Origin of the sequence: Nonomuraea spiralis (assembly GCF_014648435.1) — a bacterium.
GTDB classification, from domain to species: Bacteria; Actinomycetota; Actinomycetes; order Streptosporangiales; family Streptosporangiaceae; genus Nonomuraea; species Nonomuraea spiralis.
In genome coordinates this window covers 1-52214 of sequence record NZ_BMRC01000048.1, presented here as the reverse complement: position 1 = coordinate 52214, position 52214 = coordinate 1, and the positions used below count along the sequence as shown (strand labels likewise).

The following is a 52214-nucleotide window of genomic DNA, read 5'->3' as shown; positions in this document are numbered from 1 at the left end:
ACCCCCGGACACCCCCGCAGCGCCGGAAGCCGCCTCCCCGCTCTCTGGCACCCGCGCAAGGCCAGGAACCGCCTTCCCCCTCCCAGGCACCCGCATAGGGCCGGAAGCCGCCTCCCCACCCCCGGACGCCTCCGCAGGTCCGGAAGCTGCATCCCCGCTTTCAAGCACCCGCACAGGGCCGGGAAGCGCCTCCCCACCCGCGGCCCCTCGCCCCGGGCCGGAGGCTGCCTCTCCCCTCCCGAACACCCGCACAGGGACAGGAACCGGCTGCGGCGGGGCGGCCGGTGTTCCGGGGGCGGGGGCAGGAGTGGGGGCCGGGGTCGGGGCCGCCTGGCCGGCCGGTGTCATGGCGGCCAGACCGGCGGCGTCGCCCGTTCTCGCTCTGGACAGGGCGTGCGCCAGCGCCGGCCACCGCGCGGGGGCCAGCCCCGCCCACACCGCGGCGGCGATCTCCCGCCCGCTCACCGCACGGCCGTCCACGCCCGCCCGCAGGGGCGCGCGCCTGAGCAGGCCGTCGAACACCCTGACCGCGTCCGCGTGACCGAGCGGACAGCCCGGACGGGTACGGCACCAGTCGCGGAAGTACCCGAGCTGCCGCTCCTGGGCACGGGCGTGGGCCAGCAACCGCCCTTCGAGCCCGGTCCCGGTGTGGTCGGGCAGCCCCTCCAGGTACATCCGCCCGGCCCGGCCGGGGAACAACTCCAGGTACGCCTGCCCGTACACGCTGCCGTAGCCGTTGCCGAGGTAGCGCAGCCGGGGCTCGCCGAGCGCGGCGCGTACGGCGTCGAGGTCGTGTGCGACCTGCCACGACGTCAGCCCCGCGTAGGCCGGGCCGAGCGCGGCGCGGCAGCCGCGGTCATAGGCGGCGTTGTCGCGGGCGAAGGCCCGCCAGGCCCGCCGCCCCGCCGCGAACAGCAGCCGCGCCGGATCGGGCCGCGACCCGGGACACGCCCCCGCGCTCCCCCGTTCGCCGGCCCCGCGTGCCTCGACCAGCACGACGTCGAACCATCTGGCCAGCTCGCCCACGGTGTCCGGCCGCTGCCTGACCTCGCGTACGACCGAGGCCGAACCGGTGTTGACCACCAGCGCGCCGAGCCGCCGCGCCGGGTCCTGGGCGGGCAGCATGGCCAGCTCGACGACCGTACGGGCCTCGCGCGGCCTGGCCCAGTCGGCGGGCACGGACAACGTGGCGCACCGCAACCCGTCCCCGCACTCCGCCCACGCCGGCCCACCCGCCACCGGCCCGCTCGCCACCGCCTCAGGCCCGGCGAGCCCGTCCACCTCCCGCTCCGGCCCGGCGAGCCCGGTGACCTCCCGTTCCGGCCATGAGGGCGGACCTGGGGGTACGAGCGCCGCCGCCTGGCCGACCCCACCGCCCGCCGCCGGAACCAGGACGGCGACCGCCGCCACCACCGGGATCACGCGCCGAACCATGCGCACCGCATCGCCCCCGAACGTTCGTGCCTCCAGCCGCCTGCCAGTTTCCCAGCGGCCGTCTTCGCAGGTGGAGGAGTCCCGAAAGCTCGCCAGGTAAAATCTGGCGCCCGCCCGGCGGGCCTGCGTGCGTTCGAGGCTCAGAACGGCTCGGGGTCAGAGCCGCTCGGGGCTCAGAGCCGCTCGGGGCTCAGAACGGCCGCGTGCGGCTCAGAGCATGCCGAAGAAGGTCCGGACGCCCGCGACGACCGTCTCCGGGGCGGCCAAACCCACCATGTGGCTGGGGCTGACGGCCTCCCCCCACCACCGGAGGTCGTTCTTACGCGCGGCGATGCGGCGCATGACCTCCGGCCCGCCGTGGGAGACGCCGGTCGGCACCTCGCGCTGGTCGATCGGCAGCCCGGCGGCCCCTTCGTAGTAGGGCCAGGACGAGGAGCCGCCGGTGCCGGTCAGCCAGTACAGGGTGGCGTTGGTCAGCACGAGGTCCCGATGGACCGGCTCCTCCAGCGGCGACCAGCCGTCGAACTCCTTGAACCGCTCCACCAGGTACGCCAGCTGCGCCACCGGCGAGTCGGCGAACCCGTGGGCCAGCGTCTGGGGCCGTTTGGCCAGGTAGGGGCCGTATCCGCTGCCGCCGGTGGTCCACGCGGTCAGCTCGGCGAGCTGGGCCAGTTCGTCCTCGTCCAGCCCGTCCAGCTCCCCGGGCGCGCCGGTGGGGATGCCGAGCCCGGCGGTGATGAGCGAGCCCACCACATGCTCGCTGTCGTACGCGGCGAGCTGGGGCGTCACCAGGGCCCCGGCGTCGTTGCCGTGGGCGCCGTACCGGTCGTAGCCCAGGCGGGACATCAGCTCGGCCCAGGTCCGCGCCACGCGCGCGATGCTCCACGGCCGCTCGTCCGGCGGGTCAGGGAACGGCGAGAAGGCGAACCCGGGCAGCGAGGGCGCCACGACGTGGAAGGCCGTGGCCGGGTCGAGCCCGTACGCCCGGGGGTCGGTGAGCGGCCCGACGACCTCGGCGTACTCCACGAACGAGCTCGGCCAGCTGTGCGTGAGGACGAGCGGCAGCGCGTGCGGCTCGGGCGAGCGGACGTGCACGAAGTGGATCGTCTGCCCGTCGATCACGGTGGTGTACTGGTCGAAGGCGTTGAGCCTGGCCTCCTGGGCCCGCCAGTCGAACGCGCCGGCCCAGTACGCGACCAGCTCGCGCAGGTAGTCGACCGGCACGCCCCGGTCCCATCCGCCGGGGAGCGGCCCGGCCCACCGGGTGCGGCGCAGCCGATCGTCGAGGTCGTCGAGGTCGGCCTGCGGGATGTCGATGCGAAACGGCGTCATGGAGGGAACCCTAGGAACCCTCGCGGCAAGGTTCCTTCCGCGATGGACAGGCCGTTCCTGGCGAATGACGTGAAAAAGCCCCGCACGGGAGACCCGTGCGGGGCTGATTCAAGGCTGAGCCTTAGCTCTGGCCGCCCGCGAGCTTCTCGCGGAGGGCAGCGAGCGCCTCGTCAGAGGCGAGCGCGCCGCTGGCCGGAGCCGACGACGAGCTGCCCGACGGAGGAGCGGTCTCGCCGCTGTAGGACGAGGGAGCGGCCTCGCCGGCCTCCGCCTCGGCCTTGCGGGCCTCCTCGATCTGCTTGCGGTGAGCCTCGAAGCGCGTCTGGGCCTCGGCGTACTGCCGCTCCCACTCCTCACGCTGCTTGTCGAAGCCCTCGAGCCACTCACCGGTCTCCGAGTCGAAGCCCTCGGGGTAGATGTAGTTGCCCTGGTCGTCGTACGTGGCCGCCATGCCGTAGAGGGTCGGGTCGAACTCGACCTCGGTCCCCACGCCCTCGTTGGCCTGCTTCAGCGAGAGGCTGATGCGACGACGGTCGAGGTCGATGTCGATGATCTTCACGAAGATCTCGTCGCCGACCTGGACGACCTGCTCCGGGATCTCCACGTGGCGCTCGGCCAGCTCGGAGATGTGGACCAGGCCCTCGATGCCCTCCTCGACCCGGACGAACGCACCGAACGGCACCAGCTTGGTGACGCGACCCGGCACGACCTGACCGATCTGGTGGGTACGGGCGAACTGCTGCCACGGGTCTTCCTGCGTGGCCTTGAGCGACAGGGAGACGCGCTCGCGCTCCATGTCGACGTCGAGGACCTCGACCGTGACCTCCTGGCCCACCTCGACGACCTCGGACGGGTGGTCGATGTGCTTCCAGGACAGCTCGGACACGTGGACCAGACCGTCGACCCCGCCGAGATCGACGAAGGCGCCGAAGTTGACGATCGAGGACACGACGCCCTTGCGGACCTGGCCCTTCTGCAGGGTGTTGAGGAACGTCTGGCGCACCTCGGACTGCGTCTGCTCCAGCCAGGCGCGGCGGGAGAGAACCACGTTGTTGCGGTTCTTGTCGAGTTCGATGATCTTCGCCTCGAGCTCGCGGCCGACGTACGGCTGCAGATCGCGGACGCGTCGCATCTCGACCAGGGAGGCGGGGAGGAAGCCGCGCAGGCCGATGTCGAGGATGAGACCACCCTTGACGACCTCGATGACGGTACCGGTGACGATGCCGTCCTCGTCCTTGATCTTCTCGATCGTGCCCCAGGCGCGCTCGTACTGCGCACGCTTCTTGGACAGGATCAAGCGGCCCTCTTTGTCCTCCTTCTGGAGAACCAGGGCCTCGACGTGCTCGCCGACTTCCACGACGTCAGCAGGGTCGACATCGTGCTTGATCGAAAGCTCGCGCGAGGGGATGACACCCTCGGTCTTGTAGCCGATATCGAGAAGGACCTCGTCTCGATCGACCTTGACGACGGTGCCCTCGACGATGTCGCCGTCGTTGAAGTATTTGATGGTCTCGTCGATCGCTGCGAGGAAGGCTTCCTCGGACCCGATGTCGTTGACCGCTACCTGCGGGGTGCTCGAGGTGGCCTCAGTGCTGGACGTCATGTGTGGAATTGCTCCGAACGCGGACAGGATGTCGATGTGGCGGATGCGCGGCAGGCCCTCTTCCGCATCAAGCCGAGGAATTACGACATCGACGTGACCGAGCGCGAGCCCGCTCCGTCTGAGGCGCGCGCGAGCCCACAGCGCAGCGATCAGCATATGAGACCTTGGCCACGGGGTCAATCCGGGGACACATCAGTATGCGATGATCTGGGACTCCCGCTTGGGGTTGATATTACCCCTTAGTTTCCCCGGGATGGAGATCCGCCCGGGATCCCCGTCGGAGACGTAGCGCTCACCAGGGTGCTTGCTCAGCCACTCCAGCCAGTACTGCGAGCACCACTTGCGGCATTCGCCCCGCTTGCCGTTGCTCTGGATCCGCTGGATCGCTCCAGGGTCGAACTTTTTCGCGTAGGGCGAAAGAGACGGCTCGGCTCCGGCGAGGAACACGCCCGCGAAATCATAACGGGTCCCGTCCCACGAGCCGGTACGGGCCAGCTTCTTGGGCCGCGGCAGCGACCCGTACGGCAGGGCCAGGGTCTTGTCGGGCGGCGCGCCCACCTTCTTGAGCAGGCGTTCCAGCCGGACGATCTGCTCGCGGACCTTCTTCTTGCCGAGCCTGCGCAGGTCGGGGTGCGACCAGGTGTGGTTGGCGACCTCGAAGCCGTGGTCGACCAGCCACCGCACGGCCGCCGTCTGCCGCTCCCGGTCGCGCAGCCCGAACGGCTCGCGCGTGACCCAGAACGTCGCGGTCGGCCGGAAGGAGGGGTATCGGGCGGCCACGTCGAGGAGCACGCCCACGGCGGTGTCGGGCTTGGGGTTGCCGGAGGCGTCGAGCGCGAAATGACTCGGATGCCCGTCGTCGAACGTCAGCACCACGGGGAAGCGCCCGGCCGGCACCTTGATGTCGCCGGTGACGAACTCCCTGGCCGTGATGGGCACGTAACCCTGCTTGGCCAGCTTCTCCAGCTCTTTCCTGAGCTGGGCGGGCGTACGGTCGATCGAGGCCACGCGCTTGCGCAGGATCCGGTGGTACATGATGACCGGCACGAGGCCCGCCTCGTTGGCGCGGACCTGGCGGGCGAACTCGGGGGTGGCGACCACGCCGGGAGGCTGGGAGGCGTCCGAGGGCCGCGTCTGCGGGGGCGTGACGGGGGCGCTCAGGCCGACCCTGGCCGACGCCTTGGGGGTAGCGGGGGTCTCACCGTCAGGTAAGAGGCTCAGCCCGGCGATGGCCACGGTCACGACCGCCACGTTCGCGATGGCGATGATCCGTGTGTAAGAGGCTGGTACCCGCACGAAACTCCCGGCTACTCGGCTAAAAGTGTCTTCAGCGTAGACGAGAAGCCCCGGAGACGGCGGGGCCTCGCCGTTCACGAAATGTCGGACTGCCCCGCCGTATCCGGATAAACATCATCAGTGGCCGGCGTCCTGCCACGTACGCCCGACGCCCACCGAGACCTCCAGCGGCACGCGCAGGCTGTAGGCGGCGTTCATCTGGTCGCTGACGAGCTGCCGCAGCGTCTCCAGCTCGCCCGGCGCGACCTCGAACACCAGCTCGTCGTGGACCTGGAGCAACATCCGGGAGGCGAGCCCCTCCTCGGCGATGGCCTGGTGGACGTGGAGCATGGCGACCTTGATGATGTCGGCCGCCGAGCCCTGGATGGGGGCGTTGAGCGCCATGCGCTCGGCCATCTCCCGGCGCTGGCGGTTGTCGCTGGTCAGGTCGGGCAGGTAGCGGCGGCGGCCCATGATGGTCTCGGTGTAGCCGTCGGTGCGCGCCTGGGCCACGATGGCCTGGAGGAAGTCGCGTACGCCGCCGAACTCGGTGAAGTACTCCTCCTTCAGCGCCCGCGCCTCGGCGACCGGGATGTTGAGCTGCCCGGACAGGCCGAAGTCGGACAGACCGTAGGCCAGGCCGTAGTTCATCGCCTTGATCCGGGCCCGCAGCTCGGAGTCGATCTGCTCCGGCGGCAGATCGAACGCCCGGGCCGCGGTGGCCTGGTGGAAGTCGTGGCCCGACTCGAAGGCGGCGATCAGCGACTCGTCGCCCGACAGGTGGGCCATGATGCGCAGCTCGATCTGGCTGTAGTCGGCCGTCAGCAGCCGCTCGTAGCCCTCGCCCACCACGAAGCCCTGCCGGATGCGGCGGCCCTCGGCGGTGCGAATCGGGATGTTCTGGAGGTTGGGCTTCTCCGAGGACAGGCGGCCGGTCGCGGCGATGATCTGGTTGAACGTGGTGTGGATGCGCCCGTCGTCGGCGACCTCCTTGATCAGGCCCTCGACCGTGGTGCGCAGCTTCTGCTGGTCACGGTGGCGCAGCATGATCGTCGGCAGCTCGTGCTCGGTCTGGGTGGCGAGCCAGGCGAGCTGGTCGGCGTCGGTGCTGTAGCCGGTCTTGATCTTCTTCGTCTTGGGCAGGTTGAGCCTGGTGAACAGGATCTCCTGGAGCTGCTTGGGCGAGCCCAGGTTGAACTGCTCGCCGACCGAGCGGTGGGCCTCCTCGACGGCGTGCTTGACCGCCGCGCCGAACTCGGCCTCCAGGCCCGCGAAGTATTCGCTGTCGACGGCGATGCCGGCCCGCTCCATCTCGGCCAGCACCGACAGCAGCGGCAGCTCGACGTCGGCCAGGAGCTGGGTGCCGCCGCGGCCGGCCAGGAAACCCTCCAGGGAGTCGGCCAGCTCGCGCACCGCGTGGGCGCGCAGCGCGAGGTCCTTGGCCGGGGCGTCCTCGTCGTCGCCGAACAGCGCGGCCTGGCCGCCGGACTCCTCCTCGGCCCGCAGGTCGCGGTTGAGGTAGCGCCTGGCCAGGTCTTCCAGCGCGAACGTGCGCTGGCCCGGCATGGCGAGGTAGGCGGCCAGCGCGGTGTCGCAGCTCAGCCCGCGCAGCTCCATGCCCTGGGCCCACAGGGCCAGGATCGGGCCTTTGGCGTCGTGGACGGCCTTGGGCCTGCTCGCGTCGCCCAGCCAGGCCCGCAGCGCCGCCTCGTCGCCCTCGGTGAGCTTGACGGGGTCGATGTGGGCGGCGGTGCCGTCGGGCGAGGCGACGGCGATGGCGTCGATGCGGCCCGTGCCGCTGCCGTAGGAGCCCTTGAAGGCCAGCCCGGCGCGGCCCTGCGGCAGCGCCGACAACCAGCCGGCCACGCGGTCGGGGCCGAGGATCACGGTCTCGACCTCGAAGCCCTGCTCGGGCTCGGCCTCGCCGGTGCCGAGCACCTTGAAGACACGCTCGCGCAGCTCGCCGCGGATCTGCAGGGTGTCGAACAGCTTGTTGATCTCCTCGCGCTCCCACCCGCCCTGCGTGAGGTCGCCGAGCTCGACGTCGAGCGGCACGTCGCGCAGCAGCTCGGTCAGGCGGCGGTTCATCAGCACCTGGGCGACGTGCTCGCGCAGCTTCTCGCCGACCTTGCCCTTGACCTCGTCGACGCGGTCGACCAGCGCGGTCAGCGAGCCGAACTCGCGCACCCACTTGGCCGCGGTCTTCTCGCCGACGCTGGGGATGGACAGCAGGTTGTCGCTGGGGTCGCCGCGCAGCGCGGCGAAGTCGGGGTATTGGGCGGGGGTCAGGCCGTACTTCTCCTCGACCGCCTCGGGCGTGAACCTGGTCATGTCGCTGATGCCCCGGCGCGTCATCAGGACGGTGACGTGCTCGTTGACGAGTTGCAGCGCGTCGCGGTCGCCGGTGACGATCAGGACGTCCATCCCCTGATCGGCCGCGCGGGTGGCGAGGGTGGCGATCAGGTCGTCGGCCTCGAAGCCCGCCTTGGACAGGTGAGGAATGCGCAGCGTGTCGAGAAGCTCGTAGATGAGCTGCATCTGACCGCGGAAGTCTTCCGGGGTCTCGCTCCTGTTGGCCTTGTAGTCGGAGTATTCCTCGTGGCGGAACGTCGGCTCCGACCTGTCGAAGGCCACCGCCACATGGGTCGGCTGCTCGTCGCGCAGGATGTTCGTCAGCATCGAGGTGAACCCGTAGACCGCCTCGGTGTGCTGACCGTCGGTGGTCATGAGGTTGGCGTCTTTGAGCGCGTAGAAAGCGCGGTAGGCCAGGGAATGCCCGTCAAGCAGCAACAGGCACGGGCGGCTGGGGGTCACTTCACTCTTCGGCACGTACGCAGCCTAGTCTGCGTCAACGACAGAAAACCCGAGCTCGGAAGAGTGGAGAGATCCCCTTGACGCAGACCGACCCCTTCGACTTCTCGGCGTACGGCGCGGTGCACAAGGGCACGCTGCCCGACCGTATGGGCATCGAGTTCGTCGAGGCCGGCGCCGAGCGCGTCGTCGGCAGGATGCCGGTCGAGGGCAACACCCAGCCCTACGGCCTGCTGCACGGCGGCGCGTCGGTGGTGCTGGCCGAGACGCTGGGCTCGGTGGCCGCGGCGATCCACGCCGGCCCCGACCGCATCGCCGTGGGCATCGAGATCAACGCCAGCCACCACCGTTCGGCGACCTCCGGGTACGTGACCGGCGTCGCGACGCGGTTGCACGGCGGGCGCACCCTGGCGACGTACGAGATCGAGGTCACCGACGAGGAGGGACGGCGGGTGTGCACCTCCAGGCTGACGTGCATGCTGCGTGACCGGCGCCCCTGAGGTCACTTTGATCGAACCTTTGCGCATCGGCCCCATCGATCGCTACGGTTGTCCGAACAGAGCCCGCGGGGAGGCCCGGTAGATAACGTGTACGGCCGGGGAAGCCCTACATGGCCCCAAAGGCCGCTCCGCGGGCTCGTCCACGTTTTCTTCTCTTCGTTACCGTTTCGTTCTCCGCCCGGCCAGGCGTCTTCCCTCATTTAGCCCCTGACCTGCCGCGTTGTTTCCTCACATGTGTGCCACACGCATGTCACTAATTGGTGACGAACCATACTGAAACGGGCGTCTGCGGAATAAGCTCCCGCCATTGCATCCCAGTTGTGCCTGCGATGCGCGCGTGTCGAGATGGAGGGGTACAACCCCGCCTTGACCTATTTGAGGGAGCACCATTGCGCAGAGCCGTGATCGCGTTCACGGCCTTCCTGGGTGGACTCATCTTCCTGCTCGCCGCCCCCGCCCAGGCGGGGCCGGCCGGATGCCAGGGTTTGAAGGGGACGCTCAAACTCCAAGGCCAGCCAGTGAACGGCGTAAAAATCGCCGTGACCACCGAGGGCGGACAACCCGTCAAGGAGGTCACAACAAACGCACAAGGCACGTGGGACGTCCCGACCGACAAGGGCAAGTTCAAGGTGACCCTGGATGTCGGCAGCCTTCCGAAGAACGCCGAGGTGCGCGGGGGCAACAACGTCCGCACGCCGACGGTCTTCGAGGGCAACTGCTCCACCGTCCTGTTCGCGTTGCAGGCCAAGGGTGTGGCCGGGCAGCCTGCGGGCGGCGAGGAGAGCGAGCAGAGCGGGTTCTGGGACCAGGCGGCGCAGCTCACGTTCGAGGGGTTCAACCTCGGCCTGATCATCGCCCTGGCCGCGCTCGGCCTGTCGCTCATCTACGGCACGACCGGCCTGACCAACTTCGCCCACGGTGAGCTGGTCACGATCGGCGCGATCTTCGCATACATGTTCAACGTGGGATTCGGGATCCATCTCATCCCGGCGGCGGTGCTCGCCGTACTGCTCGCGGGCCTGTTCGGCTACGGGCAGGACCGCCTGTTCTGGGGCCAGCTCCGCAGGCGCGGCACCGGCAACATCGCCATGATGATCATCTCCATCGGCTTCGCGCTCGTCCTCCGCTACGTCATGCTGATCTTCTTCGGCGGCCAGAACGAGGCCTACGCCCAGTACACCGCCCAGCCGGGCATGCAGATCGGGCCGATCTCCGCCGCTCCCAAGAACTTCGTGGCGATGGGCATCGAACTGGTGGTGCTGATCGTCGTCGGCATCGCGCTGCTGCGCACCCGTACCGGCAAGGCGGCCCGCGCCGTGGCCGACAACCCCGCGCTCGCGGCCTCCTCGGGCATCAACGTCGACCGGGTCATCCGGATCATCTGGACCCTGGGCGCCGCCATCGCCGGTCTGGCCGGCGTCATGCTCGGCCTCTCGCAGAACCTGAAGTTCACGATGGGCCAGGACATCCTGCTGCTCATCTTCGCCGGCGTCACGCTCGGCGGCCTCGGCACAGCGTTCGGCGCCCTGGTCGGGTCGCTCGTGGTCGGCCTGTTCATCCAGGTCTCGACGCTGTGGGTGCCGCCCGAGCTGAAGAGCGTCGGCGCGCTGGCCGTGCTCATCATCGTGCTCCTCGTCCGGCCCCAGGGCATCCTGGGCCGCCGCGAGCGAATCGGCTGATCGGGGGAGGATCAGAATGGACTGGATCACGATCATCAGCACGACGCTCAAGGCCGCCGTCGGCGTAGAGACCGTGCTGTACGCGCTCGCCGCCATCGGCATCAACATTCAATTCGGCTACACGGGCCTGCTCAACTTCGGTCAGGCGGCGTTCATGGGCGTGGCGGGCTACGGCCTGGCCGTCACGGTCGTCGTCATCGGCCTGCCCTTCTGGGTCGGCGTCGTCGTCGGCCTCGTCGCCGCCGCGATCCTGGCTCTGCTGCTCGGCATCCCCACGCTGCAACTGCGCGCCGACTACCTGGCCATCGTCACCATCGCGGCCGCCGAGATCGTCCGGCTCGTCTTCCGCTCGGTGGCCTTCAAGGACGTCTTCGGCGGCTCGGACGGCCACCGCGGCTTCTCCGACGGCTTCTACGCGCTCAACCCCTACTCCGCGGGCGAGTACGGCTTCAACCTCGGCCCCGTCCCGCTGTTCTTCAACCACCGCGTGTTGTGGGTGCTGACCGTCGGCTGGGTGCTCATCGCGCTGTGCTGCGTGCTGGTCTACCTGCTGATGAAGAGCCCCTGGGGCCGCGTGCTCAAGGCCATCCGCGAGGACGAGGACGCCGTGCGCAGCCTCGGCAAGAACGTCTTCTCCTACAAGATGCAGTCGCTGGTCCTGGGCGGCGTCGTCGGCAGCCTGGGCGGCTTCATCTACGGCCTGGCCTACGCCTCCATCCAGCCCGACGTGTTCGGCACGGAGACGACCTTCTACGCGTACACGATGGTCATCCTCGGCGGCGCGGCCCGCGTCCTCGGCCCGGTCCTCGGCGCGTCGATCTTCTGGGTGCTGCTCGTCCTCATCTACAACACCCTCACGGACGCCGTCGGCGCCGGGATCATCACGTTCATGGACACGAACCAGGTGGGCGCCGTCCGGTGGATCCTGGTCGGCCTCGGGCTCATCCTGTTGCTCATCTTCCGGCCGCAGGGCATCTTCGGTGACAAGAGGGAGATAGCAATCGATGCACGCTGAAACCACGGCCACCGACCGCAAGGCCGCGGCGCTGGCCGTCTTCAAGGACCTGGCCCGCGAGCCGGGTGTGCCCAAGCCGGACCCGATCCTCACCGTCGACAACGTCGTACGCCGCTTCGGCGGCCTGACCGCGGTCGAGGTCGGCCACGTCGAGATCCAGCGGGGTTCCATCACCGCGCTGATCGGCCCCAACGGCGCCGGCAAGACGACCTTCTTCAACCAGCTCACCGGCTTCGACACGGCCGACGCGGGTTCGTGGACGTTCAACGGGCGCAACATGAACGGGGTGCCGGCCCACAAGGTCGCCCGCGCGGGCATGGTGCGTACCTTCCAGCTCACCAAGGCGCTGTCCCGCCTGACCGTGATGGAGAACATGCGCCTCGGCGCCCAGCAGCAGAAGGGCGAGACCTTCTGGCGGGCGCTGTTCCCGAGCATGTGGCGCGGCCAGGAGGACGAGATCACCGCCCGCGCCGAGGAGCTGCTCGAACGCTTCAAGCTGGCCGCCAAGCGGGAGGACTTCGCCGGGTCGCTGTCCGGCGGCCAGCGCAAGCTGCTGGAGATGGCCCGCGCGCTCATGGTCCAGCCGGAGCTGGTCATGCTGGACGAGCCCATGGCGGGCGTGAACCCGGCCCTGACCCAGTCGCTGCTCGGCCACGTCAAGGACCTGCGCGAGCAGGGCATGACGGTGCTGTTCGTCGAGCACGACATGGACATGGTCCGCGACATCAGCGACTGGGTGATCGTCATGGCTCAGGGGGCCGTCATCGCCGAGGGCCCGCCCGAGACGATCATGTCGGACGAGCGGGTGATCGACGCCTACCTCGGCGCGCACCACGACGCCCCGCTGTCGGACACCGAGCTGGAGGCCCAGCTGCAGGAGGCGGAGGCGGCGCTGGAGGCCGAAATCGAAGAGGAGACGCAGAAGTGAGCGACGTCCCCGAGACCGCCCCCGAGACCGCCTCTGAGAGCGCTGAGGCGGCCGCTGAGGCCGCTGCGGAGGCTCCGGAGTCGAAGGCGGCGGTCACCGACCGCAGCGCGCACCTGGAGGGCGCAGCGGACGCCGTGCTGCGGTGCGACGAGCTGATCGCCGGCTACCTTCCGGGCGTCAACATCCTCAACGGCTCCGACCTCTACGTCAAAGAGGGCGAGCTGATCGGCATCATCGGCCCCAACGGCGCCGGCAAGTCGACGCTGCTGAAGGCCATGTTCGGGCTGGTCAACATCCGCAGCGGCACGGTGCTGCTCAAGGGTGAGAACATCACGAACATGAAGGCGCACGCGCTGGTCTCCCGCGGCGTCGGCTACGTGCCGCAGACCAACAACGTCTTCCCCAGCCTCACCATCGAGGAGAACCTGGAGATGGGCGCCTTCCAGGTGCCCGGCAAGTTCAAGGAGCGCTTCGAGTTCGTGGCCGAGCTGTTCCCGGCGCTCAAGGAGCGGCGCAAGCAGCGCGCGGGCTCCCTGTCCGGCGGTGAGCGGCAGATGGTGGCCATGGCCAGGGCGCTCATGACCGAGCCGTCGGTGCTGCTGCTCGACGAGCCGTCGGCCGGCCTGTCGCCCAAGCTCCAGGACCTGGTCTTCATCCAGGCCCAGCAGATCAACAAGGCGGGCGTGACGGTGATCATGGTGGAGCAGAACGCCCGCCGCTGCCTGCAGATCTGCCACCGCGGCTACGTGCTCGACCAGGGCCGCAACGCCTACACCGGCACCGGCAGGCAGCTCGCCAACGACCCGAAGGTCATCGAGCTGTACCTGGGCACGCTGGCCAAGGCGTAACCGGATCGAACGGAGAAGGGGCTCCCCCCGGGCCCCTTCTCCGTTTTTTAATGAGCGTTGTGAAGCGATTGGTGACAGTGGCGCTCATCCTGCCCGTCCTGCTCGTCGGCTGCCAGGAGGACGCCTCCTCGGCCCAGAAGTACAGCACCGGCGGCGACCCCACCGACAGCCCGTGCGCGCGCGTGGTCTCGGCCATCGGGTACGCCGGCCTGATGCTCAAGCCGAAGGGCCAGGAGGAGCAGCAGTACTTCGAGGACGCCGTCATCGGCCGGCTGGCCGAGCTGCGCGGCATCACACTCCAGTTCGGCGACCGGCTGCCGGCCTCGCTGCACCCGGCCGTACAGCGCGTCAAGGAGGCCACCGCGGGCCTGTCCAGGAACGACGTGCCGCACGAGCGCCAGGTCGCGCTGCTCAAGCAGTACCGGGCGGCCGCCGACCAGATCGTGGCCGGGTGCGCATGACGGAAGGGCCCGATCCTCGCGGACCGGGCCCTTCGCGGGGACGCTGATCAGCCGGAGATGTTACCGGTGCGGTACTCCAGCGCCTTGGTGGCGTACTTGTTGTCCTTGCCGTACTGGTAGATGCCGATGGTGGCGACGGCGGGGTCACCGGCGTCGTTGAACTCGACCGGGCCGCTCACGCCGTCGTAGTCGATGTCCTTGCCGGCCTTCAGCAGGTCGACGCAGGTCTTGAAGTTCTTGCACTTCTCCCCGCCCTTGCTGACCTCGGCCAGCTTGGCGGCGACGTCGACGCCCGCGTCGCTCTTGGCGGCCTCGGCGGCCAGCGCGAGCAGGTTCATCGCGTCGTAGGACTCGGGGGCGTAGCTGTAGTCCTCCAGCTTGGGGTTGACGGCGAGGAGCTGCTTCTGGAACTCCTCCGGGGCCGCCGCGCCCGGGATCGTGCCCTTCACGCCGTCGAGGGTGCCCTTGGGCATCTTGACGTAGTTCGTGTTGGAGGTGTTGCCGTCGACCATGTACCACTTGTGCTTGTCGGCCGGCAGACCCTGCTTGACCAGCTCCTGGATGACCTTGGCGGTCTCCTCGAAGCCGATCAGCACGATGCCCTTGGGGTTCTTGGCCTTGATCTTGGCCACGTCGGCGGAGAAGTCGGCCGCCTTGGGGTCGTAGTCGACCCGCTCGACGACCTCGCCGCCGCCGTCGGTGACCGTCTTCTGCACCTGGTCGGCCAGGCCGGTGCCGTAGGAGTCCTGCATCGCCAGGATGCCGACGGTGTCGTTGCCGTCGGACACCACCAGGTCGCCGAGCACGCGGCCCTGCAGCTTGTCCGGCGGCGAGGTACGGAAGTACAGGCCCTTGTCCTCGATGGTGGTGAACTTGTCGGAGGTGTTGGCCGGCGAGAAGTGGATGACGCCCGCGCCCGTGATCTTGTCGATCACCGACTCCGACACCGAGGAGGACGCGGCGCCGATGATGGCGTCGGCCTTCTGGGCCAGCAGCTTGTCCACCGACTGCGAGGCGATGTTCGTGGTGGTGTCGCCGGAGTCGGTGTCGTACTTGGTGACGGGCTTGCCCAGGACGCCGCCGGCCTCGTTGATCTCCTTGATGGCCAGGTCGACACCGGCGAACTCGGGCGGGCCGAGGAAGGCCAGCGAACCGGTCTGGGGCAGCAGCGTGCCGATCGTGAGAGTGCCGTCGCCCTTGGCCGCGGGGGCCGACGAGGACGGGGCGGCCGGTTGCGAACTCTGCGTGGCGGTGTTGCTGCCGCCACCGCCGCAGGCAGTCAGGGCCAGACTCGCGGCTGCCGCGACGGCCAGGAAGCGCCCTGCTGGAGCAATGCGGATCATGAAGTGTCTCCTTCATTTCCAGGCCGGGATCGTCAGCACCGCCGAGCGCTCCCGATCGAATGACGGAAACGTATAAAATGGTTGCGGACTCCAACCAGATGGCGTGATGAACTGTCGGCACTTGGATGCGGAGTCGTAATCAGTCCTCAACTTACGGACCTGCGCTAGCAGGCTTAATGTGCGTCGGGTGAAGCGAATTTCGCCTGTCCTGGTCACGGCGGTCCTTCTTGCCGGGTGCACCGCTTCCCCGCCGGCCCCGCCGCCTTCCTCGGATCCTCCCGCCGGCGTATCGGTCACGCTGGAGCAATGGCGTTCGGACGAGCCCGTGCACGCGCTGGAGGTGGCCGTCCGTAATACCGCCGGCATACCCGTGTATTTCGCCGACGTCCAGCTCGTGACGCCGTCGTTCAAAACGTTGCCGCCGCAAAAGACCGACGCGACGATCAAGCGGACCGAGCGCACCGATCTGCGCATCACCTACGGCCCGGCGAACTGCCTGCCCACGGGCCTGCCGCAACTCCAGCCGGCCACCGTCGTGGCCAACATCCGGGCCGGATCGGAGCAGCCGCGCCGGGTGGTGTTCAAGGTGCCGCACCCGAGCCCTCTGCTGACCCGGCTGCTGCGGGACGAATGCTCGGAGTTCCTCGTCAAGGAGGCCGCCGGCATCGAGTTCGGCCCCGACTGGAAGCAGGTGGGCAAGGCGATGCGGGGCAAGCTGGTGGTCACGCGGCGCGGCGCCGGCAAGGTGACGCTGACCGAGCTCGACGGCACCACGCACTACATCATCACGCCGGACGCCCCCAAGCGGCCCGTCGCCGAACTGGAGGCCGGGCAGCAGCGGCTGGAGGTGCCGGTCACGCTCACCCCCGGCCGCTGCGACCCGCACGCCTTCGCCGAGGCCAAGAAGGCGTTCCTGTTCCCGGTGCGGGCCACCGTGGACGGGGGGCCCGAGCGGGTGGTGATCGTGGTGCCGCCCAAGCCGCTGCAGGATCGGCTGATCCAGTACTCGTTGCGCGTGTGCGGCCTGGGCGGCGGGTGAGGGTCAGCCCTCGATGTTGCCGGTACGGTACTCCAGCGCCTTGGAGGCGTACTTGTTGTCCTCGCCGTACTGGTAGACGCCGATGGTGGCCACGGCGGGGTCACCGGCGTCGTTGAACTCGATCGGACCGCTGATGCCGTCGTAGTCGATGTCCTTGCCGGCCTTCAGCAGGTCGGCGCACTCCTTGAAGGTCTTGCACTTCTCGCCGCCCTTGCTGACCTCGGGCAGCTTGGCGGCGATGGACTTGCCGCTGTCGTCCTTGGCCGCCTCGGCCGCCAGGGCGATGAGGATCGTGGCGTCGTACGACTCCGCGGCGTAGGTGAAGTCCTCGAGCTTCGGGTCGATCTCCAGGAGCTTCTTCCTGAAGTCCTCCGGGGCCTCGGCGCCGGGGATGGTGCCCTTGACGCCCTTGAGCGTGCTCTTGGGCATCTTGAGGTAGTTGGTGTTCGACATGTTGCCGTCCACCATGTACCACTTGACCTTGTCGCTGGTCAGGCCCTGCTTGACGAGCTCCTGGATGACCTTGGCGCCCTCCTCGAAGCCGATCAGCACGACCGCCTTCGGGTTCTTGGCCTTGATCTTGGCGACGTCCGCGGAGAACTCGGCCGCCTTCGGGTCGTAGTCCACGCGCTCCACGACGCTGGCGCCGGCCGCCTCGGCGGTCTTGGTCACCTGGTCGGCCAGGCCGGAGCCGTAGGAGTCCTGCATGGCCAGGATGCCGATGGTGTCGTTGCCGTCGGCGGCGATCAGGTCGCCGAGCACGCGGCCCTGGAGCTTGTCCGGCGGCGCGGTACGGAAGTACAGGCCCTGGTCGCTGATGGTGGTGAACTTGTCGGAGGTGTTGGCGGGCGAGAACTGCACCACGCCGGCACCGGTGACCTTGTCGATGATCGACTCCGACACCGACGAGGAGGCGGCGCCGATGATGGCGTCGGTCTTCTGCGCGATCAGCTTGTCCACCGACTGCGAGGCCACGTTGGTGGTGGTGTCACCGGAGTCCGTGTGGATCTTGGTGACCGGCTTGCCGAGCACGCCGCCCGCGTCGTTGATCTCCTTGACGGCCTGGTCGACGCCGGCGAACTCGGGCGGGCCGAGGAAGGCCAGCGAACCGGTCTGCGGCAGCACGGTGCCGATCGTCAGCGTGCCGTCGCCCTTGGCCGCGTCCGTCTGGGTGGCCGGGGCCGATGAGGAAGGCGCCGCGGACGTGGTCTGCTGCGCGGCCGTGTCGCCACCGCCGCCACAGGCCGTCAGGGCCAGACTCGCGGCTGCCGCGACGGCCAGGAAGCGCCCTGCTGGAGCAATGCGGATCATAAAAGAGACTCCCCTTATTCCCAGCGGGGGAACGATCTCCCTCGCTGCGTTTTCCGAGCTCAGCATGCCTCTTTGGCGGGGAGATGTGGGGGATTCGGGTACTTTTATGCTAATTTGTAATGTCGCAATCACCCTCTGTAATTGCATGTTTCATCAGCGTTACGGTCATGACTCCATATGAACCACTCCAGCCCGAAATTTCCGGACTGGGGTGGTTCTATGGCGGGTTGGTCTAGCCGGCGATGTTGCCCTTGCGATATTCGATCGCCTTGGCCGCGTCGTACTTGTTGTCCTTGCCGTACTGGTAGACGCCGATCGTGGCCACCGTCGGGTCACCCGCGTCGTCGAAGTCCACCGGGCCGCTCACGCCGTCGTAGTCGATGTCCTTGCCCGCTTTGAGCAGGTCGGCGCACGACTTGAAGTCCTGGCACTTCTCGCCGCCCTTGCTGACCTCGATCAGCTTGGGGCCGAGCGCGGTGCCGGCGTCGTCCTTGCCCGCCTCGGCGGCCAGCGCGATCAGCGTCGCCGCGTCGTACGACTCGGCGGCGTAGGTGTAGTTCGTCAGCTTCGGATCGATCGCCAGCAACCGTTTCTGGAACGCCTCGGGCGCCGCCGCCCCCGGGATCGTGCCCTTGACGCCCGCCAGCGTGCCCTTGGGCATCTTGAGGTAGTTGGAGTTCGACATGTTGCCGTCCACCATGTACCACTTGTACTTGTCGGCCGTCAGGCCCTGCTTGACCAGCTCCTGCACGACCTTCGCCGTCTCCTCGAACCCGATCAGCACGATCGCCTTCGGGTTCTTGACCTTGATCTTGGCGACGTCGGCCGAGAAGTCGGCGGCCTTGGGGTCGTAGTCGACCCGCTCGGCCACCGTGGCCCCGGCCGCCTCGGCGGTCTTGGTCACCTGGTCGGCCAGGCCGGAGCCGTAGGAGTCCTGCATGGCCAGGATGCCGAGCGTGTCGTTGCCGTCGGCGACCACCAGGTCACCCAGGACCCGCCCCTGCAGCTTGTCCGGCGGCGCGGTACGGAAGTACAGGCCCTGGTCGTTGATCGTGGTGAACTTGTCGGAGGTGTTCGCCGGCGAGAACTGCACCACGCCCGCCCGGGTGATCTTGTCGATGATCGACTCCGACACCGACGAGGACGCCGCGCCGATGATCGCGTCGGCCTTCTGACTGAGCAGCTTGTCCACCGACTGCGAGGCGATGTTGGTCGTGGTGTCGCCCGAGTCGGTGTCGATCTTCGCCACCGGCTTGCCGAGCACGCCCCCGGCCTCGTTGATCTCCTTGAGCGCCAGATCGACCCCGGCGAACTCGGGTGGCCCCAGATAGGCCAGGTTGCCCGTCTGCGGCAGCACGGTGCCGATCGTGAGCGTGCCGTCCCCCTTGGCCGCGGCGGCCGAGGAGGGGTTCGCGGATGTGGAGCCTGTGGCGCCCGTTCCGGCGGTCGTGCCCCCGGTCGAACATGCCGCCAGTGCCAGGCTCGCCGCTGTGGCGACGGCCAGCGCGCGGGAAATGCGGATCATCGAAAGCGTCTCCGTTCGAGATGAGCGGACCTTCCGTCCGCCCATCAGCATGCGCCGGGACGCCTGCGCCGAAAGAAGCCGAAGCCGGTTGGATGCCCAGTCGTGACCGCGCCACAACCCGCGGGGCTAAATCACCTGATATACGCCCTATTCACGCCCGCTCGGCCGCGTCGTCTATAACGATCTGAGCAACCTCCCGCATGCTCAGCCGCCGGTCCATCGACGCCTTCTGGATCCACCGGAACGCCTGCGGCTCCGTCCAGCCGTGCTGCGCCATCAACTGGCCCTTGGCCCGCTCGACCAGCTTCCGGGTCTCCAGGCGCTCCGAGAGGCTGGAGACCTCCGCGCTCAGCGCCACCATCTCCTCGTGCCTGCTGACCGCCATCTCGATCGCCGGCACCAGATCGGCCTTGGTGAACGGCTTGACCAGGTAGGCCATCGCCCCCGCGTCGCGGGCCCGTTCCACCAGGTCACGCTGGGAGAAGGCGGTGAGGATGAGACACGGCGCGACCCGGTCGGCCACGATGCGCTCGGCCGCCGAGATGCCGTCGAGCACGGGCATCTTCACGTCGAGGATGACGAGGTCGGGCCGCAGCTCGGCGGCGAGCTGGATCGCCTGCTCCCCGTCACCGGCCTCGCCCACGACGACGTAACCGTCCTCCTGGAGCATCTCCTTGAGGTCCAGGCGGATCAGGGCCTCGTCTTCCGCGATCACTACTCGCCGCTGCGTACTCACGAGCAGAAGAGTACAGACGTCCGGTAGATTAGATCCACGCCGGTGCGGCCTCGGGCATCACGCCACGAGATCGCCGACCGGTGGAGCCGCCCCGGTAGACCAACGGCAGAGTCGATGGCCTCAAAATCCATACAGTGTGGGTTCGAATCCCACCCGGGGCACCGGCCTGACCGCCCGGCCCCTCCACAGGCCGGGCGGTTCGCTTTTCCCCGCCCATGACTGCCGGGTCGACACCCGGGCCCGAAATGTTGACCGGGGTCAGGGCGTCCACGAGGGGCTGCGGCCCAGCATGGCGACCACGCGGTCGAGGGCCGTGGCGTCCTCGCCCGGCTCGACCCCGGCCAGGAACGCCTTCCCGGCGCCGCGCGAGACCGGCGTGTCGGGCACCTGCGCGGCCAGCGGGAGCGCGGCCTCGGCGAGGTCGTCCTCGACGTTGGGCGGCACTCCCAGCGCCTTGGCGAGGTCCCAGTCGTGCACGACGCAGTCGATGAAGTGGAAGCCGATCGCCATCGCCGCCGGGAACGGGCCGCCGTCGCGGATCTCGGGCAGGAAGAACGACCGGTCGAGCACGCCGTCCGCGGCGAAGGCGGCGACGACGGCCTGCGCCGAGGCGGCGTACTCGGCCACCGGGTCCTCGCCCAGCGGGCTCGGCCGCCAGCTCGGCAACTCCGAACGCGCGCCCGAGGCAGCCAGGGCGAACCCGTGGTTCTGCACGATCTGGTGTTCCAGCAGGTCGCGGACGGCCCATCCCGTACAGGGGGTCGGCAGGTCGAGATCGGCGGGCTTGATCGTGGCGACCAGGTCGGCGGTGGCGCGTACCGACCGCCGGTTGAGCTCGATGATGTCTACCAAGGCACTGTCCCGTCATCGTCGAAGAACCCACCTGTGGGCCCGTACGACCCGGGGGTGGCCAACCTGACGATGATGGCGGCCCCTCCGGCGGGGTGCGAGTGTTTTTCGGCGGCGGGCCCTCAGACGCGCTCGGGTGGCGGGATTTCGCAGGCGGATCGCCGGGAATAGTCCTGTGTGACGAGTTATGACGGCCGAGACGGGGGTGGCGCGGGATGTCCTTGAGCGTGACCGAGCGGGAGGCGTTCCTGACCGAGCCGCACATCGCGAGCCTGGCCGTGGACTCGGGCGCGGGGCGCGCGCCGCTCGCCGTGCCCGTCTGGTACGACTACAGCCCCGGCGGCGAGATCAGGTTCCTGACCGACAGCGAGTCGCACAAGGCCAGGCTGGTGGCCAAGGCGGGCCGGTTCTCGATGCTGGTCCAGCGGGCCAGCCCCACCTACCGGTACGTGTCGGTCGAGGGCCCGGTGGTGCGCTCCGATCCCACGACGATCGAGGAGCTGACCCGGATCGCCTCCCGCTACCTGCCGCCCGAGGCGGTGTCGGGCTACGTGCAGGGCTCGGACCTGCACGTCCTGGTGACGTTCCGGATGCGGCCCGAGCGGTGGCTGTCGGCCGACCTGGGATCCCTGGGCTGATCGGACGACCGGTATTTTTGGCTGTGTGACTGCTTTCGATCCCACCTCGACCGGCGCGTTCGGCGTCGGCCTCGCGACCATCGCCGACGACGGCACCGTTCTCGACACCTGGTTCCCGGCGCCCGAGCTGGGCGAGCCGCCTGCCACGGGCACCGAGCGGCTCTCCGCCGAGGAGGCCGGCGAGCTGGCCGCGCTGACCGGCCGCGACGCGGCGCGGGGCGTGGAGGTGGTGGCGGTGCGTACGGGCGTCGCCAAGCTCTCGGAGCCGCCCGTGGACGCGCACGACGTCTACCTGCGGCTCCACCTGCTCTCCCACCGCCTGGTACGCCCCCACGGCGTCAACCTGGACGGCCAGTTCGGCCTGCTGGCCAACGTGGTGTGGACCAACTACGGACCGTGCCCGGTGCCGGGCTTCGAGCGGACGCGGCTGCGGCTGCGGGCCAAGGGCGTGGTGACGGTCTACGGGGTGGACAAGTTCCCGCGCATGGTCGACTACGTGCTGCCGGAGGGCGTACGCATCGCCGACGCCGACCGGGTGCGGCTGGGCGCCCACCTGGCGTCGGGCACGGTGGTCATGCACGAGGGCTTCGTGAACTTCAACGCGGGCACGGTGGGCACCTCGATGGTCGAGGGGCGCATCTCGGCGGGCGTGGTGGTCGGCGACGGGTCCGACGTGGGCGGCGGCGCCTCGATCATGGGGACGCTGTCGGGCGGCGGCAAGCAGGTCATCTCGATCGGCGAGCGCTGCCTGCTGGGCGCGAACGCGGGCATCGGCATCTCGCTGGGCGACGACTGCGTGGTGGAGGCGGGCCTCTACGTGACCGCGGGCACCCAGGTGACGCTGCCCGACGGGAAGGTCGTCAAGGCCGCGGAGCTGTCGGGCTCGAACGGCGTCCTGCTGCGCCGCAACTCCCGGACGGGCGCCGTGGAGGCCCTCCCCCGCACCGGCTCGGGCATCACCCTGAACGCCGCCCTGCACGCCCACTGAACCCGCGAGCCCCCTCCGCGGGAGCTCGCGTGGGCACGCGAGCTCGCCTCGGAGGGGGCGCGAGACTCAGTTGGCGTGGGAGACGGCCGAGCCGATGGTGTGGACGCGCAGGGCGTTGGTGCTGCCCGGCGTGCCGGGAGGCGAACCGGCCACGATGACCACCTTGTCGCCCTTCTCCAGCCGTCCGAGCGACAGCAGCGACGCCTCCACCTGCCGCACCATGTCGTCGGTGTGGTGCACGAACGGCACGTGGAACGTCTCCACGCCCCACGTCAGCGAGAGCTGCCCGCGCACGTGCGGGGCCGAGGTGAAGGCCAGCAGCGGGATCGGCGAGCGGTAGCGGGCCAGACGGCGGGCCGTCTCCCCCGACATGGTGAACGCGATCAGCGCCTTGGCGCCCACGATCGCCCCGACCTCGGCCGCCGCCCTGGCGATGGCGCCGCCGGTGGTCTCCGGCATGCGCTCCAGGGTGTGGGTGGCGTGCAGGGACGACTTCTCGGCGGCGCAGGCGATGCGGTCCATCGTCGAGACGGACTCGATCGGGTAGCTGCCGACCGACGTCTCGCCCGACAACATGACCGCGTCGGCGCCGTCCATGACGGCGTAGGCGACGTCGGAGGCCTCGGCGCGGGTGGGGCGCGGGGCGCTCATCATGGAGTCGAGCATCTGGGTGGCCACGATGACCGGGCGGGCCTTCTCGCGGCACAGCTCGATGATGCGCCGCTGCACGATCGGCACCTGCTCCAGCGGCAGCTCGACGCCGAGGTCGCCGCGGGCGACCATGATGCCGTCGAACGCCTCGACGATCTCGGGCAGGCGCTCGACGGCCTGCGGCTTCTCGATCTTGGCGAGCAGCGGCAGGCGTACGGCCTCCTGCTCCATGATGTTGCGCACCACGTCGGCGTCGGAGGGACGGCGGACGAAGGAGAGCGCGATCATGTCGAAGCCGGTGCGCAGCGCCCAGCGCAGGTCGGCCTCGTCCTTGTCGGTGAGGGCGGGGGCGCTGACGTTGATGCCCGGCAGGTTGAGACCCTTGTTGTTGGAGATCATGCCGCCGATGACGACGCGGGTGATGACACGGTCGCCGTCGACGCGGGTGGCCTCCAGGACGAGGCGGCCGTCGTCGACCAGGATCGTGTCACCGGGACGCACGTCGCCGGGCAGGCCCTTGTAGGTGGTCGAGACCTGCTCGCGGTCTCCGGGCACGTCTTCGGTGGTGATGGTGAAGACGTCGCCGAAGCCGAGGCGCACCGGCCCTTCCTCGAAGGTGCCGACGCGGATCTTGGGGCCCTGAAGGTCGGCGAGCACGCCTACGCCACGGCCGAGGTCGGCCGCCACCTCCCTGACCCGGTCGTAGACCTCTCTGTGCATGTCATGGTCGCCATGACTGAGGTTGAACCGTGCCACGTCCATGCCCGCGGAGATCAGCTCGTGGAGGCGTTCTTTGGACGAAGTGGCTGGGCCTAGGGTGCAGACGATTTTCGCGCGACGAGTCACGAGTCCTACCTTAATTGGTACAGACCACTTGGCAGTCACTGACGACGGAGAACGTACCCGACGTAGGAGAACAACACGAGAACGGCGAGTCCCAGCCGTACCAAGTTCGCGTACTGTTCAGGGTAGATCACGCCTTGGATGTAGTGGTCGACGAAGCCGCTCGGCGGCAGGCCCGGCTGCCCGGCCTTGCGCCGCGCCCAGTCCTCGACCACGGTCAGCGGGCATTCCACGCCGGTGACGAGCGAGAGCACGGCCCAGCCGACGACCGCGAGGTGGACGTAGATCGTACGCCGCCAGCGCCAGGCCAGGAACCCGCCCACGGCCAGATAGGCGAGGAAGGCGAAGTGCGCCACCATCGCCGCGTCGGCGAGCAGGCGGTACATCATGGCTCGATGGTGGCCGCCTTCCAGGCGTTCACGATGCCGTGCCCGAAGAAGCCGTTGTCGTCCTGGCCGCCCTCACACTGGTGGGTCTCGCTCTCGCCGTACATCTTGTAGACGTAGGCGCGGGGAGTCGGGCAGGGCGTCGGGGTGGCGGTCCTGTAGAGCAGGTCCTCGACGGTGGCGGGGTCCATCGCCAGGCCGCCGGGGCCGGGCTTGCCGAAGCGGCTGATCAGGATCGCCGCGACGCCGGTCGCGTGCGGGGCGGCCATGGAGGTGCCGTCGAGGTACTGGTAGTAGGAGCACGAGCCCTCGTGGCAGTCGCGTACGACGTCGGCGCCCTTGGGCTTGCCGGAGGCGTCGAGCCGGCCGCCCGCCTTGAGCACGTGCTCGGGGGCGGCGGCCAGGATCGACCGGACGGCCTCGGCGCCCTTGCCGTCCAGCACGTCGCCGCCGGGCGCGGCCAGGTCGGTCTGCTCGATCCCGTAGTCGCTGTAGACGGCCTTGCGGCCGGACGGCCCGACGGCCGAGACCGAGATCACGCCCTTGGACTCGGCGGGCACGTTGACGCACGAGTTGTCGATCTTGCGGGTCTTCTCGCTGCCGCGCGGGTAGCCGGGGCTCTGCTTGTCGACACTGGGACGTCCGAGGTCGGTCGAGCCGTTGCCGAGGGCGGAGATGAGCGTGACGCCCTTGCCGCGGGCGTAGTCGAGGGCACGCTGCATGCCGACGATGATCGCCTGCTGTTCGAGCTGCTGCTTCCTGGTGTCGGCCTTGTTGGCGGCGCAGTTGAACAGCCAGGGGTCGACGTAGTAGCTCATGTTGACGACGTCCACGCCGATGTCGCCGGCGTAGGTGAGGGCGTCCAGGCTGGGCTTGAGGAAGAAGAAGCCGGAGTCCTGGCCGGCCCTGATGTTCACGAGCTGCACGTCGGGGGCGACGCCGGCGATGCCGATGCCGTTGATCGGGGAGGCGATGGTGCTGGCGACGTGGGTGCCGTGGCCGTCGTCGTCCTCGTCCACCGGGTCCTTGCAGGAGGGGGTCTCGCAGGGGCCGTCGAGGGTCTCGCCGCGCTCGTCCTTGGGCTTGTCGATGACGAAGTTGCGGCTCAGCTCGCGGTTGAAGTTGGGGGCGATGTCGGGGTGCTTGCCGTCGATGCCGGTGTCGATGACGCCGACCAGCACCTTCTTGTTGCCGGGGGCCTTGGCGTGGGCCCGGTCGGCGCCGATCATCTTCATGTCCCACTGCAGGTGGGCCAGCGGCTCCTGGGCGGCGCCCCTGCCGCCGAGCGACCCGGCGTCGGGGAAGCGTCCGGTGGCGCGGCCCGTGGGGCGGGCGGTGTAGGAGGAGGTGGAGCCGATGCGGCGGTCGGGTGAGACGCCCACGATGGCGGGGTCGGCGCCGACGGTCTCGGCGAAGCCGTCGCCGCCGCCCTCGGTCAGTACGTAGCCGAGCTTGCCGTTCTCCTCGACGACCGTGCCGCCGGCGCGTTTGACCGCGTCCAGGGCCTGGGTCTGCTTGCCGTCGGCGTAGAAGACGAGGTTCTGGGCCTTGCCGGAGGGGGGTGCGGGCTGCGGGGAGCCGGTGGGGCCGTCCTGCGCGGGTGGCGGCCGCTCGGAGACGGCGCGGTCGTCGGCGACCGCCGAGCACGCGGTCAGGGCAGCCGCGACGGCCAGCACCATCAGGCCAGAGGCGACTCGCCGCATTGCTCCCCCATCCGCCGACTGTCGCAGAACCTGCATCTTCCCGACACTAAACGGCTGATGCAACTTACATACGAAATTTCGGCTGATGGGGGGCGAAAAGGGCCCCAGGCGGTTCGCCCAGGGCCCGGCTCCCTGCGCGGCTCCCTTGCCCGGCTCCCCTGCGCGGCTCCCCGCCAGGCTTCCCGGCCGGTCAGGTGTCGCGGTGCAGGCGCACGTTCCGCAGGCAGGTCAGCAGGACGCCGCCGGCCAGCAGGATCGGCGCGATCCACAGGAAGACCCCGCCGATCGCGTCGGCGAAGGCCAGCCGCGCGGACTCGGACATCGCCCCCACCGAGCCCGGGTCCACGGCCGCCTCCCCCGGCCCCAGCCTGCCGCTGAAGACGCCGCCGAGCACCGCCACGCCGACGGCGGCGCCCACGTTCCTGGCGAAGGAGACCACCGAGGTGGCCGCGCCCCGGTCGGCGGCGGGCGCGCTGACCTGGACGGCGAGCATGAGGTTCTGCAGCACCATGCCGAGCCCGGCCCCGAACAGCACCATGTACACCCCGGACGTCACCGCCCCGGTCCCCAGCCCCATCGTCGAGAGCAGGAACCCGGCCACCGCCGCCAGCCCCGCCCCCGACACCACGACCCACTTGTACGTCCCCAGCCTGGTCACCAGCCGCCCCGCCACCGCCGAGGCCACGATCATGCCCGCCATCAGGGGAAGCAGCAGCAGCCCCGAGTTCGACGCGCTGGCCCCGCCGGCCAGTTGCAGGAAGAGCGGCAGGAAGGTGGCCGCCCCCACCAACCCGGTCGCCATGAGCACGACGGCCGCCGTGGCGATCGTGAACGTACGGTCGCGGAACAGCCCGAGCGGCAACACCGGCTCCTCGGCCCGCCGTTCCACCAGCACGAACAGCACGGTCAGCAGGACCGCCCCCGCGCCCAGCCCGAGCACGACCGGCGAGGACCACGCGTACGTCGTCCCGCCCCACGAGGCGAACAGCGTCAGGCAGGTCAGCACCCCGGAGATCAGCGCGGCCCCCAGCCAGTCGATCCGGTGCGGCGAGGTACGGCGCGGCAGCCGGAGCACGGCGAACGCGACCGCCAGCGCGACCGCCCCGAGCGGCAGGTTGATGTAGAAGATCCAGCGCCAGGAGATGTGCTCGGTGAGGTAGCCGCCGATGACCGGGCCGACGACGGCGGCCACGCCGATGACCGCGCCGAACAGGCCCTGGAACTTGGCGCGTTCGCGGGGGGTGGCGATGTCGGCCGAGATCGCCAGGGTCAGCACCATGAGGCCGCCGGCGCCGATGCCCTGGAAGGCGCGGAAGGCGATGAGCTGGCCCATCGTCTGGGCGAGCCCGCACAGGGCCGAGCCGAGCAGGAACAGCACGATGGCCGACAGGTACAGGCGGCGGCGGCCGTACATGTCGCTGAGCTTGCCGTAGAGGGGCGAGACGATGCCGGAGGTCAGGGAGAATGCCGTGACCAGCCACGACACGCTCTCCAGGCCGTTGAGCTCGCCCACGATGGTGGGGGTGGCCGTGGCCACCACGGTCTGGTCCACGGCGGCCAGGAACAGGCACAGCAGCAGCGAGCCCATGCTGAGCCACGGGACGCGCCGCGTTCCGGCGTCCCGTTCGATTGTCGATACCATTCAGTTGTCTCCTTGCTTCTTTCGCGAGGGCAGGAGGAATCCGCGGCGGTCGGGGGTGCCACCCCGATCGCCGCTTTCTTCTTCAGATGGGTCAGAGTCCGCGTTCGAGCAGCGCGAACGCCTCGTCGAGCAGTGTCTCCACCGGCTCGCCCGTCGCCGCCGACTCCTGGACGGCGGAGATCATCGCGCCGAAGGTGGCGATGAGCAACATCCGGGCGTGGATGCCGGTGGTGACGCCGGGCCGCTCCCGTACGGCGCCGAGGACCTTCTCCATGAGCTCGGTCTGGTCGACGGCCCGCGCCCTGGCGGCCAGCTCGGGATAGCGGCTGTTCAGCTCCATGAACGGCTGCATGGTGTCCCAGATCGGCCGGATCCGCACGGCCAGCTCCCGGGCCACCGCCTTGAGCGCCAGGAAGGCGGGCTCGTCGGCCGGTCGGCCGCCGAGCAGGTCGACGATGTCGTCCGGCCGCCAGACCGGCTCCATGACGAGCGCGTCCTCCTTCGAGGCGAAGTAGTTGAAGAACGTGCGCGGCGAGATGTCGGCCGCGGCGCTGACAGCCTCGACCGTCACGGCGTCGAGGCCGTGGTCGAGCGCCAGCCGCACCGCGGCCATCCGGATGGCCTGCCGTTTCTCGGCCCTCCGGCGCTCACGGCGCTGCTCCGGACTCTCCATGCCTTGCACTCTACGCAAGAGTTGCACACCCTGCAAGCCTTGCAGAGTGTGCAGAAAGCGAAGGGCCCCGGAACCGCGTGGTTCCGGGGCCCTTCCTGAGGCGTACGTCAGACCAGCGGACGCGCCGTCGGCAGGATCGGGTACGGCAGCGCCGTCTCCCCGCTCAGGTACCGGTCGACGCCCGAGGCCGCCGAACGGCCCTCGGCGATGGCCCAGACGATGAGCGACTGCCCGCGGCCCATGTCACCGGCCACGAACACGCCCTCCACCTTCGACATGTACGTCTTGTCCCGCGCGACGTTGCCGCGGGCGTCGTAGAAGCCCTCTCCGGCGACCTCGGCGAGGTCCTGGAGCAGGGCGCCCTTCTCCGGCCCGACGAAGCCCATGGACAGCGTGACCAGCTCGGCCGGGATCTCCCGCTCGGTGCCGGGGACCGGCTTGAAGCCGTTCTGGGGCCCCTCGACCTCGACCAGGCGCAGCGCCCTGACGTTGCCCTCGGCGTCGCCGACGAACTCGGTGGTGGAGACCGCGTACACACGCTCCCCGTCGCCGTCGGCCAGCTCCTCGTGCGCGCTCTCCATCTTGAACAGGATGGGGAACGTCGGCCACGGCTGGCTGCCGGGCCGGGAGGCGGGCGGCTGCGGCATGATCTCCAGCTGGGTCACCGACGCGGCGCCCTGCCTGATCGCGGTGCCGATGCAGTCGGCGCCGGTGTCACCGCCGCCGATCACCACGACGTGCTTGCCCTCGGCCGAGATCGGCGAGACCGCGTAGTCGCCCTCCTGGACCTTGTTGGCCGGCGGCAGGTACTCCATCGCCTGGTGGACGCCCTTGAGCTCGCGCCCGGTCACCGGCAGGTCGCGCCACTGGGTCGCGCCGCCCGACAACACCACCGCGTCGAACTGCTCGCGCAGCTCGGCGGCGGTGACGTCCACGCCGACGTGCACGCCGGTGCGGAACCTGGTGCCCTCGGCCCGCATCTGCTCCAGGCGCCGCTCGATGTGGCGCTTCTCCATCTTGAACTCGGGGATGCCGTAGCGCAGCAGGCCGCCGGCGCGGTCGGCGCGCTCGAACACCACCACGTCGTGCCCGGCCCTGGTGAGCTGCTGGGCGGCGGCCAGGCCCGCGGGGCCCGAGCCGACGACGGCCACCTTCTTGCCGGTACGGACCCGCGGCGGCTGCGGGGTCACCCAGCCCTCGGCGAACGCGCGGTCGATGATCTCGACCTCGACCCGCTTGATCGCCACCGGGTCGGAGTTGATGCCGAGCACGCACGCCGCCTCACAGGGAGCCGGGCAGAGCCTGCCGGTGAACTCCGGGAAGTTGTTCGTGGCGTGCAGCCGCTCGGCCGCCTCGCGCCAGTCGGTGCGGTAGACCAGGTCGTTCCACTCGGGGATGAGGTTCCCGAGCGGGCAGCCGTTGTGGCAGAACGGGATGCCGCAGTCCATGCAGCGCGACGCCTGCCGGGTCAGCCGCTCCTGCGGGAAGTCCTGGTAGACCTCCCGCCAGTCGCCGATGCGGACGTCCACGGGGCGGCGCGCCGGCAGCTCCCGCTCGTGCGTGAGAAAACCCTTGGGGTCAGCCATCGAGTACGCCTCCCTTAACCCTGCACCGCGGCCGCCATGACGGCCTCGTCGATGTCCCTGCCTTCGGCGCGGGCGGCCTCGGCGGCCTCCAGCACCCTCTTGTAGTCGGTCGGCATGATCTTGCCGAACCGGGCGAGCGCGGCGTCCCAGTCGGCCAGCAGCTGCTTGGCCACCGGGGACGCGGTCTCGGCGAAGTGCTTCTCGACCGTCTCCTTGAGGAACTCGCCGTCCTGCTCGGTCAGCGCCTCGATGGCGACCATCTCCCGGTTGACCCGTTCGGGCCGCAGGTCGAGCAGGTAGGCGACGCCGCCGGACATGCCGGCCGCGAAGTTGCGCCCGGTCGGGCCGAGCACGACCACCCGGCCGCCGGTCATGTACTCGCCGCCGTGGTCGCCCACGCCCTCGACGACCGCCGTGGCGCCGGAGTTGCGGACGCAGAAGCGCTCGCCGACCACGCCGCGGATGAACACCTCGCCGGAGGTGGCGCCGTACAGGGCGACGTTGCCGGCGATGATGTGGCCGTCGAGCGGGGCCTCCTCGTGCGGCCGGAGGGTGATCCGCCCGCCCGACAGGCCCTTGCCGAGGTAGTCGTTGGCGTCGCCGGTCAGGCGCAGCGTGATCCCGCGGGGCATGAACGCGCCGAAGGAGTTGCCCGCCGATCCGGTGAAGCCGATGTCGATGGTGTTGTCGGGCAGGCCCGCGCCGCCGTGGCGCCTGGTGACCTGGTAGCCCAGCATCGTGCCGACCGTACGGTTGACGTTGCGGATGGGCAGTTCCAGCGTGACCGGGGTGCCGTCGGTGAGCGCGCCCTCGGCGAGCTGGATCAGGGTGTTGTCCAGCGCGTGCGCCAGGCCGTGGTCCTGCTCGACGGTACGCCGCAGCGGCGTGCCCTCGGGCAGGTCGGGCTGGTGCAGGATCGGCGACAGGTCGAGACCGCCGGCCTTCCAGTGGTGCTCGGCGGCCGTCGTGTCGAGCATCTCGACGTGCCCGATCGCCTCGTCGAGCGAGCGGAAGCCCAGCTCGGCCAGGTATTCGCGGATCTCCTCGGCGATGAACTCGAAGAAGTTGACCACGAACTCGGGCTTGCCGCTGAAACGCCTGCGCAGCTCGGGGTTCTGCGTGGCCACGCCCACCGGGCAGGTGTCGAGGTGGCAGACCCGCATCATCACGCAGCCGGAGACGACCAGCGGGGCGGTGGCGAAGCCGTATTCCTCGGCGCCCAGCAGGGCGGCGATGACGACGTCGCGGCCGGTCTTGAGCTGGCCGTCGACCTGCACGACGATGCGGTCGCGCAGGTTGTTCAGCAGCAACGTCTGCTGGGTCTCGGCCAGGCCGAGCTCCCAGGGCGCGCCCGCGTGCTTGAGGCTGGTGAGCGGCGAGGCGCCGGTGCCGCCGTCGTGGCCGGAGATGAGCACGACGTCGGCGTGCGCCTTGGACACGCCGGCCGCGACCGTCCCGACGCCGACCTCGGCCACCAGCTTCACGTGGACCCTGGCCTCCGGGTTGGAGTTCTTCAGGTCGTGGATGAGCTGGGCGAGATCCTCGATCGAGTAGATGTCGTGGTGCGGCGGCGGCGAGATGAGGCCGACACCGGGCGTGGAGTGGCGGGTCTTGGCGATCCACGGGTAGACCTTGTGGCCGGGCAGCTGGCCGCCCTCGCCGGGCTTGGCCCCCTGGGCCATCTTGATCTGCAGGTCGGCCGCGTTGACCAGGTACTCGCTGGTGACGCCGAACCGGCCGGAGGCGACCTGCTTGATCGCCGACCTGCGGGTGGCGTCGTAGAGGCGCTCGGGGTCCTCGCCGCCCTCGCCGGTGTTGGACTTGCCGCCCAGCCGGTTCATCGCGATGGCGAGCGTCTCGTGCGCCTCCATCGAGATCGAGCCGTACGACATCGCGCCCGTCGAGAAGCGCTTGACGATGCTCTCCACGGGCTCGACCTCGTCGAGCGGGATCGACTGCCCCTTACGCAGCTTGAACAGGCCGCGCAGGGTCATCAGCCGCTCGGCCTGGGAGTCCACGAGGTTCGTGTACTCCTTGAAGATCTCGTAGCGGCGGGTGCGGGTGGCGTGCTGCAGCTTGAAGACGGTCTCGGGGTTGAACAGGTGGGGCTCGCCCTCACGCCGCCACTGGTACTCGCCGCCGACCTGGAGCCTGCGGTGGGCGTTCTCCGCCCGCGGGTAGGCGTGGCGGTGGCGCTGGGCGGTCTCCTCGGCCAGTACGTCGAAGCCGACGCCGCCCAGGCGGGAGGTCGTGCCGGTGAAGCAGGCGTCGACGACCTCCTCGCTGAGGCCGAGCGCCTCGAAGATCTGCGCGCCGGTGTAGGAGGCCACCGTGGACACGCCCATCTTGGACATGACCTTGATGACGCCCTTGCCGTACGCCTTGATCAGGTTGCGTACGGCCTTGTGCTTGTCGATCGGGAGCACCCCGGTGTCGACCAGGTCCTCGACGGTCTCGATCGCCAGGTACGGGTTGACCGCGCCGGCGCCGTAGCCGATGAGCAGCGCCATGTGGTGGCACTCGCGGGCCTCGCCGGTCTCGATGACCAGACCGATCTTGGTCCGGGTCTTCTCCTGGATCAGGTGGTGGTGCACCGCGCCCGTGAGCAGCAGCGCCGGGATCGGGGCGAGCGCGTCGGAGGAGCCGCGGTCGGACAGCACGATGATGCGCGCGCCGTTCGCGATGGCCTTGGACGCCTCGGCCCTGATCTCCTCCAGCCGGCTCAGCAGCGCCTGGCCGCCGCCGGCGACCTCGTACAGGCCGCTGATGACGTGGGGGTGGAAGCCCGGCAGGTCGTGCTCGTCGTTGATGTGGATGATCTTGGCGAGCTCGTCGTTGTCGATCACCGGGTACGGCAGCACGAGCTGACGGCAGGAGGTCGGGCCCGGGTCGAGCAGGTTGCCCTCAGGACCGAGCACGCTGGCCAGCGAGGTGACCAGCTCCTCCCGGATCGCGTCCAGCGGCGGGTTGGTGACCTGCGCGAACAGCTGCGTGAAGTAGTCGAACAGCAGGCGCGGCTTCTCGCTCAGCACCGCGACCGGCGTGTCGGTGCCCATCGAGCCGATCGGCTCGGCACCGGACCTGGCCATCGGCGACAGGATGATCCGCAGCTCCTCCTCGGTGTAGCCGAAGGTCTGCTGCCGCTTGACCAGCGCCTCGTGCGTGGGGATCTCCCGCTGCCGCGCCGGCAGTTCCTCGAACCTGACCAGCCCGGCGTGCAGCCACTCCTCGTACGGGAGCGCGGCGGCCAGCTCGGCCTTGATCTCGTCGTCCTCGATGATCTTGCCGCGGGCGGTGTCGATGAGGAACATGCGCCCCGGCTGGAGGCGGCCCTTGCGGACGACGTCCTCGGGCTCGAAGTCGAGCACGCCGGCCTCGGAGGCCAGCACGACCAGGCCGTCGGCGGTCACCCAGAACCGCCCGGGACGCAGGCCGTTGCGGTCGAGCACGGCGCCGGCGAGGGTGCCGTCGGTGAACGTGATCGACGCGGGGCCGTCCCAGGCCTCCATCATCGAGGAGTGGAACTCGTAGAAGGCCCGGCGCGCGGGATCCATCTCGGTGTGGTTCTCCCACGCCTCGGGGATCATCATCAGCACCGCGTGCGGCAGGCTCCGGCCGCCGATGTGCAGCAGTTCCAGGGCCTCGTCGAAGCTGGCGGTGTCGCTGCCGTCGGGGTCGCAGATCGGGAAGAGCCGCGAGATGTCGCCCGGGATGTGGGCGGAGGACAACATCGCCTCGCGGGCCCGCATCCAGTTGCGGTTGCCCTTGACCGTGTTGATCTCGCCGTTGTGCGCGATGTACCGGTAGGGGTGGGCCAGCGGCCAGCTCGGGAACGTGTTGGTGGAGAAACGCGAGTGCACCAGCGCGATCGCGCTCTCGTACCGCTCGTCGCTCAGGTCGGGGAAGAACGGCTCGACCTGGTCGGGTGTGAGCATCCCCTTGTAGACCACCGTACGGGCCGACAGCGAGGGGAAGTAGACGCCGGCCTCGTGCTCGGCGCGCTTGCGCAGGCAGAAGGCCAGCCGGTCGAGGTCGAGGCCGTGCTCGCCGCCGGGGCCCGCCACGAAGAGCTGGGCGAAGTGCGGCATGACGGCGCGGGCGCTCGGGCCCGGCAGGGCGCGGTCGACGGGGACGTCCCGCCAGCCCAGCACCGTGAGGCCCTCCTCGGCCGCGATCTCCTCGATCATGGCGGTGGCGATGCCCCTGGCCTGCTCGTCGGCAGGCAGGAAGGCCATGCCGGCCGCGTACGCGCCGGCCTCGGGAAGCGCGAACGGCACGCTCGCGCGGTAGAACCCATCGGGGATCTGCGTCAGGATCCCGGCTCCGTCGCCGGTGTCCGGCTCGCTACCCTTGGCTCCCCGGTGGTCGAGATTGCACAACGCCGTCAGCGCCTTGACCACGATCGAGTGCCCCCGGCGCCCGGCGACGTCCGCGACCATGGCGACACCGCAGGCATCATGCTCGTTGGCGGGGTGGTAGAGGCCCTGAGGCTCGGGGAATCCGAGGTGGGCAGCAGGCATTGAATCCCTCCCGTCGTCTTCGTCTGTCAGAACTGGCTTACAGGCGGGGACGACGTTGGCCCTGCTGCATATCGTGGGTAGAGATTACCGCACCCTGCCGGAATGGTGCCCAGCACGTCCGCATTGCGAACATTCGGGACAATTCCAGCATCCGAACTCATCATCCCAAACCCCGGACCGGGCCTCCCGAATTCCCAGGTCAGGCACCTGACGTCCCATGGCTCCCGGAGGCCCCTGGCGTACCGCCGGCGCCCCCTCGTACGCCGCCGGCGGCCGCTCCGGAGGGCGGGCGGAGGCGGGCCGGGCCCTCGATAGGGTTGCTCCATGGATCGTGACGGGGTGGAGCGCCTGCTCGCCGAGGCGGGGGTCGACGGCAGGCGGCTGCGGCACGCCCTCACACTCCTGTGCGACGGCCAGTGGTGGTCCCTGGCCGGCCTGGTCAGGGAGACCGCCACGTCGAGGCGTACGGTCGAGGCCCTGCTGCGCGAGCTGCGCCTGGAGCGCTCCGGCGACACCTTCCGCGTGGCCCCGGGCGACACCCCCGCCTACCAGGACCTGCTGTCCATGGCGCCGCCCCCCGCGGACCCGGTGGCCCACCTGCTCCCGCACTACCCCCACGTGCTCGAACGCCTGACCGAGCTGGTCGCGGGCGCCCCCAAGGCCCGTCACACGCTCGACCACGTCTCGGCCACGCCGGAGACGGCGCTGCGGCGGGCGTTGCTGCTCGGGGCACGTTTCTGGCTGCCAGGGGCGAAGCTGTTGTGCGTCGGCGACCACGACCTGACCTCGCTGGCCGTCAAGCTGGTCCATCCCGAGGCGGACGTGACCGTGGTCGACGTCGACGAGCGCATCCTGGCCTACATCGACGAGCAGGGGCTCGGGGTCCGCACGCGCTGGGCCGACCTGCGGCTGGGGCTGCCGGGCTCGGCCCGGGAGCACGACCTGGCCTTCACCGACCCGCCGTACACGCCGGAGGGCATCGGGCTGTTCACCGCGCGGGCGCTGGAGGGGCTGAAGGACGACGGGCGGGTCCTGGTGGCCTACGGCGCGAGCGAGCGTACGCCGATGCTGGCCTTCAAGGTCCAGCAGGCGTTCTCGGAGCTCAACCTCGCTTACGAGGCGATTTACCCGGATTTCAACAGATATTTCGGTGCGGAGGCGATCGGGTCGGCGGCCGATCTCTACCTGCTGCGTCCCACGAGCAAGACCCGTCCGGCGGTGAACGCCCGGCTGGGCCGGCAGGCCACGGCCATCTACACGCAGGGCCCCCAGTCGGTCGAGTCCGCCCCGGCGGCGTTCCCCGCGCCCGATCTGGCCGGTTTCGAGCCTGACCTGCTGGTCGGCGACTGGCCCAAGGAGCTTCCCCAGCCTCGGGTGCGCCTCTCGACGTGGCTCGCCAAGCCGTACGCGGCGGTCGCCGAGCGGGTGGCCGTCGCGCTGCCGCCGGGGCTGGAGGCCGCGCTCCCCCGCGTGCTGCTCGCCACCCGCGCCGCCCGGGTGCGGGTGTGGGGCGACAACCTGCCGCCGCTGCCCGAGTCGCTGTCCGTCGTCTACGAGTCGCGCCGCTCCGGCGGGGCGCTCGACGCCGTACGCCGCCCGCAGCCCGCGGGCGCGGCCGACGCGGTCCTGCGCAGGATCCTGGACAACGGCCACGCCAAGCTGGCCAACACCTGGCGGGAGGCCCTCATCGCGGCGGCCCGCGACCAGGGCACGTCCCTCACCAAGAACGAGGCCCGCACCCTCATCCGCCAGAGCGCCCCCTGGTCCGACGACCTGACCCCGCTCGAAGCCCCCCTGCACCGCCTGGCGGAGCTCCCCGCGGCCGTCTCCGCCACCGTCACCGCGCTCACCGCCACAACCCCCTGACGACCCGGGGGTCTCGCGGCCAAGGTCAGGTGGCGGCGAGGATGCGGTTCTGGACGACGCGGCCGAGGCCGTCGAGTGCCACCAGGGCCGTGACCAGGTCGTCGGCGGACGCCGTGCCGCCCACCCAGCTCACCGTCACGTAGTGCCCCATGGCACGGGCCTGGGCACGGCTGCGGGCGGCGTCGAACGCGGCGTCCTGGCGGACGAAACCGTCCTTGCCCAGGGCGTTCACCAGGGCGTCGGCCGCCCGCCCGTCGGGCAGGTTGAAGATGGCGAACTGCCCGGCCAGCCCGTTGCCCGCGTACGCGGCCCCCAGCGCCTGGGTGCAGCCGCTCGCCGAGGCGCCCCACAGGATCTCGTCGCAGGCCGCGTGCTCCTGGGTGGAGGTTCGCCGCAGCGAGCCGAGGTTCGCGGTCGCCTCCGTGAAGACCTCCTGCGCGGTCAGCGGGGCGGCGTCGGCCTGCCGGGAGTCGACGGCCGCGTAGAAGGCCGAGGTGGGCTCCCCGTGGAAGGCCGCCGGACGCGGCTCCCCCGGACGCAACCACAACCACCCCGCCACGGCGACCGCCAGAACCCCGACGGCCGCGCCCACGGCCACGACGACCCGCCGGGACGTCACGAAGCCGGGCCCGTGATCGCGACGACACGACGGTAGACGGACTTCTCCGCTCCGCGCATGGCCAGCGTCAGGGAGACGAAGTCGTCCTTGGCGGTCGGGTCGAGGCCGTCGGTCTTGCCGAGCCAGACGAGGCCGACATAGTGGCCGAGCGCGTAGCCGCCGCCCTCGGAGTAGCCGCCCGCGCGGAAGGTCGCCTTGGACGCGGTCAGCGGGCGGGCCCAGCCGCCGCGGTAATGGGTCTTCAAGGATTCCACCAGGTCTCCGGCGGACTGGCCGTCCTTGAGGTTGAGCAGCGTGTACTGGCCGACGTACCGGCCGTCGGAGCTGGCGTACAGGCCGCGGGCCGCCTGGGTGCACTCGGCGTCGGACGCCTTCTCCAGCAGGGTGGTCCCCCACAGAGCGGCCGAGCAGTCGGCGTCGAGGCGCTTGGCCACGAGCTTGAGCTTGAGCTTCTTGGAGACGACCAGCTCGCTCTGGCCGAACACCTCCTTCTCGGTGAGCTCCCGGCTGTCCTTGGCCCGGTCGGCCAGGGACGCGAACAGCTTGGGCGCGCTCCACCCCTGGTAGACCATCGGCAGCGCGGCGTCGGGACCGAGGACGGCGGCGTTGGCCTGCCGTTCGGGGGCGTAGTCGCCGAGCGAGCCGACGACCGCCACCAGCCCCGTCGCGCCCGCGACGACGCCGATGACCGTGGCGATGATGACGATCAGCCGCTGCCGCTCCGGACGCAGGCCCATCTCGGTGAGCAGCGGGAACTGCCAGTCGGAGCGCGGGGTGCGACGCCGCTTGCGCGACCCGGAGGCGACCGCGAACTCCTCGGAACCCGACGCTCCGGACGAACCAGACGCACCGGACGGGCCTGACGCCTCCCAGGAACCGGATTCGGTGTGCGTCCCGGACACCGCGAAGGCATCGGACTGGTCGCCGCCGTCCGCGGCGCCCCGGCCGCGCCGCCCCGCCCGGGCCGCCTCGGCCAGGTCGTCGGTGCTCGCGGCCCAGACGGCGTCGTCGTTGTCGGACGCACGCCTCCGCCCGCGCACCCCCTCCCCGCCGTCATGGGAACGCCTCCCCCGGGACGCCTCGGCACCCTCCGGGGAACGCCTCCCCCTCTGGGAACGCCTTCCGCGTGGCGCGTCGGAGTGCTCGGCGGGCATGGCTCCGAGCGGGCCGTCCAGGAATCGTTCCGCCTCGGCGGCGTCCACACGGCCGGTGGACGGGCGGGCGGGCGGCCAGGGCGCCTCACGCCCCTCGGACCGAGCCGCCCACTGCGCATCCGACCCCTGCGCCTCAGGCCGCGCAGCCCACTGCGCGCCGGACCCCTGGGACGCGGGACCGGCGGCCCACTGCGTGTCAGACCCCTGCGGAGCCGGACGGGCGGCCCACTGTGTGTCGGAACCTTGTGGGGTGGGGTGGGCGGGCCATTGTGTGTCCGAGCCCTGCGGGGTCGGCGGGTGGGGGGGCCAGCCCGGGTCGGCGGGTTGTTGGGGGCGGGCCGCGCGGCGGGCGGCCCAAAGGTCCTCGCCGCCGGCCGCCTGCTGTTCAGGAGGCGCGGCCTCGGCCTGGCGGGGCGCGGAACGGCGGCGGGTCCTCCCGGACCTCGTGCCGCCGGAGCCGCCCGTGCCGTTGCCGCCCGTGCCGCCGGTCCCGCCGGAGCCGCCTGATCGTCGTCCCGATCTCACAGCCCCGACGCCCCGATCATGTTGCCCAGCCCGTACGTGATCCCCGCCGCCACCGTGCCCACCACGAGCTGACGCAACCCCGAGTACCACCAGCTGCGCGCCGTAACGGCGGACACCAGCGCGCCCGCCCCGAACAACGCCACGCAGGACACCACGGCCGACACCGTAAGACCCTCTACTCCGAACAAATACGGCAGGAGCGGCAGAACCGCCCCCACACTGAACGACAGGAACGACGAGACCGCCGCCAGCCTGGGCGACGGCAGCGCGCCGGCAACGACACCCAGCTCGTTCTGGGTGTGGACCTCAAGGGCCCGCTCCGGATCGCGGGAGAGCTGCCCGGCCACCGCGGCGGCCAGATCGGGCTCCACCCCCTTGTCCACGAACGACTGGGCCAGCTCGGCCAGCTCGTCCTCCGGGTTGCGAGCCAGCTCGCGCTTCTCGACGGCGATCTCGGCCTGGGCCAGCTCGCGCTGGCTGGCCACGGAGACGTATTCGCCGCCCGCCATGGACAGGGCTCCGGCCGCCAGCCCGGCCACGCCGCTGAGGGCGACGACCCTGGTGCTGGCGGTGCCGCCCGCGACGCCGGCGATGAGCGCGAAGTTCGACACCAGGCCGTCCATCGCGCCGAACACCGAGGGCCGCAACCAGCCCCCGCTGACGTCGCGATGCCGGTGGTGGACCTCCGCGCCGCCGGTCATCGCGGGTTCTTCTCCTTGGATTCGTCGTCCACGTCCGCGACGACGTCGGCCGCCGGCGTGTCCGGGTCGTCCCCGGCCGTCCCCGTGCGCTCGGCCGCGGCCTCGGCAGGCGTGCCGGGCTCGACGTCGGCCGGCGCGTCGGACGAGCCGGGGTCGGCCTGGCCGCTCTCGTGCGCCGGGTCGGCGGCCGTCCCGACCGGCAGGACGATCTCCTCGGTGTCCTTGTTCCTGGTCAGCCAGAGGTAGACCAGGGCGCCGGCGAACAGCACGAGGGCCGTCCACTGGTTGAGCCGCAGGCTGAGGAAGGTCACCGCGTGGTCGACCCCGCCGACCGGGTCGATGCGCAGCCCCTCGATCCAGAAGCGGCCGAGCGTGTAGCCCGCGACGTAGAGGGCGAACAGCCGCCCGTGCCGCAGCGCGAACCGCTTGCCCGCCAGGATGAGCAGGAAGCCGAGCGCGACGTCCCACAGCGACTCGTACAGGAAGGTCGGGTGGTACAGGACGCCGGGCTCGCCGCCGTGGTCGATGTCGATCTCCAGGCCCCACGGCAGCGTGGTCGGGCCGCCGTAGAGCTCCTGGTTGAACCAGTTGCCCCAGCGGCCGATGGCCTGGGCGAAGGCGATGCCCGGCGCGACCGTGTCGGCGACGGCGCTCATGGAGATGCCGCGCTTTCGCACGGCCCACCACACGCCGACGCCGCCGAGCGCGATCGCGCCCCAGATGCCGAGCCCGCCCTCCCAGATGAACAGGGCCTGGTACGGCTCCTTGATCGCACGGCTGCCGAAGTAGGTCTGCCAGTCGGTGATGACGTGGTAGAGCCGTCCGCCGATCAGGCCGAAGATCACCGCGGGGACGGCGATGTCGATGATCGTCCCCTTCTGGCCGCCGCGGGCGACCCAGCGCCGCTCGCTCAGCCAGACGGCGACGACGACGCCGAGCACGATGCACAGTGCATAGGCCCGGATCGGGATGATTCCGAGATACCAGACCCCCTGAGAAGGGCTGGGAATCGAGGCTAGGGGCATGTCAGGTGAGGGTAGCGCAGCCTGCGACTACTTCGCGGCCTTCGTGACCGCATCGCGAAGTTGCTGCGGCGAGAATGCCGCCTCGCCCATGCTGGTGCCGTTGAGCTTGACAGTGGGCGTGCCCTCGATCGCCTGGTCCTTCATGATCTTCGTACTGTCGGCCAGGACGGCGGACGCGTGCTTCTGGGACGTGACGCAACTCTCGAAATCGGGCGAGGTGACGCCGGCGTCCTTGCCCCACTCGACGAGCTGGTCGGTCTTGAAGCCCTCGACGGTCTCCGCCGGTTGGTTCTTGTAGATCAGGTCGTGGAAGGCCATCCACTGCTTGCCGTCGGCGACGCAGCGGGCGGCCGCGGCGGCCCGTACGGAGTTGGACTTCGTGGGCTCCCTGGAGAAGATCGTGATGGGGTGGAAGACGACCTTGGCCTTGCCCTCGGCGGCCAGGTTCTTGAACGTCTGCCCGCTGACCCGCTCCAGTTCCTTGCAGACCGGACACTGGAAGTCCTCGTAGATGTCGACCACCGGCTGGGTGACCCCCGCCTTGGCCATCACCGCGCTGCCGTCGGGCTGCAGGGTGATCGGCGCGAGCCCGGCGCCGGCCTGCTCCGACTGGGAGGAACTGGCCGCGTACCAGACGCCGAGGCCGACCGCGGCCACCGCGACCACGGCCGCCGTCGTGTACGTCACCACCTTCTTGCGCCGCTCCTGGGCGCGTGCGGCGGCCTGCTGCTCCCTGATCTTGTCGCGCGCCGACATGTTGCGGTCAGACTTGGTGCGCTGCGCTTTGCTCATTTTCGTTCTCCTCTTCGTCACCTGTGTCCTCGGCACCCGCGAGTCCGAGCGCCCCGTCGAGGGCGAACCGTCCCGGCGGGAAGCAGGCTGTCCACGCGCCGAGCAGCACCAGCCCGAAGTCGCGCAGGATGTCGAGCAGATAGGCCGGCTCCTGTCCCGTCTCCAGCTGGCCGCCGCCGCCGAAGCAGCCGCAGTCGATCCGCAGGCCGTGCGCCCAGGCCCAGGCGATGCCGAACACGAAGGCGAACATGAGCAGCCCGGCGATCACCGCGGCCACCCTGGTCAGCAGACCGACGACCAGGAGCACGCCGACGACGATCTCCAGGATCGGCAGGGTGTAGCCCACCATCTCGGCGATCGACTCGGGCAGCAACTGGTACGCCTTGACCGCGACCACGGAGTCGGAGGGATTGCCGATCTTCAGCGCCCCCGCGACGATCAGCACACCCCCCAGGACCAGCCGGGCGACGGTCGTCACCCAGGGTATCGCTGATCTGCCGTTGTGTGACGGTTGTGACGCGGCCACGGGTGATCTCCTCTTTCTCTGCGCCGGGAATGCGCACAGTACCGGGATCTCATCCGATCACGCTCGGGATAAGAGTCGGCTAAGGCTGAGTCCCGTTCACGAAGTGGTAGGAATTCCACGATACTGCTGCGCTCGAAATTCACTGGGCGGCAGACCGGCGCGGCGGGTGAACAACCTGGTGAAATAGGCGGGATCGTCGTAGCCGACGCGCCGGGCCACGGCGGCGACCGGGAGGTCGGTGGTGGCCAGCAGGTCCTTGGCCCGGTTGAGCCTGATCGACAGTACGTAGTCCTTGGGGCTGCACCCGGCCAGCCGGCGTACGGCGCGGCGCAGCTCGGTCAGCGGCATGCCGAGGCGCCTGGCGTGTTCGGCGACCGGCACCGGCAGGCAGGCGTCCCTGGCCAGCCCGGCCAGCACCGGGTCGCCGTACGGGTCCTCGTCGGCGCGGCTGCGCCTGAGCGCGACCAGGACCTCGTGCACGACGGCCGAGGTCTCCACCTCCAGGTACGGGCCGCCCCTGCGGCACGCCTGGGCGATGCGGCCGATGGCGTGCGCGGCCGGCTCCGCGGTGGTGAGCGGGGTGACCGGGTTGGCCGCGTCAACGAAGCCGAGGTCCTGGTAGGCGGTGGCAGCGGGGCCGGCGAAGTCGACGAACCACTCGTCCCAGCCGGTCTCGTGGGGGGCGTAGTGGTGGCGTACGCCGGGCAGGAGCCAGATGACGGCGGGCGCGACGACGTCCATGACCGGCCCGCCGGCCTGCGAGAACCAGCCGCGGCCCGCGGTGACCAGGACCGCGACGTGGTGTTGCAGCGTGCGCGGCCCGACCGTGGGCAGCCGTCCCTCCTGACGCCCGACGCCGAGGCACACCAGGCCGAGCCCGCGGTGCGCGGGACCGGGCGTGAGGTAGTGCATCCACGTGTTGTAGGGCGGCGTCATACGGTCTCCGCGGGTGAGTCCAACAGGTGCCCCGGGTTTGTCCATGGCCGTTGACCTGCGGTATCGGCAAGGCTGCGGGGCGAAATCCTATCGGAGGAAAGAGTCATGGGTGTTTTCTCGGTCGAGGACGGGGCGTTCCGGCTCGACGGCGCGGAGTTCAGGGTGTTGTCGGGGGCGATGCACTATTTCCGGACGCATCCCGCGCAGTGGCGGCACCGGCTGGCGATGCTGCGGGCGATGGGGCTGAACACGGTCGAGACGTACGTGCCGTGGAACCTGCACGAACCGCGCCAGGGTGAGTTCCGCCGGATGTCGGAGCTGGGCGACTTCCTGGACGCGGCAGCGGAGGCGGGCCTGCTGGCGATCGTGCGGCCGGGGCCGTACATCTGCGCGGAATGGGACAACGGCGGCCTGCCCGCCTGGCTCACCGGCCGGATCAGGACCTCCGACCCCGAGTACCTGGGCCACGTGGACCGCTTCTTCGACCGGATCCTCCCGCAGGTCGCCGAGCGGCAGGTGACCCGCGGCGGGAACGTGATCATGGTCCAGGTGGAGAACGAGTACGGCTCCTACGGCAGCGACCATGCCTACCTGCGCCACCTGGCGGACGGCCTGCGGGCCAGGGGCGTCGAGGTGCCGCTGTTCACCTCCGACGGCCCGGCCGACTGGTACCTGACGGGCGGCACCGTGCCCGGCGTGCTGGCCACCGTGAACTTCGGCTCCGACCCCGACCGGGCCTTCGCCACGCTGCGCGAGCACCGCCCGGACGACCCGCTGTTCTGCATGGAGTTCTGGTGCGGCTGGTTCGACCACTGGGGTCAGCAGCACATGACCAGGGACGCCGGCGACGCGGCCGCCGTCCTGGAGCGCATCCTGGAGCTCGGCGCGTCGGTGAACCTGTACATGGCCCATGGCGGCACCAACTTCGGCACCTGGGCGGGCGCCAACCAGACCGGTGAGCGGGCCATGGGCGACTGGCGGCCGACCGTAACGTCCTACGACTACGACGCGCCGATCGACGAGCGCGGCGCGCCGACGGAGAAGTTCTGGCGGTTCCGGGAGGTTCTGTCGCGGTTCGCGGGCGAGCCGCCCGAGGTGCCGCCGGTCCCGGACGTGTTGCCGGCGGCGACGCTGCGGCCGGTGCAGTCGGTGTCGCTGCGCGAGGCGCTGGAGGCGGTGGCGGGGCCCGAGGTGTCGGCGCCGGTGCCGCCGTCGTTCGAGGAGCTGGGGCTGGAGCACGGCCTGGTGTTGTACCGGGGGGAGGTGCCGGGGCCGCGGGGGGCGTACCGGCTGAGGCTGCCCGGGCTGCGCGACCGGGCGCACGTGCTCGTGGACGGCGTCCTTGCCGGGGTGTTCGAACGGGACGCCGAGGAGCCGGAGGTGACGGTGTCCGGCCCCGCGACGGTGGAGGTGCTGGTGGAGTCGATGGGACGGACGAACTACGGGCCGCTCACCGGCGAGAGCAAGGGCCTGACCGGCGGGGTGCTGCACCACCAGCAGTACCTGAACGGCTGGAGCGCGCGGCCGATCCCGCTGGAGGACGTCTCGGCGGTGCCGTTCGCCGACGAGGTGTCCGACGGGCCGCGTTCGTTCTTCCGGTTCGAGCTGGAGGTGGCCGAGCCGGCGGACACGTTCCTGGCGCTGCCGGGCTGGGGCAAGGGGTACGTCTGGGTGAACGGCTTCTGCCTGGGCCGCTACTGGGCCGAAGGCCCGCAACACACCCTCTACGTCCCCGCCCCGCTACTGCGTTCCGGAACGAACGACATCATCGTCCTCGAACTGGACCAACCAGCCCAAACGCTCCACCTGACCCCCACCCCCACCCTCAGCTGACCGAACGCAGCGGGGCCGCTCGGCCCCCGGACGCACGAGAAAGGCGCGCCCCCGTACTTCCCGGGGACGCGCCTTCTTGACGTGTGTGGTTCAGCGGCGGACGGCGCGGGCCATGTCCTTGGCGAGGGTCGTGATCGACTCGCGGCCCGCGGCCTCGTCGGGCGCGTCGAGGATACGGCGGATGAACGCCGACCCCACGATCACGCCGTCGGCGTAGCCGGCCACCTCGGCCGCCTGCGCACCGGTGCCGACCCCCAGACCCACGCACACGGGCAGGTCGGTGTGCTCCCGAGTACGCTTGACCAGCCCCTCGGCCGCCGAGTTCACGCTCTCCCTGGCCCCCGTGACGCCCATCAGCGAGGCGGCGTAGACGAAGCCGGTGCAGCAGTCGACCACGGCCTTGATGCGCTCCTCGGTGGAGCTGGGCGCCACCAGGAACACCGTGTCGATGCCCGCCTCGGCCGAGGCCGTGCGCCACGGCTCGGACTCCTCCGGCGTCAGGTCGGGCGTGATCGTGCCCACGCCACCCGCGTTGGCCAGGTCACGGGCGAACCGGTCGGCGCCGTAGCGGTCGATCGGGTTCCAGTACGTCATGACGAGCGTGGCGGCCCCCGTGGCGGCCACCCCCTCGACTGTGCGCATCACGTCGGCGATGCGGGTGCCGTTGGTCAGCGACCGGTGCACCGCGTCCTGGATCGTCGGCCCGTCCATCAGCGGGTCGGAGTAGGGCAGGCCGATCTCGATGACGTCGCAGCCCGCCTCGACCAGGGCCGCGGCGGCGGCGATCGCACCGTCCTTGGACGGGAAGCCGGCAGGCAGGTAGCCGACGAGCGCGGCCCGGTTGTCCGCCTTCGCCTTGGCGAAAACCGTCTGAAGAGTCGTCATGTCTGTCCGTTTCGAAGGTCGAGTCCCACCATGATGCCCTGCCGCAGGCCGTCCCAGAATCCCCCGCGCCGCGCGGGCGAGGGGGCGTCAGAGGTTGAAGTACTTCATGGCGGTGCCCATGTCCTTGTCGCCGCGCCCGGAGAGGTTGACCAGGATCGTCGACTCGGGGCCGAGCTCGCGGCCCAGCTTCAGCGCGCCCGCCAGCGCATGGGAGGACTCGATGGCCGGGATGATGCCCTCGGTCCTGGCCAGCAGCGAGAACGCCGACATGGCCTCGTCGTCGGTGACGCCGTGGTAGGTGGCGCGGCCGGAGTCCTTCAGCCAGGCGTGCTCGGGGCCGACGCCCGGGTAGTCGAGCCCGGCCGAGATCGAGTGGGACTCGATCGTCTGGCCCTCGTCGTCCTGCAGCACATACGTGCGCGAGCCGTGGAGCACGCCCACCGAGCCGGCGGTCAGGGTGAGCGCGTGCTCGCCGCTGTCGAGGCCGTGCCCGGCCGCCTCGTAGCCGTGCAGGGCCACGCCCTCGTCGTCGAGGAAGGCGTGGAAGATGCCGATGGCGTTGCTGCCGCCGCCGACCGCCGCGCACACCGCGTCGGGCAGCTTGCCGGTCAGCTCCAGCATCTGGCGGCGGGCCTCGACGCCGATGATGCGCGCGAAGTCGCGCACGATCTCGGGGAAGGGGTGGGGGCCGGCGACGGTGCCGAACAGGTAGTGGGTGGTGTCGACGTTGGTCACCCAGTCGCGGAACGCCTCGTTGATGGCGTCCTTCAGCGTCTTGGAGCCGTTGTGGACCGGCACCACGGTGGCGCCGAGCAGCTTCATCCGCGCCACGTTGAGCGCCTGGCGCTCGCAGTCGACCGCGCCCATGTAGATGACGCACTCCAGGCCGAGCAGGGCGGCCGCGGTGGCCGTGGCCACGCCGTGCTGGCCGGCGCCGGTCTCGGCGATCACCCGCTTCTTGCCCAGGCGCTTGGTCAGCAGCGCCTGGCCCAGCACGTTGTTGATCTTGTGGGCACCGGTGTGGGTGAGGTCCTCGCGCTTGAGCACGATGCGCGCGCCGCCGGCCTCCCCGCTGAAGCGCGGTACGTCGGTCAGCGTGGTCGGCCGCCCGGCGTACGTGCGCAGCAGGTGGTCGAACTCGCGCAGGAACTCCGTGTCGTTCTTGGCCTTCTCGTAGACCGCGGCCACCTCGTCGAGCGCCGGGATGAGCGCCTCGGGCACGTAACGGCCGCCGAAGATGCCGAACTTGCCGTGCAGGTCGGGGTCGTTGCCGTGCGCACCGTTGCCGGCCAGGTCGGCGGCGGTGAGGATGGAGCCTTCGTTAGCCACTGCTATCCCTCTGCTGAGTGGTCGGGGCGCGTCGACGGGTGGGCGCCGGCGGTCACCAGCGCCTCCACGGCCTTGCGCGGATCCTTGCCGGTGACCAGGCTCTCCCCGACCAGGACGGCGTCGGCGCCGCCCCTGGCGTAGGCGAGCAGGTCGTGCGGGCCGCGCACGCCCGACTCGGCGATCTTGATCACATTATCCGGGATCTTCGGCGCCAGCTTGGCGAAGACGTCGCGGTCGACCTCAAGAGTCTTCAAATTACGCGCATTGACCCCGATGACCCGCGCCCCGGCGGCCACCGCCCGCTCCAGCTCCTCCTCGGTGTGCACCTCGACCAGCGGGGTGAGCCCGATGGACTCGGCCCGCTCGATCAGCGACACCAGCGCCTCCTGCTCCAGGCAGACGACCATCAGCAGCGCCAGGTCGGCGCCGTGGGCCCGGGCCTCCCAGAGCTGGTAGGAGGTGAGGATGAAGTCTTTACGCAGAATGGGGATGTCGACGCGGGCGCGGACGGCCGCGAGGTCCTCCAGGCTGCCGCCGAACTTGCGCCGCTCGGTCAGCACGCTGATCACGTGCGCCCCACCGGCCTCGTAGTCGGCGGCCAGGGCGGCGGGGTCGGCGATGGCGGCCAGCGCGCCCTTGGATGGGCTCGACCGCTTGACCTCGGCGATCACCGAGATCCTGTCACCCCCGAGGGCGGCCATGGCGTCTCTGGGCCCCTGGGCCCGCTCGGCTCTCCGCTTGAGCTCGTCGATCGACACGGCCTGTTGACGTGCGGCGAGATCGGCGCGCACCCCTTCGAGGATGTCGTCGAGGACACTCGGTCCTTCCGTCCGCTCACTCACGCGCTTGGGGTCCCTCCGGTTGACAGTGGGGGTGGCAGAGAGTTCGCCTCGCGTCCGCTCCCGGCCTTGTCCTGCGATGGTATCGGCCCCACCGGGGTCGCCTCACCACAGGGCCCGTACTAGGGCGCGAGGAACGCTCCGAAGGGGAGGTTTCGGACGACCCAGTAGACCATGACGATCGCGAGGAAGGCCCACAGCCACGCCGGGTGGGCCAGAGTCGTCCGTCTCGGCCGCCCCTGCCAGGCCCGTACGACCCACCGCCCCCACCAGAACAGCAGGAACGGGATCATGGCGACGGCCAGCGGATTGAGCCCGAGGGCGGCCACCGGGTCGAGGTGGGCCAGCGCGTGGACGGTGCGCAGCGTGCCGCAGCCGGGACAGTAGAGGCCGGTGACCCACAGGAACGGGCAGGTCGGGTAGTGGCCGGGCTGGTTGGGGTCGACGACGCCGACCACGCCGAACACGGCCCCCGTCGCGGCCGCAACACCGAGCGGCGCGAGGAGGCCCTTCAGCCGCCCCGTCCCCCGCCGCCCGGTTGTTGCGATGCTCATGCTCTCAGTATCCCGTCCCCTGGTACGAGCCCTAGTACGAGCTCGGGATGCTCGTCGAGGCGGCCAGCAGGACGAACACCACCACGTAGAAGATGATGAGCAGGACGATGGCGATGATGCCGAAGATCAGGCTGCGCTTCCACCAGGTCTTGGCCTCCTCGGCGGCCTGCATCGCGCCCTGGTAGTCGCCGATCTGCCACTTGGAGTTGACCTGCGACGACTTCACGATCGCCACGATGCCGAGGGGCAGGCAGCAGAACAGGGTGGTGAGGATGGCCGGGACCAGCTGGTTGTCCGGAGGGGTCGCGCCGCCGCCGGGGCCGTACGCGCCACCGGGGTAGCCACCGGGCGGCTGCCCGTAGCCGCCACCGCTCGGGGGCTGCTGGCCATAGCCGCCACCGCCGGGGGGCTGCTGACCGTAACCGCCGCCACTCGGGGGCTGCTGGCCGTAGCCGCCACCGTAACCGCCACCGCCGCTGGGGGGCTGCTGGCCGTAGCCGCCACCACCGCTCGGCGGCTGCTGGCCGTAACCGCCGCCGGGCGGCTGGGCGCCGTAACCACCGTCGCCCTGGTTTCCGTAACTCATGCTCATGACTCCTCATGTCGTCATCGTGAAGCGAGTTGCGCGCGGCAGCCTAGCGAGAAACCATCCTCTACGTGGATTAACGCCCATCTTGCGGACAATTCGTAATCACACCGCAAGCGAGGCGTCACGCTGCGCCCCTCCGCCTACGAGTAGTCGCTGACGGAGGCGGCCGACCCGAGGCCGATCAGGGTGAGCCAGAACCCGCCGAAGAAGATCCAGAAGAGCACGAAGAGCGCGACCATGATGTAGGAGGTCACCAGGCCCCCCATCGCCATGCCCTGCCCCTCCTCCCCCGTGCGCTTGATGCGGCTGAGCGCGATGTGGCCGAGGACGACGCCGATGATGCTGGTCGCGCCGCAGGTGATCAGGCCGACGATGCCGAGGATGAGCGAGGCCACCGCCATGCCGTTGGTCGAGCGGGGCTGCTGCGGGGGGCCGTACTGGCCGTAGCCGGGCTGGCTGTAACCCTGCTGGCTGTAACCCTGCTGGCCGTAGCCCTGCTGCCCGTAGCCGGGCTGGGCGTAGCCGCCGCTCGGGGGCTGGGGCTGCTGGCCGTAGCCGAGGGGCTCCTGGGGATGGCTCGGGGGTTGCTGGTTGTAGCCGTAACCGCCGCCGCTGGGCGGCTGCTGGCCGTAGCCGCCGCCGCTCGGGGGCTGCTGGCCGTACCCCGGGCCCTGACCGTAACCGCCGCCGCCCGTGGGCGGCTGCTGACCGTAACCGCCGCCGGGTGGCTGCGAGCCGTAGCCGCCGCTGCCGCCCTGGTCCCCGTAGCTCATGAGCTGGCTCCTTGTTGTCTTTTGGCGATTTGCAACGGCAGCTTATTGAGAAAAGGTTTGCCAAGCAGACAGAGGTTCAGAACCGTGGAGATTTCGTGACTACCGCCCTCAGGGGCGATCCGGGGACTCCGTGGGGTCGTCGCCGCGGTCGAGCGCGTCCCACAACTCGCGGTCCTCATGCCCCTTGCGCGCCGGGGCCGCGGCCCCGCCCGCCCTCGCGCCGGCCATCGCGCCGGCCCTGTCGCCCGCCCTCTCGTAGCGCGCCGACATGCCCGCCCACCTGCCGCCGCGCAGCGCCGCCAGCACGCCGCCGGCCAGGAGCAGGAGCCCGCCGAGCCCGGCCACGACCGGCCAGGCCGGCACCGGCTCCCAGGGCAGGCCGGCCACCGCGCGCAGCGCGTTGCGTTCGCGCAGCCACCCGGTGACGTTGGCCGAGGACAGCGCCGCCCACGTGCCGCCCGCCGCGCCCGCGCCGCACAGCGCGACCAGCACGCCGACGACCCGCCGCCCGGCGCCCTTGGTGGCCAGCACGGCCACCGCGCCCGCCAGCCCCGCCAGCGCCAGCGGCGTCAGTACGGGCCCCAGCTCACCGCCGGTGGGCGCGACCGCGTCGGCGGCCTGCGCGCCGAGCACCCGCACCCAGATCTGCCCTGCCGCCAGCAGCACCAGGCAGCTTCCCACGACGGTCAGCGCCAGCCAGCTCCACAACTCGCGCCGCCCCTTGCCGGAGACCATGTCGCGCCCTAACCCAGCAGACCGGCGTCGAAGCAGGTGCGGTCGCCGGTGTGGCACGCGGCGCCGACCTGGTCGACCTTGAGCAGGATGGTGTCGCCGTCGCAGTCGAGCGCCACGCTCTTGACATGCTGCACGTGACCGGAGGTGTCGCCCTTGACCCAGAACTCCTCACGGCTGCGCGACCAGTAGGTGGCGCGGCCGGTGGTGAGCGTGCGGTGCAGCGCCTCGTCGTTCATCCAGGCCATCATGAGCACCTCGCCGGTGTCGTGCTGCTGGGCGATGGCGGGCACGAGGCCTTCTGCATTGCGCTTCAGCCGCGCGGCGATCTCGGGGTCGAGGGACATGTTGCCATTCAACCAGCCCGCCCCCGTGCTCCCGCCCCCGGCTGTGCCAGGGCCTGCGAGAGGGTCTCGTGGATGGGGAACAGGGCGGCGAGGTTGGTCCTGCGCAACCGGCGCAGCACCTGCCCGTCGGAGACCACCAGCGCCATCGTGCCGTTCCTGTCGCGCAACGCGGCGAGCTGCCGCACCAGGACGCCGAGCCCCGTGGTGTCGATGAAGGTCAGCCCGGTCAGGTCGACCACCAGCCGCGGACCGTGCGCCTCCACCGCCTCGTCGAGGCATTTCCTGACCCGGGAGACGTTGTCGACGTCGACCTCGCCCGCGAGGGTGACCACCACGAGCTCCCCGTGCCGGCTGTGCGTCATCTCCAGAACTTCCACGCCCATGCTCCTCATAACCCCTCCACTGGGCGGCCCCGCCGAAAAGGTACACCTCGCAGCATCGCGTCACGGTGTGTTTTGCGGAGAACGCGCTACGTGATCACGGGCATCACGGTAATTTCGAGGCGGCGCGTACGAGGGAGGACACCATCGTGGTGCACGTCGCGGGCTCGGTCCTCGATCCTGATCTGGGGGACCACGTCTGCCTGCCGTTCGACGGAGACCGGCAGCGCATGGCGGCCACCAGGCTGTTCACGCTCAACGGCCTGCGCCGCCGGACCAAGGTCCTGATCATCACCCATGCGGAGACCCCGGAGCGCACCCGCGGCTGGCTGGCGCCGCTCGTCCCCGGGTTCGACGACGCCGAGGCGGCCGGCCAGGTGGAGATCCTGGCCTGCGCCGACGCCCACCTCACCGGCGGCACCCTCGATCCTGACCGCGTGCTGCACGGCCTGGCCGACGCCCACCACCGGGCCCGCCGGCACGGCCAGCACGGCGTCTACGCCCTGATCGACGCCTCGTGGGGAGCGCGCGACGCGCGGGCCCAGGCGGCCTTCGAGGCGGCGGCCAACGAGTTGTTCGGCGAACGCTGGCTGGCCGCGGTGTGCCAGTACGACCGCGGCCTGTTCCCCCTCGACGCCATCGAGCGGGCCACCGCGGTCCATCCCATCGCCCCCGAGCAGGCCCTGATGCGCTTCGCCAACACCTCCTCGCCGCCGGGGCTGCGGGTGTGGGGCGACCTCGACCTCACCAACAGGCCGGCGTTCGCCTCGGTGCTGGCGCGGCTGGAGAAGGAGCCGGGGCAGGTCGTGATCGACGCCTCCCAGCTCGGCTTCATCGACGCCGGCTCGGCCCAGCTGCTGACGTTCACGGCCGCGGCCAGGCCGTACGGGTCCACCTCGGTCGTCTGCGCCGAGCCGGTGGCCCGGGTGCTGCGGCTGGTCAGGGCCGACGAGTTCGTGGTCGTCCGCCGGGTGGGCGATGCGTAGGCAGGTGCTCCGGGCGACCTTCGCCCGCGGGCGCATCACGTGCCTGCGCAGGGCCGTGGCCGAGCAGGCCGCCTACGAGGGGCTGAGCGGACGGCGGCTGGAGGACTTCGTGCTGGCGGTCAACGAGGTCACCACCAACGCGGTCCTGCACGGCGGCGGGCACGGGCGGCTGCGGCTGTGGTCGCGCGACGGGCGCCTGTGGTGCGAGGTCACCGACGAGGGCCCGGGGCTGCCGCCCGGCTGGATGAGCGGCGCGCGCCCGCCCGCGGGGTTCGAGTTCCGCGGGCGGGGGCTGTGGCTGACCCGGATGTTGTGCGACCACATCACGATCGTGTCCGGGCCCGGGGGCACGAGCGTGACGTTCGCCGCCGCCCTCGACCAGGACCGCGCCTAGACGTACGCCTAGGTGCTGTTTCTTAGATCTGCTGACTGATCGTGCCTGGACAGTCACGATGGGCCTATGGGTCGAGGTGACTTAACCAACGCAGAGTGGGAGCGGCTCGA

46 protein-coding genes and 1 tRNA gene are annotated in these 52214 nt (G+C 70.4%); 14 read left to right on the top strand and 33 right to left on the bottom strand.

Translation table 11 applies throughout. The features are described 5' to 3' along the window. From IEZ27_RS50495 to polA, 5 genes are all read right to left on the bottom strand, one after another. Positions 1-1422, bottom strand: a 1422-nt coding sequence (locus tag IEZ27_RS50495) for an alpha/beta fold hydrolase (protein WP_189653798.1), incomplete at its 3' end; no start/stop codon positions are given. A gap of 222 nt (positions 1423-1644) precedes the next feature. Beyond that, a complete protein-coding gene (locus IEZ27_RS50490; RefSeq protein WP_189653797.1) occupies positions 1645-2766 on the bottom strand; it encodes an epoxide hydrolase family protein in 1122 nt (373 codons plus the stop codon). A gap of 121 nt (positions 2767-2887) precedes the next feature. Further along, a complete protein-coding gene (gene rpsA, locus IEZ27_RS50485; RefSeq protein WP_125631182.1) occupies positions 2888-4369 on the bottom strand; it encodes a 30S ribosomal protein S1 in 1482 nt (493 codons plus the stop codon). A 192-nt stretch (positions 4370-4561) separates the two neighbouring features. After that, entirely contained in the window at positions 4562-5620 is a 1059-nt protein-coding gene (locus tag IEZ27_RS50480) for a polysaccharide deacetylase family protein (protein ID WP_229825072.1), read from the bottom strand. Between the two features lie 162 nt (positions 5621-5782). Continuing rightward, on the bottom strand, positions 5783-8473 hold the full coding sequence (gene polA / locus IEZ27_RS50475) for a DNA polymerase I (RefSeq protein ID WP_189653795.1): 2691 nt from the start codon (positions 8471-8473) through the stop codon (positions 5783-5785). A gap of 131 nt (positions 8474-8604) precedes the next feature. Here polA and IEZ27_RS50470 point away from each other — a divergent pair, with 131 nt between their 5' ends. The 6 genes from IEZ27_RS50470 to IEZ27_RS50445 all read left to right on the top strand — a co-directional run bounded on the left by IEZ27_RS50470 (position 8605) and on the right by IEZ27_RS50445 (position 13886). Continuing rightward, a complete protein-coding gene (locus tag IEZ27_RS50470; protein ID WP_125631184.1) occupies positions 8605-8955 on the top strand; it encodes a PaaI family thioesterase in 351 nt (116 codons plus the stop codon). 389 nt (positions 8956-9344) lie between these two features. Then, complete coding sequence (locus IEZ27_RS50465) at positions 9345-10634, top strand: branched-chain amino acid ABC transporter permease (protein WP_229825071.1); 1290 nt, start codon at positions 9345-9347, stop codon at positions 10632-10634. Between the two features lie 16 nt (positions 10635-10650). Continuing rightward, positions 10651-11649: a branched-chain amino acid ABC transporter permease gene (locus IEZ27_RS50460; protein ID WP_189653794.1), complete on the top strand. Its 999-nt coding sequence runs from the start codon at positions 10651-10653 to the stop codon at positions 11647-11649. After that, the gene (locus IEZ27_RS50455) at positions 11639-12577 is read left to right on the top strand and encodes an ABC transporter ATP-binding protein (protein WP_125630344.1); all 939 of its coding nucleotides are present in this window, start codon (positions 11639-11641) and stop codon (positions 12575-12577) included. Before IEZ27_RS50460 ends, IEZ27_RS50455 begins: the two co-directional genes overlap by 11 nt. Next, positions 12574-13425, top strand: a complete 852-nt coding sequence (locus tag IEZ27_RS50450) for an ABC transporter ATP-binding protein (protein ID WP_379478620.1) — start codon at positions 12574-12576, stop codon at positions 13423-13425. Before IEZ27_RS50455 ends, IEZ27_RS50450 begins: the two co-directional genes overlap by 4 nt. 59 nt (positions 13426-13484) lie before the next feature. Continuing rightward, positions 13485-13886 (top strand): hypothetical protein, encoded by a 402-nt coding sequence (locus IEZ27_RS50445; protein ID WP_189653793.1) that lies wholly within the window; start codon positions 13485-13487, stop codon positions 13884-13886. A 47-nt stretch (positions 13887-13933) separates the two neighbouring features. Here the strand turns inward: IEZ27_RS50445 and IEZ27_RS50440 are convergent, their stop codons facing one another. Beyond that, on the bottom strand, positions 13934-15229 hold the full coding sequence (locus tag IEZ27_RS50440; RefSeq protein ID WP_189653792.1) for an ABC transporter substrate-binding protein: 1296 nt from the start codon (positions 15227-15229) through the stop codon (positions 13934-13936). Between the two features lie 325 nt (positions 15230-15554). Between IEZ27_RS50440 and IEZ27_RS50435 the strand changes: the two genes are divergently transcribed. After that, on the top strand, positions 15555-16268 hold the full coding sequence (locus IEZ27_RS50435) for a hypothetical protein (protein WP_189653791.1): 714 nt from the start codon (positions 15555-15557) through the stop codon (positions 16266-16268). Between the two features lie 3 nt (positions 16269-16271). On the opposite strand, the gene IEZ27_RS50430 is transcribed toward IEZ27_RS50435, so the two are convergent. The 3 genes from IEZ27_RS50430 to IEZ27_RS50420 form a co-directional block, all read right to left on the bottom strand. Next, on the bottom strand, positions 16272-17579 hold the full coding sequence (locus tag IEZ27_RS50430) for an ABC transporter substrate-binding protein (protein WP_189653790.1): 1308 nt from the start codon (positions 17577-17579) through the stop codon (positions 16272-16274). A gap of 232 nt (positions 17580-17811) precedes the next feature. Further along, positions 17812-19104, bottom strand: coding sequence for an ABC transporter substrate-binding protein (locus tag IEZ27_RS50425; RefSeq protein WP_189653789.1), 1293 nt, complete (start codon positions 19102-19104; stop codon positions 17812-17814). Between the two features lie 151 nt (positions 19105-19255). Beyond that, a complete protein-coding gene (locus tag IEZ27_RS50420; protein ID WP_260477449.1) occupies positions 19256-19840 on the bottom strand; it encodes an ANTAR domain-containing response regulator in 585 nt (194 codons plus the stop codon). 88 nt (positions 19841-19928) lie between these two features. Here IEZ27_RS50420 and IEZ27_RS50415 point away from each other — a divergent pair. Beyond that, positions 19929-20001 (top strand) — tRNA-Leu (locus IEZ27_RS50415). 97 nt (positions 20002-20098) lie between these two features. Here the strand turns inward: IEZ27_RS50415 and IEZ27_RS50410 are convergent. Beyond that, positions 20099-20692, bottom strand: coding sequence for a TIGR03086 family metal-binding protein (locus tag IEZ27_RS50410; protein ID WP_189653788.1), 594 nt, complete (start codon positions 20690-20692; stop codon positions 20099-20101). A 212-nt stretch (positions 20693-20904) separates the two neighbouring features. On the opposite strand from IEZ27_RS50410, the gene IEZ27_RS50405 reads away from it, so the two are divergent. Together IEZ27_RS50405 and dapD are read left to right on the top strand one after the other, a co-directional pair. Further along, positions 20905-21327: a pyridoxamine 5'-phosphate oxidase family protein gene (locus tag IEZ27_RS50405; RefSeq protein WP_125630357.1), complete on the top strand. Its 423-nt coding sequence runs from the start codon at positions 20905-20907 to the stop codon at positions 21325-21327. A gap of 25 nt (positions 21328-21352) precedes the next feature. Beyond that, complete coding sequence (gene dapD, locus IEZ27_RS50400; protein WP_189653787.1) at positions 21353-22315, top strand: 2,3,4,5-tetrahydropyridine-2,6-dicarboxylate N-succinyltransferase; 963 nt, start codon at positions 21353-21355, stop codon at positions 22313-22315. A gap of 66 nt (positions 22316-22381) precedes the next feature. Here the strand turns inward: dapD and pyk are convergent, their stop codons facing one another. From pyk to gltB, 7 genes are all read right to left on the bottom strand, one after another. Beyond that, the gene (gene pyk / locus IEZ27_RS50395; protein ID WP_189653786.1) at positions 22382-23812 is read right to left on the bottom strand and encodes a pyruvate kinase; all 1431 of its coding nucleotides are present in this window, start codon (positions 23810-23812) and stop codon (positions 22382-22384) included. Between the two features lie 35 nt (positions 23813-23847). After that, entirely contained in the window at positions 23848-24198 is a 351-nt protein-coding gene (locus IEZ27_RS50390; RefSeq protein WP_125630363.1) for a DUF2784 domain-containing protein, read from the bottom strand. Then, positions 24195-25898 carry a S8 family peptidase gene (locus tag IEZ27_RS50385; RefSeq protein WP_229825070.1) on the bottom strand — a complete coding sequence of 568 codons (1704 nt, stop codon included), beginning with the start codon at positions 25896-25898 and terminating at the stop codon, positions 24195-24197. The genes IEZ27_RS50390 and IEZ27_RS50385 overlap by 4 nt, the downstream gene beginning before the upstream one ends. Positions 25899-26088: 190 nt before the next feature. Continuing rightward, positions 26089-27540 carry an MDR family MFS transporter gene (locus IEZ27_RS50380; protein ID WP_189653785.1) on the bottom strand — a complete coding sequence of 484 codons (1452 nt, stop codon included), beginning with the start codon at positions 27538-27540 and terminating at the stop codon, positions 26089-26091. 91 nt (positions 27541-27631) lie between these two features. Beyond that, the gene (locus IEZ27_RS50375; protein ID WP_189653784.1) at positions 27632-28213 is read right to left on the bottom strand and encodes a TetR/AcrR family transcriptional regulator; all 582 of its coding nucleotides are present in this window, start codon (positions 28211-28213) and stop codon (positions 27632-27634) included. Positions 28214-28320: 107 nt separating this feature from the next. Then, entirely contained in the window at positions 28321-29799 is a 1479-nt protein-coding gene (locus IEZ27_RS50370; protein ID WP_189653783.1) for a glutamate synthase subunit beta, read from the bottom strand. A 14-nt stretch (positions 29800-29813) separates the two neighbouring features. Next, a complete protein-coding gene (gltB, locus tag IEZ27_RS50365) occupies positions 29814-34319 on the bottom strand; it encodes a glutamate synthase large subunit (RefSeq protein WP_189653782.1) in 4506 nt (1501 codons plus the stop codon). Positions 34320-34643: 324 nt separating this feature from the next. Here gltB and IEZ27_RS50360 point away from each other — a divergent pair, with 324 nt between their 5' ends. Further along, positions 34644-36185 carry a bis-aminopropyl spermidine synthase family protein gene (locus IEZ27_RS50360; RefSeq protein ID WP_229825069.1) on the top strand — a complete coding sequence of 514 codons (1542 nt, stop codon included), beginning with the start codon at positions 34644-34646 and terminating at the stop codon, positions 36183-36185. A gap of 25 nt (positions 36186-36210) precedes the next feature. Here IEZ27_RS50360 and IEZ27_RS50355 read toward each other — a convergent pair whose 3' ends face one another. The 7 genes from IEZ27_RS50355 to IEZ27_RS50325 all read right to left on the bottom strand — a co-directional run bounded on the left by IEZ27_RS50355 (position 36211) and on the right by IEZ27_RS50325 (position 42463). Next, entirely contained in the window at positions 36211-36804 is a 594-nt protein-coding gene (locus IEZ27_RS50355) for a hypothetical protein (RefSeq protein ID WP_189653781.1), read from the bottom strand. Further along, complete coding sequence (locus IEZ27_RS50350) at positions 36801-37844, bottom strand: hypothetical protein (protein ID WP_189653780.1); 1044 nt, start codon at positions 37842-37844, stop codon at positions 36801-36803. The genes IEZ27_RS50355 and IEZ27_RS50350 overlap by 4 nt, the downstream gene beginning before the upstream one ends. 635 nt (positions 37845-38479) lie before the next feature. Continuing rightward, positions 38480-39184, bottom strand: coding sequence for a VIT1/CCC1 transporter family protein (locus IEZ27_RS50345; RefSeq protein ID WP_189653779.1), 705 nt, complete (start codon positions 39182-39184; stop codon positions 38480-38482). Beyond that, positions 39181-40125, bottom strand: a complete 945-nt coding sequence (gene lgt / locus IEZ27_RS50340; RefSeq protein WP_229825068.1) for a prolipoprotein diacylglyceryl transferase — start codon at positions 40123-40125, stop codon at positions 39181-39183. The genes IEZ27_RS50345 and lgt overlap by 4 nt, the downstream gene beginning before the upstream one ends. Before the next feature lie 111 nt (positions 40126-40236). Then, entirely contained in the window at positions 40237-41001 is a 765-nt protein-coding gene (locus tag IEZ27_RS50335) for a DsbA family protein (RefSeq protein WP_189653777.1), read from the bottom strand. Further along, on the bottom strand, positions 40973-41479 hold the full coding sequence (locus IEZ27_RS50330) for a MauE/DoxX family redox-associated membrane protein (RefSeq protein ID WP_125630383.1): 507 nt from the start codon (positions 41477-41479) through the stop codon (positions 40973-40975). Before IEZ27_RS50330 ends, IEZ27_RS50335 begins: the two co-directional genes overlap by 29 nt. A gap of 144 nt (positions 41480-41623) precedes the next feature. Further along, positions 41624-42463 carry a helix-turn-helix transcriptional regulator gene (locus IEZ27_RS50325; RefSeq protein ID WP_189653776.1) on the bottom strand — a complete coding sequence of 280 codons (840 nt, stop codon included), beginning with the start codon at positions 42461-42463 and terminating at the stop codon, positions 41624-41626. A 105-nt stretch (positions 42464-42568) separates the two neighbouring features. Between IEZ27_RS50325 and IEZ27_RS50320 the strand changes: the two genes are divergently transcribed. Beyond that, positions 42569-44296 (top strand): glycoside hydrolase family 35 protein, encoded by a 1728-nt coding sequence (locus tag IEZ27_RS50320; protein ID WP_189653775.1) that lies wholly within the window; start codon positions 42569-42571, stop codon positions 44294-44296. 90 nt (positions 44297-44386) lie between these two features. Here the strand turns inward: IEZ27_RS50320 and trpA are convergent, their stop codons facing one another. The 9 genes from trpA to IEZ27_RS50275 all read right to left on the bottom strand — a co-directional run bounded on the left by trpA (position 44387) and on the right by IEZ27_RS50275 (position 50721). Continuing rightward, complete coding sequence (trpA, locus tag IEZ27_RS50315) at positions 44387-45181, bottom strand: tryptophan synthase subunit alpha (protein ID WP_125630389.1); 795 nt, start codon at positions 45179-45181, stop codon at positions 44387-44389. A gap of 87 nt (positions 45182-45268) precedes the next feature. Next, positions 45269-46474: a tryptophan synthase subunit beta gene (trpB, locus tag IEZ27_RS50310; protein WP_189653799.1), complete on the bottom strand. Its 1206-nt coding sequence runs from the start codon at positions 46472-46474 to the stop codon at positions 45269-45271. A 38-nt stretch (positions 46475-46512) separates the two neighbouring features. Beyond that, complete coding sequence (gene trpC / locus IEZ27_RS50305) at positions 46513-47352, bottom strand: indole-3-glycerol phosphate synthase TrpC (protein ID WP_125630391.1); 840 nt, start codon at positions 47350-47352, stop codon at positions 46513-46515. 119 nt (positions 47353-47471) lie between these two features. Further along, a complete protein-coding gene (locus tag IEZ27_RS50300) occupies positions 47472-47903 on the bottom strand; it encodes a DUF2752 domain-containing protein (protein WP_189653774.1) in 432 nt (143 codons plus the stop codon). Positions 47904-47934: 31 nt separating this feature from the next. Continuing rightward, on the bottom strand, positions 47935-48489 hold the full coding sequence (locus tag IEZ27_RS50295) for a CD225/dispanin family protein (protein ID WP_189653773.1): 555 nt from the start codon (positions 48487-48489) through the stop codon (positions 47935-47937). 143 nt (positions 48490-48632) lie between these two features. Further along, positions 48633-49265, bottom strand: a complete 633-nt coding sequence (locus IEZ27_RS50290; protein WP_229825067.1) for a DUF4190 domain-containing protein — start codon at positions 49263-49265, stop codon at positions 48633-48635. 108 nt (positions 49266-49373) lie between these two features. Continuing rightward, positions 49374-50000: a TIGR02234 family membrane protein gene (locus tag IEZ27_RS50285; RefSeq protein ID WP_189653772.1), complete on the bottom strand. Its 627-nt coding sequence runs from the start codon at positions 49998-50000 to the stop codon at positions 49374-49376. 8 nt (positions 50001-50008) lie between these two features. Further along, positions 50009-50344 carry a phosphoribosyl-AMP cyclohydrolase gene (gene hisI / locus IEZ27_RS50280; protein WP_125630401.1) on the bottom strand — a complete coding sequence of 112 codons (336 nt, stop codon included), beginning with the start codon at positions 50342-50344 and terminating at the stop codon, positions 50009-50011. An 8-nt stretch (positions 50345-50352) separates the two neighbouring features. Beyond that, entirely contained in the window at positions 50353-50721 is a 369-nt protein-coding gene (locus tag IEZ27_RS50275; protein WP_189653771.1) for an STAS domain-containing protein, read from the bottom strand. 152 nt (positions 50722-50873) lie between these two features. Here IEZ27_RS50275 and IEZ27_RS50270 point away from each other — a divergent pair, with 152 nt between their 5' ends. After that, the gene (locus IEZ27_RS50270) at positions 50874-51710 is read left to right on the top strand and encodes an MEDS domain-containing protein (protein WP_189653770.1); all 837 of its coding nucleotides are present in this window, start codon (positions 50874-50876) and stop codon (positions 51708-51710) included. Continuing rightward, positions 51703-52104 carry an ATP-binding protein gene (locus tag IEZ27_RS50265; protein WP_125630407.1) on the top strand — a complete coding sequence of 134 codons (402 nt, stop codon included), beginning with the start codon at positions 51703-51705 and terminating at the stop codon, positions 52102-52104. Before IEZ27_RS50270 ends, IEZ27_RS50265 begins: the two co-directional genes overlap by 8 nt. The last annotated feature ends 110 nt before the right edge of the window (positions 52105-52214 follow it).

Excerpts from the sequence above, each read along its gene's own strand:
- IEZ27_RS50490 (WP_189653797.1), bottom strand. The coding sequence starts at position 2,766 with ATGACGCCGTTTCGCATCGACATCCCGCAGGCCGACCTCGACGACCTC.
- rpsA (WP_125631182.1), bottom strand. The coding sequence starts at position 4,369 with ATGACGTCCAGCACTGAGGCCACCTCGAGCACCCCGCAGGTAGCGGTC.
- IEZ27_RS50470 (WP_125631184.1), top strand. The coding sequence starts at position 8,605 with ATGGGCATCGAGTTCGTCGAGGCCGGCGCCGAGCGCGTCGTCGGCAGG.
- IEZ27_RS50460 (WP_189653794.1), top strand. The coding sequence starts at position 10,651 with ATGGACTGGATCACGATCATCAGCACGACGCTCAAGGCCGCCGTCGGC.
- IEZ27_RS50455 (WP_125630344.1), top strand. The coding sequence starts at position 11,639 with ATGCACGCTGAAACCACGGCCACCGACCGCAAGGCCGCGGCGCTGGCC.
- IEZ27_RS50440 (WP_189653792.1), bottom strand. The coding sequence starts at position 15,229 with ATGATCCGCATTGCTCCAGCAGGGCGCTTCCTGGCCGTCGCGGCAGCC.
- IEZ27_RS50430 (WP_189653790.1), bottom strand. The coding sequence starts at position 17,579 with ATGATCCGCATTGCTCCAGCAGGGCGCTTCCTGGCCGTCGCGGCAGCC.
- IEZ27_RS50425 (WP_189653789.1), bottom strand. The coding sequence starts at position 19,104 with ATGATCCGCATTTCCCGCGCGCTGGCCGTCGCCACAGCGGCGAGCCTG.
- IEZ27_RS50405 (WP_125630357.1), top strand. The coding sequence starts at position 20,905 with ATGTCCTTGAGCGTGACCGAGCGGGAGGCGTTCCTGACCGAGCCGCAC.
- IEZ27_RS50390 (WP_125630363.1), bottom strand. The coding sequence starts at position 24,198 with ATGATGTACCGCCTGCTCGCCGACGCGGCGATGGTGGCGCACTTCGCC.
- IEZ27_RS50385 (WP_229825070.1), bottom strand. The coding sequence starts at position 25,898 with ATGCGGCGAGTCGCCTCTGGCCTGATGGTGCTGGCCGTCGCGGCTGCC.
- IEZ27_RS50380 (WP_189653785.1), bottom strand. The coding sequence starts at position 27,540 with ATGGTATCGACAATCGAACGGGACGCCGGAACGCGGCGCGTCCCGTGG.
- IEZ27_RS50375 (WP_189653784.1), bottom strand. The coding sequence starts at position 28,213 with ATGGAGAGTCCGGAGCAGCGCCGTGAGCGCCGGAGGGCCGAGAAACGG.
- IEZ27_RS50370 (WP_189653783.1), bottom strand. The coding sequence starts at position 29,799 with ATGGCTGACCCCAAGGGTTTTCTCACGCACGAGCGGGAGCTGCCGGCG.
- gltB (WP_189653782.1), bottom strand. The coding sequence starts at position 34,319 with ATGCCTGCTGCCCACCTCGGATTCCCCGAGCCTCAGGGCCTCTACCAC.
- IEZ27_RS50360 (WP_229825069.1), top strand. The coding sequence starts at position 34,644 with ATGGATCGTGACGGGGTGGAGCGCCTGCTCGCCGAGGCGGGGGTCGAC.
- IEZ27_RS50345 (WP_189653779.1), bottom strand. The coding sequence starts at position 39,184 with ATGACCGGCGGCGCGGAGGTCCACCACCGGCATCGCGACGTCAGCGGG.
- IEZ27_RS50335 (WP_189653777.1), bottom strand. The coding sequence starts at position 41,001 with ATGAGCAAAGCGCAGCGCACCAAGTCTGACCGCAACATGTCGGCGCGC.
- IEZ27_RS50325 (WP_189653776.1), bottom strand. The coding sequence starts at position 42,463 with ATGACGCCGCCCTACAACACGTGGATGCACTACCTCACGCCCGGTCCC.
- IEZ27_RS50320 (WP_189653775.1), top strand. The coding sequence starts at position 42,569 with ATGGGTGTTTTCTCGGTCGAGGACGGGGCGTTCCGGCTCGACGGCGCG.
- trpA (WP_125630389.1), bottom strand. The coding sequence starts at position 45,181 with ATGACGACTCTTCAGACGGTTTTCGCCAAGGCGAAGGCGGACAACCGG.
- IEZ27_RS50300 (WP_189653774.1), bottom strand. The coding sequence starts at position 47,903 with ATGAGCATCGCAACAACCGGGCGGCGGGGGACGGGGCGGCTGAAGGGC.
- IEZ27_RS50295 (WP_189653773.1), bottom strand. The coding sequence starts at position 48,489 with ATGAGTTACGGAAACCAGGGCGACGGTGGTTACGGCGCCCAGCCGCCC.
- IEZ27_RS50290 (WP_229825067.1), bottom strand. The coding sequence starts at position 49,265 with ATGAGCTACGGGGACCAGGGCGGCAGCGGCGGCTACGGCTCGCAGCCA.
- IEZ27_RS50285 (WP_189653772.1), bottom strand. The coding sequence starts at position 50,000 with ATGGTCTCCGGCAAGGGGCGGCGCGAGTTGTGGAGCTGGCTGGCGCTG.
- hisI (WP_125630401.1), bottom strand. The coding sequence starts at position 50,344 with ATGTCCCTCGACCCCGAGATCGCCGCGCGGCTGAAGCGCAATGCAGAA.
- IEZ27_RS50265 (WP_125630407.1), top strand. The coding sequence starts at position 51,703 with ATGCGTAGGCAGGTGCTCCGGGCGACCTTCGCCCGCGGGCGCATCACG.